The organism is Microbacterium sp. 05T445 (assembly GCF_056395865.1).
Genome location: NZ_JBFTKJ010000001.1, coordinates 730,953 through 788,623, shown reverse-complemented (window position 1 = coordinate 788,623; position 57,671 = coordinate 730,953). Strand labels below are relative to the sequence as shown.

The following is a 57,671-nucleotide window of genomic DNA, read 5'->3' as shown; positions in this document are numbered from 1 at the left end:
CGGCATCCACCACGCCTTGTCTCCCAGCAGTGTCATGACGGCGGGCACCAGGGTCATGCGCACGAGGAACGCGTCCACGGCGATGCCCACGGCCAGTCCCAGTGCGATGGGCTTGATCGCCGAGTCGCCTTCGGGGACGAACGCCGCGAACACCGCGAACATGATGACCGCGGCGGCGGTGACCACGCGAGCGGATGCCGTGAAGCCCGACCGCACCGCGCCCACCGCGATGTCGCGGCCGCTGCGGGTGGCGTGACCGGCGGCTCCGCGTCGTGCGTGGACGTAGTCCTCGCGCATGCGGCTGACCAGGAACACCTCGTAGTCCATCGCGAGGCCGAACAGCACGCCCATGAGGATGATCGGCATGAAGCTGATGACGGGACCGGTGCGCGTCACGTGGAGGAGGTCGGCGCCCCAGCCCCACTCGAACACCGCGGCGACGACGCCGAACGCGGCGAGGACGGACAGCAGGTAGCCGAGGGCGGCCTTGATCGGCACCCAGATCGAGCGGAACACGATCATGAGCAGCACGAGCGACAGGCCGACGACGAAGATGCCGAAGGGCAGCAGCGCCGCGCCCAGCCGGTCGGAGATGTCGATGCCCACGGCGGTGAAGCCGGTGACCTTCAGGTCGACGCCGTACTCGTCCTTCAGCTCGGGGGCGAGGTCGCGCAGCGCCCGCACGAGTTCGGCGGTGGCAGGGGCGTCGGGGGCGGTCTCGGGGACGATCTGGATCAGACCGGTGTCGGCCGTCTCGTTCGGCGTCGCGAGCGCGACCTCCTTGACGCCGGGCACCTTCTCGATCTCGGCCTTGAGGTCGGCCATGAGCCCGAGCGGGTCGGTCGAGGTCACGATCGTGCCCGCCATGATGAGCGGTCCGTTGGAGCCGGGTCCGAAGTGCTCGGCCGTGAGGTCGTACGCCTGACGCGCCTGGCTCGTCTCGGGCTGCTGGCCCGCGTTGGGCAGGGCCAGGCCGAGGCTGGCCGCCGGGATCGCCATCACGCCGAGCGTGAGGACGACGGCGATGGTGGTGACGACGGGGTGCTTGGTCACCAGCATCACCCAGCGGTTCGGCCGGCGCGTGTTCGCAGGGGACGGGTCGGCCACGGCCTGCGCCGCGGCGGTCTCCGCTTCGGCGTCCGCCGGGAGCTCTCCACCCGGCTCGGCCCCCGCCACGGACGCGGTGGAGCGGCGGCGGGGGAGCGGCATCCCGCGGCGCTTGCGCCCGTGGCCCCAGCCGACCACGCGACCCTTGGCGAACCCGAGGAGCGCGGGCGTCAGCGTGATGGCGACCGCCACGGCGATCGCGACGGCGACGGCGGCGGCGATGCCCATCGTGGTGAGGAACGGGATGCCGGCGAAGCCCAGGCCGATGAGGGCGATGAGCACCGTGACGCCGGCGAACACGACAGCGGAGCCGGCGGTGCCGGTCGCGCGTGCGGCGGATTCTTCGGGATCCACGCCGGCGCGCACCTGGTCCTGATGTCGCGCGACGATGAACAGCGCATAGTCGATGCCGACCGCCAGGCCCAGCATGATCGCGAGCATCGGGGTGGTCGACGAGATCGACGCGAACGCGGTCGAGAGGTAGATGAGGGCGATCGCGAGCCCCACGCCGATGAGCGCGGACACGAGCGGGAACCACGCGACGGTGAACGAGCGGAACGTCACGATCAGCACGAACAGCGCGATGAGCACACCCACCGCCTCGATGAGCGAGAGCGCCGGCACGGATGTCGAGAACAGGTCGCCGCCCATGGCGACCTGCGATCCTGCAGGCAGCGTGTCGCGCAGGTCGTCGGCGACGTCGCCGAGCGCGGCCTCGGTCTCCGCGGTGACGTCGGTGGCCTGGCCGTCGAACTGCAGGCGGACGATCGCGGCGCTGTCGTCGTCGGACACCATGCCCGTGACCATGTCGTCGAAGGGGTCCGTCACCGCGATGACGCCGTCGAGATCGGACAGCTGCGCGACCGCGTCATCGATCGCGGGCGCGTACGGGGCCTGGTCGATGCGCTCGCCGTCGGCGGTCACGATCACCAGCTGCGCACTGGTGCCGCTGGCCTGGGGGAAGCTGCGGTCGAGCAGCTCGATGCCCTCCTGGGCCTCGGTTCCGGGGATCGAGAAGGAGTTGTCGGTGCCCTTCATGAACAGCGCCGCGCCACCGCCGGCGAGGGCGAGCAGCAGCAGCCACGACACCAGCACGCGCCAGGGGTGCCGGTACGACCAACGGCCGAGCGCATACAGAAGAGTCGACACAACGCCTCCGGATCAGGGGTGAGGGGTTCGGGAGATGTCGATACAGCGTTGTATCGGATACATGAGTGTATCGTAAGGCGGGTTGGCCGCCCGAACCTGTGTAGTGCGTGTGAGACTGGCCTGAAGGAGGATCGATGAGCGACACCCGTACGGCCGACGGCGCCGTGACGTCCCGCCGCCGTGAGGCGACCCGGCAGAAGCTGCTGGATGCCGCCGCCGAGGTCTTCGCCGAGGTCGGTCTGGATGCGGCATCCGTCGAGGCCATCTGCGAGCGCGCGGGATTCACGCGCGGGGCGTTCTATTCGAACTTCGAGACCAAGGACGAGCTCATGCTCGCCCTGACCGAGCGTGTCGCCGGCGAGAAGATCGACGAGGTGGCCGAGCGGGTCGCCGTGCTGCAGGCGCGCGGCGAGGACCTGGAGCCCGATGCGCTCGTGCGCCAGCTGCTCGACGTCGCGTTCGAGAAGAAGCTGGGCATCATGCTGACCAGTGAGATCCGCACGCGCGCCATGCGCGATCCGCGGCTCGCGCAGACCTACATCGCCTGGCAGACCGCGCTCGTCGAGCGTGTCGGGTCGTTCATCGAGGACCTCGCGCGCACCTACCGCTTCCGGCTGCGCATCCCCGCGACGGAGTTCGCCGGCGTGATCATGCAGACCTGGGAGGACACATCGGCGTACGCCGTCATGTCGGGCCTCGGCGCCGACCAGACCCTCCGGCTCGTCAACGAGCGCACGGCACGCCTCGCGACGGCGCTCGTCGACCCCGCCTGACGCGCTTCGTCTCGCTCCGCTCGCTCAGCGACCGGGGCGAGGTCGATGCGCTCAGCGATCGGGGCGAGGCCGGTGCGCGCTGCGACCGGGATGAGGCCGGTGCGCGCTGCGACCGGGATGAGGCCGGTGCGCGCTGCGACCGGGATGAGGCCGGTGCGCGCTGCGACGGGGATGAGGCCGGTGCGCTCAGTGACCGGGGCGAGGCCGGTGCGCTCAGTGACCGGGATGAGGCCGGTGCGCGCTGCGACCGGGATGAGGCCGGTGCGCGCTGCGACCGGGATGAGGCCGGTGCGCGCTGCGACCGGGATGAGGCCGGTGCGCTCGGCATTGCCGCGGTCGCTGAGCGAGGGAGCGCAGCGACCGAGACGAAGCGCCTCAGCGCGTCGCCAGCACCTCGTGGCAGCGCGCGACGCGCTCGAACCACCAGGCGCGGCGGTCGGCGGATGCCGCGTGCGCGGCCAGCAGCGCCGGGTCGGGCGTGAGCCGGCCCACCGGCAGCATCCCGTCCCGCGGGACGAGCGGCGGGTCCACGACGTCGGCGGTGAACAGCGACGCCGTGCCGAGTCCGCAGTCGTAGTCGAGCTCGGGGAGCGCGGCCGCCAGGGCCACGCCCATCGACAGGCCGATCGACGTGTCGAGGGCGCTCGAGACGACGGCGGGCAGCCCTGCCTCCTCGACGATCTCGAGCGCGCGCCGCACGCCGCCGAGCGGCTGCGCCTTGACCACCAGGAGGTCTGCGGCCCCGGCCCGGGCGACCGCGAGCGGGTCGGCGGCCTTGCGCACGCTCTCGTCGGCGGCGATCGGGATGCCCATGTACTTCACGCGCCGACGCAGCTCCGCGAGCTCGTCGACGCTCGCGCACGGCTGCTCGGCGTACTCGAGGTCGAACTCGGCGAGGGCATGCAGCGCCCGTTCGGCCTCGTCGACGTTCCAGCCGCCGTTGGCGTCGATCCGCACACGCCCCTCGGCGCCGAGCGCCTCGCGCACGGCGCGCACGCGCGCGACGTCGTCGGCGAGGCGCTGACCGGCCTCGGCGACCTTGACCTTGGCGGTGCGGCAGCCGTCGAAGCGGGCGAGCACGGCGGGAACGGATGCCGCGGCCACCGCCGGCACGGTGGCGTTCACGCCGACGCGGTCCCGACGGGCCGCGGGTCGCGGCATCCGGGAGTCCTCGATCGCGGCCGCGAGCCAGGTCGACGCCTCGTCGTCGTCGTACTCGACGAAGGGCGAGAACTCCGCCCAGCCCTCCGGGCCCTCGAACAGCAGGGCCTCCCGCACGTCGACCCCCCGGAACCGGGTGGCCAGCGGCAGGGCGACCACGTGTGCGGCGGCGAGGATCTCGTCGAGCGGGGGGAGGGGGGCGGCGGTGCTCACGGCATCCATCCTCGCGGACGACGCGTGTCGGCACGCGTTCGTGAGATAACGATGTGCTGTTGACTATAGTGTGTGAGACACAGTATGGTGTGAGGCATGAGCGAATCCGAGATCCTCGAGACGCACCTGCAGGAGCTGCGGCGCGGCACGATCGTGCTCGCCTGCCTGCGGCTGCTCGTGCAGCCGGGGTACGGCTACGGGCTGCTCGAAGAGCTGGGGGAGCGCGGCTTCCCCACCGACGCGAACACCCTGTATCCGCTGCTGCGGCGCCTCGAGAAGCAGGGGTTCCTGACGAGCGAGTGGAACACGGACGAGTCCCGGCCGCGCAAGTTCTACCGCACCAGTGCCGCAGGCACGCGCCTGGCGGCCGCCCTCACCGACGACTTCCGTGCGATCGCCACGGCGATCGACGACCTCCCCGAGGAGAACTGAGATGACCACCGCCACCCTGACCGACCGCTACGTCGACGCCGCGATGCGCACCGTGCCCGAGGCGCAGCGCACGGATCTCGCCGCCGAGCTGCGCGGCTCGATCGACGACCAGATCGAGGCACGCGTCGCCGAAGGCGAGAGCCCCGCCGCGGCCGAGCGCGCCGTGCTCACCGACCTGGGCGATCCCGACAAGCTCGCCGCCGGGTACACCGACCGGCCGCTGTGGCTCGTCGGCCCGCGCTACTTCCTGGACTGGTGGCGGCTGCTGAAGCTCCTGCTGTGGATCGTGCCCGCGTGCGCCGCGTTCGGGGTGTCGCTGGCGATGGTGCTCGAAGGCAAGTCCTTCGGCGAGATCATCGGCGCGCTCGTGCCGCTGCTGCTGACGGTGGTCGTGCACATCGCGTTCTGGACGACGCTCATCTTCGTCATCCTCGAGCGCACCGGCCACGAGACCATGACCTCCGGCCCGTGGACGCCCGACCAGCTCCCGGAGCCTCGCCAGAAGGGCGTCGGGCTGGGCGACATGATCACATCGCTCGCGTTCCTGGTGATCATGGCCGGCGTCGTGCTGTGGGACCTCTTCGTCGGCTTCGTGCCCACCGCGCCCGGGCTGTCCTTCCTCGACCCCGGACTGTGGCCGTGGTGGATCATCGGACTGTTCCTCGTGATGGCGCTGGAGGCCGCTCTCGCGATCGTCGTCTACGAGGTGGGGCGCTGGACGATCGGGCTGGCCGTGGCCAACGGCATCCTGAATCTGGTGATCGCGGTGCCCGCGCTGTGGCTGCTGTTCGAAGGACGCCTCATCAACCCCGCGTACTTCCCGACGATCATCCCCGACTCCGGCGACGAGGTCGGCACCATCATCACCGTCATCATCGGGTTCGTGATCGCGGGCGTCGCGATCTGGGACACCGTGGACGCCTCCCTCAAGGCGGTGCGCGCGCGCCGCGGCTGAGTCGAGCGCCCTCCCCGTACGAGATTCTCCTCGTATGGGGAGGGCGCCGTCGTGCCGGCCGTAGTGTGGGCCCATGCCCCTCCTCGACACCCCGGTGCGCCTCGGCGTGCAGATCCATCCCCAGCACGCCCCGTACTCCGCCATCCGGGACGCGGTCTCGCGGCTGGAGGAGATGGGCGTGGACATCGTCTTCAACTGGGACCACTTCTTCCCGCTGTCAGGGGATCCCGACGGCCTGCACTTCGAGTCGTGGACGATGCTGGCGGCGTGGGCGGAGCAGACCGAGCGCGTGGAATTCGGCGCCCTGGTCAACTGCAACAGCTATCGCAACCCGGATCTGCAGGCCGACATGGCCCGCACGATCGACCACATCTCCGCCAAGGGCGGCGACACCGGCCGGTTCATCTTCGGCACGGGCTCGGGCTGGTTCGCCCGCGACTACGAGGAGTACGGCTACGACTTCGGCACCGCGGGGACGCGCCTGGACGACCTCGCCGCGGGCCTGGAGCGCGTCGAGGCGCGGTGGGCGCAGCTCAATCCGGCGCCCACACGGGACATCCCGGTCATGATCGGCGGCAAGGGCGAGCAGAAGACGCTGCGCCTGGTCGCCCGCCACGCCGACATCTGGCACAGCTTCGTGCGTCCCGACGAGATCGCCCACAAGCTCGACGTGATCGAGCGGTGGGCCGAGCGCGAGGGGCGCGACACCTCGGATCTCGTCATCTCGAACGAGGTGTACGGCCACCGCGAGGAGCACGCCGACGCGCTCTACGACGCCGGCGCCCGGCTGATCACCCTCGGCTTCCAGGGGCCCGACTGGGACTACGACCTCGTGCGGTCATGGCTGGACTGGCGGGACGCCAAGAACGCGTGACGTCTCGTACTCGCTTCCCGGCTTCGGCTCCTCGTCCCGTCGGGGACGAGCGTCCTCGCCGAGCAGCGTCGGTGTCACGAACCGGGCCGCCGGGCCGCCCGGCGACTAAAATCGCGGGGTGACCGCCGTTTCGCCCGCCCCCCGGTTCGCCCTCGACATCGACGGCGTGCCGCGTCCGGAGCGCTCGCAGCGGCTGCTCGACGGCGTGCGCGAGCGGGTCGTGATCGCCGACGGTGCGATGGGCACGATGCTGCAGCGCTACGACCTCTCGATCGACGGCGACTTCCAGGGCCTCGAGGGCTGCAACGAGATCCTCAACGTCTCGCGTCCCGACGTCGTCGGCGCGATCCACGACGCGTACCTCGAGGTCGGCGTCGACGCCGTCGAGACCAACACCTTCGGCGCGAACTGGTCGAACCTCGGCGACTACGGCATCGAGGACCGCATCGCCGAGCTCGCCGAGGTCGGTGCGCGCATCGCGCGCGAGCGGGTCGAAGCCGCCGAAGCGGCAGACGGCCGCATGCGATGGGTGCTCGGCTCGATGGGGCCCGGCACGAAGCTCCCGAGCCTCGGCCACACCACCTACGACAACCTCAAGCAGACGTTCGCGCTGCAGGCCGAGGGGCTCATCGACGGCGGCGCCGACGCGTTCCTCGTCGAGACCTCGCAGGACCTGCTGCAGACCAAGGCCGCCATCAACGGCTGCCGCCAGGCGATCGTGAGCCGCGGCATCCGCCTGCCGATCTTCGTCGAGGTGACGGTGGAGACCACCGGCACCATGCTGATGGGCTCCGAGATCGGCGCGGCGCTCACGGCCATCGAGCCACTGGGCGTCGACGCGATCGGCCTGAACTGCGCGACCGGCCCCACCGAGATGAGCGAGCACCTGCGACACCTGTCGAAGCACGCGACGGTGCCGATCGCGTGCATGCCGAACGCCGGCCTCCCCGTGCTCGGCGCGAACGGCGCGCACTACCCCCTGACACCCGTCGAGCTCGCGACGGCGCACGAGCAGTTCGTGCGCGAGTTCGGACTGGGCCTGGTCGGCGGATGCTGCGGCACCACGCCCGAGCACCTCGCCGCGGTCGTCGAGCGGCTGCGCCCCGTCGGCGGCGCCGAGGCGCGGCGCACCGAGCTCGACCCCGGCGTCGCGTCGCTCTACCAGCACGTGTCGTTCCAGCAGGATGCCTCCTACCTCGCGATCGGCGAGCGCACGAACGCGAACGGGTCGAAGGCGTTCCGCGAGGCGATGCTCGAGGAGCGGTGGGACGACTGCGTCGAGATCGCCCGCGACCAGATCCGCGTCGGTGCGCACCTGCTCGACGTCTGCATCGACTACGTCGGCCGCGACGGCGTGGCCGACATCCGAGAGGTCGTCTCGCGCTTCGCCTCGGCTTCGACGCTGCCGCTGGTGGTCGACTCGACCGAGCCCGCCGTCATCTCGGCCGGACTCGAGCTCATCGGCGGCCGGCCCGTCGTCAACTCGGTCAACTACGAGGACGGCGACGGCCCCACCTCGCGCTTCGGCCGCATCATGCCGCTCGTGAAGGAGCACGGCACCGCGGTCATCGCCCTCACGATCGACGAGGAGGGGCAGGCCCGCACCGCCGAGGGCAAGGTGCGGATCGCGTCGCGTCTGATCGACGAGCTCGTGGGCGATTGGGGCATGCGGGTCAGCGACATCATCGTCGACTGCCTGACGTTCCCGATCGCGACCGGCCAGGAGGAGACGCGCCGCGACGCCATCGAGACGATCGACGCGATCCGGCAGATCACCGCGAAGTATCCGGGCATCAACACCACCCTCGGCGTCTCGAACGTCTCGTTCGGTTTGAACCCGGCCGCGCGCAGCGTGCTGAACTCGGCGTTCCTGCACGAGGCCGTCGAGGCGGGCCTGACCTCCGGCATCATCGACGCCGCGAAGATCGTGCCGCTCGCCTCGATCTCGGAGGAGCAGCGCAAGGTGGCGCTCGACCTGGTGTGGGACCGCCGCGAGTACGACGCCGACGGCAACGTCACCTACGACCCGCTGGCACGGATGCTGGATCTCTTCGCGGGGGTCGACACCGCGGCGCTGCGCAACCAGCGTGCGGCGGAGCTCGCAGCACTGCCGGTGGGTGAGCGGCTGGAGCGCCGGATCATCGACGGCGAGGGCAAGGGCCTCGAGGCCGACCTCGACCTGGCGCGCGAGGGCGGGCTGACGCCCCTGCAGATCATCAACGACCACCTGCTCGAGGGCATGAAGATCGTCGGCGAGCGGTTCGGCGCGGGCGAGATGCAGCTGCCGTTCGTGCTGCAGTCGGCCGAGGTCATGAAGACGGCGGTGGCGCTGCTGGAACCCCACATGGAGAAGGCGGATGCCTCCGGCAAGGGTCGAATCGTGCTCGCGACCGTCCGCGGCGACGTGCACGACATCGGCAAGAACCTCGTCGACATCATCCTCACCAACAACGGATACGACGTCATCAACCTCGGCATCAAGCAGCCGATCGCCGACATCATCGCCGCCGCCGAGGAGCACGACGCCGACGTCATCGGCATGTCGGGGCTCCTGGTGAAGTCCACGGTCGTGATGAAGGAGAACCTCGAGGAGCTCACCGCGCGCGGTCTCGGCACGAAGTGGCCGGTGATCCTGGGCGGTGCCGCGCTCACCCGCGCCTACGTCGAGGACGACCTCGCCTCGCTGTTCGACGGCGAGGTGCGCTACGCGCGCGACGCGTTCGAGGGGCTCGCGCTCATGGAGCCGCTCGTCAAGATCGCGCGCGGCGCCGATCCCGCCTCCGTCGGGCTGCCGGCGCTGAAGAAGCGGCGGCACGCCACCGGGTCCAAGCTCACGCTCACCGAGCCCGAGGCGATGCCGGCGCGTTCGGACGTGGCATCCGACAATCCCGTGCCCGCGCCCCCGTTCTGGGGCACGCGCATCGTGCGCGGCATCGCGCTGCACGACTATGCGGCGTTCCTCGACGAGCGCGCGACCTTCATGGGCCAGTGGGGCCTCAAGCCAGGCCGTGGCGAGGACGGCGCCTCGTACGAGCAGCTCGTCGACACCGAGGGCCGGCCGCGGCTGCGCTACTGGCTCGACCGCATCCTCGCCGAGGGGATGCTCGACGCGTCGGTCGCCTACGGCTTCTTCCCGGTCGTCTCCGAGGGCGACGACGTGGTCGTGCTGCACCACGCCGACGACCCGACCGGCGTCCTCGGCGTGCCGGGGCTGCTGGCTCCCGACGGCGGCTCGGGGGGCACGCTCGGGACGGACCGCCTGCGCTTCCACTTCCCGCGTCAGCGCCGCGACCGCCACCTGTGCCTCGCCGACTTCGTGCGTTCGCGGGAGTCCGGGCAGGTCGACGTGCTGCCTGTGCAGCTGGTCACCGCGGGCGCGGCGATCGACAAGGTCACGGCGAAGCTCTTCGCCGAAGACAGGTACCGGGACTACTACGAGCTCAACGGGCTCGTGATGCAGCTCACCGAGGCGCTCGCCGAGTTCTGGCACGCCCGCATCCGCTCCGAGCTGGGCTTCTCGGCGGAGGACCCGACCGACACCGCGGGCCTGTTCAAGCTCGAGTACCGCGGCGCCCGGTTCTCGCTCGGCTACCCCGCATGCCCCGACATGGAGGACCGCCGCAAGGTCGTCGAGCTGCTGCGCCCCGAGCGCATGGGGGTCGAGCTCAGCGAGGAGCTGCAGCTGCACCCCGAGCAGTCCACCGACGCGTTCGTGTTCCACCACCCCGAGGCGAAGTACTTCTCCGTCTGACCCGGGGCGAGGGGGAGTGGATGCCGCGGGCCCGGCATCCGTCGCTCCGATCGCAGGCTCCGCGCTACGACACGCTCGCGCGCTCGGGTTGCCGCGCGATTCGTGGAGGTTGCGCGGCGGTGCTGAGGGGCTTGGTGCGGCGCAGCGCCGCGAGCACCGGGCGGCCGATGACCACGAGCCCGACGACGGTGGTGATCGCGCGGAGCGTGTCCCAGCTGAGGGTCGAGGTGACGAGCGAGTACAGCAGGAAGCTCGACAGGTTGACGCCCAGCGGAGCGCTGCCGTCGTACGAGATGCCCGTGCCGTAGCCGACCGCGAACGGCCAGAACCACAGGTTCATCAGCAGGCCGAACGCGTATGAGGCCACCACGCCGTAGAGGCACAGCATCGCGATCTCGCCGGCGCGCGAGCGGATCCGGGGGAGCAGCCCCGCCACCGCGCCCACCCAGGCGCACGCGAACATCTGGAACGGGGTCCACGGGCCGAACGTGCCGGTGACGAGCGTGGACAGGGCGATCGTCGCCATGCCCAGCAGCATGCCGAACCGGGCTCCGAACGCGCGCCCCGCAAGGATCAGCAGGATGAACACCGCCTCGACGCCGCCGACGCCGGTGCTCGCGATGCGGGCGGCCGCGCCGATCGCGGCGAGCGTTCCGAGCAGGGCGAGCATGTGCGCCGAGCGCACCGTCTCGTCCAGGGTCGCGACCACCACGAGCGCCGCCAGTGGCGCGAGCGCGAGCGCGGCGACCGGCACGGCGGCGGTCGCCTGCGACGGCACCGCGGTCGCGAGCAGCGGCCAGCAGAACGCACCCAGCGCGACGAGGTTCGCCACTGTGAGAGCGAACAGAGAGGCAGGTCGGCGGGCCGCGCGCGTGTCGCCGGGCTGACGCCCTCGCCGGCTGTGCGCCGCGGGTGCTGAGACCGGCGCGGAGGCGGGAGGGGGCACCGGGCGCGGCGCGGCAGCGGGAGCGGATGCCGTGTCCTCGTCCGCGGGGGTGTGCCACGCCACGGTGCGCGACGCAGAGGCACGGAACGCCTGCCGGACTGCAGGTTGTGGCGCGACGGGTGCATCCTCGGTCACCAGGCCGGCACGCATCCGCAGTGCCCGGTCGGCCCGCGCGGTGAAGTGCGGCTCGTGCGAGGCCACGAGGACGGCGGTGCCCTCGGCGGTGAGGGAGCCCAGCGCGTCCCACACCATCTCGCGCGCGGCGGGATCGAGGCCGCGCGTCGGCTCGTCGATGAGCAGCACGCGCGGCGCGCCGGCGAGCTGGATCGCCAGCGCCAGGCACCGTCGCTCGCCCGCGGAGAGGTCGCGCGGATGCCGCGCCAGCCGCATCGCGAGTTCCGAGCCGCCCGGGTCGATGCCGATCAGGGTCGCGAACCGTGCGGCGGTCGCCCCCGGCATCCGAGGCGCCCGCTCTTCGCCTCGGTGCTTCTCGTCGGCTCGAAAGGCGCGCGCCGCGCGGCGATCGGCGCGCCGGCATTCCGCGGCGACGGTGTCGTAGACGAAGAGGTCGTCCGAGGCATCCGGAACCAGCGCCGCCCGGCCCGAGGCCTGGATGTCGGCGCCACGCTCGGGGAGGGCGAGGGCGGCGAGCAGGCTCGACTTGCCGGCGCCGTTGGGACCGGTGAGCGCGACGATCTCGCCGGCACGCAGCTCGACGTCGGCGTCCGCGACCGCGATCGTGCCGCCGTGCCGCACCGTGACTCCCCGCGCCCGCAACACCGGGGTCGCGGGGCCGCGCGGTACGGGGCCCGTCGCAGGCGCACGGGGCGCAGGTCGAACGCCCGTCGTACGCCCCGGACCCCCCTCGGCGTCGGGCGCGGGATCGGCAAGGACGACCCCGTCGACGATGAACAACTCCGTGTCGGCCACCTCGGCCAGCGCGTCCACGCGGTGCTCGGCCACGACCACGCACATGCCCGCCTCGTGGGCGAGGGCGTCGAGCAGCGTCGCGATGCGCACCCGGGCATCCGCGTCGAGGTCGGCCAGCGGCTCGTCGACCAGAAGCAGGATCGGGTGCTCGACGATCGCGGCCGCGATCGCGACGAGCGTCGCCTCGCCCGCCGACAGGCCCCGCGTGGGGCGGTCGAGCAGCGCCGTCACACCCACGCGCTCGGCGATCTCGGCGACCCGCGCGTCGATGATCGTCTGCGCGACGCCGCGCAGCTCGAGGGCGAGCCCGATCTCGTCGCGCACCCGCTCGGTGGCGAACGCCTCGCGCGGATGCTGCAGCACGACGCCCACGCGCCGCGCCAGGTCGCGCGGCGGCACCGCGTCACGGTCGTGGCCCACCACGCGCAGCGAGCCGGTGATCCCGCCGCCGTCGGTGTGGGTGTGCAGGCCTGCGATCGCGCGCAGCAGCGTGGACTTCCCCGCGCCCGTCGACCCTGCGACGAGGGTGAGGGTGCCGGCCTGCAGCGAGAGGACGGAGGGGAGACGGATGCCGGGGCCACCGGCATCCCGTGGCTGCCCGTATCCGATCTCGACGTCCCGTGCCTCCACCGGCGCGGCGCAGTCGCCGTCCAGACCCCGCCCGGCGAAGCCGCGCAACTCGAGGGCCGCGGCGACCGCCCCGGCGCGCTCGAGGGTGCGCTGCAGCAGAGGAAGCAGCATCCGGGCTCCGCCGCGCTCGCCGCGCAGCCGGAGCGCGAACCGCACCGCCCGCGCACCGTCGGCGAGCGAGGGGAGCGTCGCGGCGGCGATCGCGAGCGCCCGGGCGATGCCGCGCAGCGGGCCCCGGCGCGACGCCCGCGCGAACACCCGGTGCAGGTCGAACAGCGCGTTCAGCAGGCCGAAGGCGAGGATCGTGAGCGCGATCGGGAGAGCGCTGGCGGCGGCATCCCACAGTCCGTCGGCCGTCACCGGGCCGAGCAGTACGACGTGCGCGAAGGGTGCGGGCAGCCGCACCTCGGGCAGCGGCAGCAGCACGAGGCCGGCGCCGCCGGCGCCGTGGAACAGGACGCGGTAGACGACCCGGGCCGCCACGAAGCCTGCGGCGAGGATCGCCGCGGCGCGCAGGGGACCGGGTCGGAACGTCATGTCACGTGGTGGGCGCTGCCGGCTCGCCGTTCAGCTGGAACAGCAGCTCGAGCGACTCGCCGGGCTCGAGCTGCAGGGTCGACAGGCCCTCCTCCGCGTAGGTCCACTCGCCGTCGGCGGGCTTGACCCACAGCGACCAGTACGCGAACGCGGCCGGCATCGAGGCGCACTTCTCGAGGTACTCGGTGCCGTCCGGGGCGGGGATCGCGGTGTCCGCGGCCGGCACGCCGTTGACGCGGCAGACGACCTGGTCCCCGTACTCGTCGGTGCCCTCGGTGGTGACGTTCACGAGCGTGAGCGCATCGGCGGCGGCCAGCGGCTCGTCGGTGCCGATGCACCAGGCCTTGCTGTCGCCGTCCTCGAGGGCGGACGCGTCCACCGCCAGGGTGACGCCGCTGTCGTCGGCGCAGGCCGCGTCGGAGATCTCGACCGTCTTGGTCTGGGCGGGCGTGGGGGTCGCCTCGGGCGCGCCGGACGAACAGGCGGCGAGGGCGAACAGGAGGGCGGCGGATGCTGCGGCAGCGGCCGCGGCGCGAAGTGTCGAGGTCACCGATCCAGGCTAGACGCCTGCCGGCGGTGTCCGGTTCCGGATGACGCTCGACGGCGGGCGTATCGCATGACGCGCGCCGCCGCGCCGCCGTAGGCTGGCCGGGTGAGCGTTTCGGAACTGTTCGACGACAACGAGTGGATGCCGGCCCCCGGCGCACCCGAGGGTGGCTACACCGACATCACCTCCCACGTCTCGATCGACGGCCGCATCGCCCGCATCGCGTTCGACCGGCCCGAGGTGCGCAATGCGTTCCGGCCGCACACCGTCGACGAGCTGTACCGTGCGCTCGATATCGCCCGCCAGGATCCGCGGATCGGCGTGGTGCTGCTCACCGGCAACGGCCCGAGCCCGAAGGACGGCGGCTGGGCGTTCTGCTCCGGCGGCGACCAGCGCATCCGAGGGCGCGACGGGTACAAGTACTCCGACTCGGCGGACTCGGTTGCTGAGCCCGCCGAAGCACCGGCGCGGGCAGGACGCCTGCACATCCTCGAGGTGCAGCGGCTCATCCGGTTCATGCCCAAGGTCGTGATCGCGGTCATCCCGGGGTGGGCGGCCGGCGGCGGGCATTCGCTGCACGTGGTCGCCGACCTGTCGATCGCGTCCGCCGAGCACGGCCGGTTCAAGCAGACCGACGCCGATGTCGGCTCGTTCGACGCGGGCTACGGCTCGGCGTACATGGCGCGGCAGGTGGGGCAGAAGTTCGCGCGCGAGGTGTTCTTCCTCGCCGAGGAGTACTCCGCGCAGCGCGCCTACGAGATGGGCGCGGTCAACCGCGTCGTGCCCCACGCCGAGCTCGAGCGCGAGGCCGTCGCGATGGCACGAACCATCCTCACGAAGTCGCCCACCGCGATCCGCATGCTGAAGTACGCCTTCAACGCGGTCGACGACGGGATGGTCGGCCAGCAGGTGTTCGCCGGCGAGGCGACGCGCCTCGCCTACGGTACCGACGAAGCCGTCGAGGGGCGCGACGCGTTCCTCGAGAAGCGCGACCCCGACTGGTCGCCGTACCCCTGGCACTACTGACGGGAGGGTGGCGGTGAAGCTCGAACCCGTCATCGGCGACGACCCACGGGAGATCCTCCGCGCCCTCCGAGGCGCCCTGCACGGCGCGGGTCCCGCACTCGGGCTGGGGCTCGTGAGCGGACTCCCCGGCGAGGTGCGGGCGGGGACCGCGGTGGTCGTCACCACGTCGGGCTCGACCGGCGTCCCCAAGAGCGTCGCGCTCAGCCGTGACGCCCTCACCGCCAGTGCGCTGTCGACCGCGGAGCGGATCGGCGAGGGCGCCTGGCTGCTGGCGCTGCCTGCGAGCTATGTCGCGGGCCTGCAGGTGCTGGTGCGCTCCCTCGTCGCCGACCGGGAGCCGGCGATCCTCTCCGGCGCGTTCGCGCCGCAGGCGTTCGCATCGGCCGCTTTGATGATGGTCTCCACGGAGCGCGGCGAACGCGTGCCGACCTACACCTCGCTGGTGCCCGCCCAGCTTTCGAGACTGCTCGACGCGGCCGAGCACGACAGTTCGGTCCTGGCCGCGCTGCGGTCGTTCCAGACGATCCTCGTCGGCGGTCAGGCGCTGCCGGCCGCGATCCTCGAGCGCGCGCAGGCGGCGGGGGCCCGCATCGCGCGCACGTACGGATCGACCGAGACCAGCGGCGGGTGCGTCTACGACGGCGTGCCGCTGCGCGGAGTGCGCGTGCGCATCGAGCAGGGCGAGGTGCAGGTGTCGGGGCCGACACTGGCCGACGGCTATCTGGGAGACACCGCGCTGACGGATGCCGCCTTCCTCCGCGAGCCCGACGGCACCCGGTGGTACCGCACCGGCGACGCGGGCCTGTTCGAGGACGGCGTCCTGCGCGTGCGCGGCCGGATCGACAACGTCATCGTGTCGGGCGGCATCAACGTCTCGCTCGACCGCGTGGAGCGCATCGTGCGCGGCATCCCCGGCCTGGCGACCGCGGTCGTCGTCGGCGTGCCCGACGAACGCTGGGGGGAGGCATCCGTCGTCGTCGCCTCCCGCGGCGAGGCCCTGCGCCGCAGCGAGGCGGTCCAGCTCGAGGAGGCGCGCGCCGCCGTGCAGGCCGAGATCGGCGCGCACGCCCGCCCGGCCCGGCTCGTGCTCGTCGACGAGCTGGAGACCCTGCCGTCCGGCAAGCCAGACCGCGAGGCCATCCGCCGCGCCGTGCTCGCGCTGCACTGACGCGGGAGCGAGCGCTCAGCCCTGCGGGTAGGGCCCGGTCTGCACGACGCAGAACCGGTTGCCCTCGGTGTCTTCGAGCACCACCCAGTCCGCGCCCTCGGGGTACTTGCGCCAGTCGACCTCGCGCGCGCCGAGCGCCAGCAGGCGCTCGACCTCGGCGGCCTGGTCCTCGGCGTACAGGTCCAGATGGATGCGCGGCGGGTAGTGCTGCGGATACCCCGTGACCGACAGCGCCAGGCTCGCCCCGGGTGCCGCCCAATGCGCCTTGCCGGGCGGATCGAGGATCACCCAGTCCTCGCTGGGCTCGCGGCGGTTCACGTACCCGAGCGCAGCGCGCCAGAAGTCCCCGGCGCGTTCGATGCTCTCCACGGTCAGCACGACGGATCCGATGCTCAGCATGGCCCCCATCCTCCGCCTCCGCGCACCACGGCGTCAGGGGGTTGACGAGGCGCGTGGCGTCATGGGCGCGCCCCCTAAGATGTGCATTCGTGGCAGGAACCCCGAGCAAGAAGCGCAAGACCGCGAGCCCGAAGAAGCAGCAGCCGCGCGGAAACCCGCAGAAGGCGCGCATCTCGCGAGACCCCGCGCGCGTCCAGAAGGCGACCGCGAGCGACTGGATCGGCGCGGCGCGGCTGCGCACGCTGCCGCTGGCGATCACGCCGATCCTGATCGGCACGGGTGCCGCGATCCTCGTCACCGACGTGTTCCACTGGGTGATCGCGCTGTTCTGCCTCATCGTCTCGGTGTCGCTGCAGATCGGCGTGAACTACGCCAACGACTACAGCGACGGCATCCGCGGCACCGACGACTTCCGCGTCGGTCCCGCACGCCTGACGGCCAGCCGCAAGGCGAAGCCGCGCACCGTCCTGATCGTGTCGCTGGCGTTCTTCGCGATCGCGGGGCTGGCGGGCCTGGCGATCACCGTCCGGACGCAGCAGTGGTGGCTCATCGCCGTGGGTGCGGTGTGCATCATCGCTGCGTGGTTCTACACCGGCGGCAAGCGGCCGTACGGCTACTACGGCCTCGGCGAGCTCTTCGTCTTCGTGTTCTTCGGCCTCGTCGCGACACTCGGCACCACGTGGGTGCAGGCGCTCGCCCTCCCGCAGGAGGCGTGGTTCGGGGCGGTCGGCGCCGGCCTCATCGCGTGCGCCGTGCTGCTGGCCAACAACCTGCGCGACATCGACCAGGACCGCACCGCCGGCAAGAAGACGCTGACGGTGCTCATCGGCCGCACCGCGACCCGATGGCTGTTCACCGTGTTCCTGCTCGTGGCCTTCCTCATCGCCGCGTTCCTCGCCTGGATCGGCTACCCGATCGCGTGGCTGACGCTGCTGGCGCTGCTGGCCGGCCTGCCCGCGATCCTCATCGTGTGGACCTACCGCGACCCGCGCGAGCTCGTCGTTGCCCTCGGCCTCACGTCGCTCACGTCGGTCGCCTACGGCGCATTCCTGATGTGGGCGTTCATCGGCTGAGCAGCGGATGCCGCGGGTTCCGGCATCCCCCGCGCGCGCGTGGACGCCGGGTCCGGATCTCGGAGTTCGAGGCGGGGTGCGGGTCGGCGGCGGCGTGTCGGTCCGAAGTCGGCGTGATTCTCCGAATATCGGATCGTCGTCGTCGGCGGCGAACGATGCGAGGCCTGCGGTCGTCCCGCGCCAGCCGGGGGCAGAGGCGTCAGGCCTTCGGGGACTCGGCCTCGGGGGTATCGGGAGCGGTGGCGGTCGTCGCGGCGTCGGCCGCGGCATCCTCCGCGTCCTCGTCGCTGACCGCCTGACGGGCGTTGCTGCGCCGCTCCGCGAGACCCGCGGTGGCGTCCTCCAGCGGCTTGCGCAGGAACAGCACCGACAGGCTCAGCCCGATGAGCGCGGCGAAGATCGCGGCCAGCCAGTAGTACTCCTGCATGATCGGGAACAGCATCAGGATGCCGAACGGCACGAGGAACGCCAGCAGCCGCAGGACCGAGTAGACGATGGCCGAGCGTGCTTTCACGCCTCCATCCTACGTTTCGCCCGGTGTGCGCTTCCTGGCGACGGTTGGGTCACGGTCGTCGCCGACCGCCCACTGCGGGCGCCGCCCGCCTAGGATAGGAAGATGCCGGTTCGGGTGTGGTTCATACTCGTCGTGGTGGCTGTCGCCTTCTGGGTCTTCACCATCGTCGACTGCGCAGCCCAGCCCCCGACCCGCCACCGCGGGGTGAGCAAGCCGGTGTGGATCCTGATCGTCGTGCTGCTGCCCGTTCTGGGCGGTGTGCTGTGGCTCATCGTCGGTCGCGCACGGGCGTCGGCGATCGCCGCGCGTCGCGCCCCCGACGACGATCCCGAGTTCCTCGGCCGCATCGGCACCATCAGCGACCAGGACGAGCGCATCCGCCGCCTCGAAGAGGAGCTCGCCCAGCTGGACGCCGAGGACGACGACCCTCGCTGGCATCCGCAGGCCGGGCCCGCGGCATCCGACGAACCGCCCGCTCCGGGCGCGACCACCGCCGGCGGGACGTCGGCGCAGGGCAACCCGCCGCCGCCGACCCGCCCCGCCGAGGGCGACGACGACGCGCGCGGACAACGCGGGGCCATCGGCTGACGTGAGCACGACCGACAGCGCCGCCGGCGCCCCTGCTTCCTCGGCGCCCGCGAGCGACGCCGCCGCGGCCTTGCTGTGCCGGCTCGTGGAGCTGGGCGTGCGGCACGTGGTGCTCAGCCCGGGATCGCGCTCCCAGGCGCTGGCGCTGGTCGCCGCCGAGTTCGAGCGGCGTGGCGTCATCCGCCTGCACGTGCGCATCGACGAGCGCGTGGCGGGTTTCACCGCGCTCGGCATCGGACGCGAGACCGGGATGCCGGCGGCGGTGGTGTGCACATCGGGCACCGCGGTCGCGAACCTGCTCCCCGCCGCGCTCGAGGCCCATCACGCCGGCGTGCCGCTGCTGCTGCTGACCGCGGACCGACCCCCCGAGCTGCGCGGCGTCGGAGCGAACCAGACCACGCGACAGCCCGGCATGTTCGCCCCCACGGTGCGGTTCGAGGCCGACCTGCCCGTACCCGAGGCCGTCGACCCCGACGGCACACACGAGCAGAGCGTCATGCTGCGCGCCGTCGCCGACGAAGCGATGGCAGCCGCCCTCGGCGCCGGCACCCGCTCGCCGGGCCCGGTGCACCTGAACCTGCCGTACCGCGAGCCGCTGGCCGCAGCCTTGCCGTCCTGGATCGGCGTGCCCGCCGTCGAACTCGAGGCGACCGCCGACGAGGACCCCGACGGCCTGCCCGCAGACGCCGATCCCGCGGTCGAGCCGTGGGGAGCGCTCTACCAGGGCGGGGGCGGGATCGGCGAGTCCGACATCCCGACCGAACCGGAAGACGCGCCGTTCGTCCTCACCCGCGGTCCCCGCACCGTCGTGCTCGCCGGAGCTGATGCCGGCCCCGATGCCGAGGAGATCGCGCACCGCGGCGGCTGGCCGCTCATCGCCGAGATCGTCAGCGGCGCCCGCTTCGGGCGCCAGCTCGTCCACGGCTACCGCGGCCTGCTGCGCGATCCCGAGCTCAGGGGCCGCGTCGAGCGCGTCGTCGTGCTCGGCCACCCCACGCTCAGCCGCGAGACGGCGGCGCTGCTGTCCGACCCCGACGTCGAGGTCGTGGCCGTGCGCGGGCCGGGCGAACCCCTCAACCTCAACGGCGCCACCGTGGCCGCCGACGCGGTCGCCGTGGCCGTCGGCGACCCCGACCGCGCATGGCTCGGGGCCTGGCTGCAGGCGTCGCGCGCGGCATCCGTCGACCTCGCCCCACCGGCCCCCGACGCCGACGGACTGTCGTCGGCGGTGCCGGGGGAGCGGCTGGGCGCGATCGCGGCCGAGCTCGACGTGATCCGCACGCCCCTGGACCGCGTCGGCCTGGTCGACGCGGCCTGGCGGGCGACCTGGCCGCACGACCGCCTCGTCTTCGGATCGTCGCGGCTGGTGCGCGTGGCCGACGAGGTGCTTCCCGGCAAGAAGGTGCCGGTGCACTCCAACCGCGGGCTCGCCGGCATCGACGGCACCATCGCCACCGCGCTGGGCATCGCGCTCTCGAGCCAGTCCGACGGGCGCCCGGGGGTCACGCGCGTGCTGCTGGGCGACCTGGCGCTGCTGCACGACGTCGGCGCCCTGCTGCTGCCGCCGCACGAGGAGGAGCCGCGCATCCAGCTGATCGTCGGCAACGACGGCGGGGGCACGATCTTCGACGGGCTCGAGGTCGCCGCGGTCGCCGGCGCCGACGCGATGGACCGGGTGCTCTATACGCCCCACACCGTGCGCCTCGAACAGCTCGCGCTCGCGTACGGCTGGGAGTACCGGCGCGTCACCACCCGCTCCGCCCTCGACCAGGCGCTGACTTCGCCGGTCGGCGGCCGGCAGCTGATCGAGGTTCCGCTCGCGCGCTGAGCGGCGGGTGGCGGCATCGGCCATGATGGCTCCATGATCGCCACGAGTCAGAAGCACTGGAGCGGCGACGTCGCCGACCTCCTCCGGGTGGACGAGGGCTTCGTGCTCTCCGACGTCGACACCCGCGGCACCCCCGGGTACGCGAAGGACAAGGTCCAGGCGGCCGAGGACCTGAAGTCAGGCGCCGCGCAGCTCGACGAGTACCAGGAGCGTCTGTACGCCCGCAGCCGGGTGGACGCGACCGATGCGGCGGTGCTGCTGGTGCTGCAGGCGATGGACTCCGCGGGCAAGGGCGGCATCATCCGGCACGTGGTCGGATCGGTCGACCCCCAGGGCGTCGTGCTCGCGGCGTTCAAGAAGCCCACGCCCGAGGAGCTGGAGCACGACTTCCTCTGGCGGGTGGAGCGGCGCCTGCCCCAGTCCGGACTCATCGGCGTCTTCGACCGTTCGCACTACGAGGACGTCCTCATCGGCCGGGTGCGCGAGCTCGCTCCGGCCGAAGAGATCGAGCGGCGGTACGGCGCGATCAACGAGTTCGAGAAGCGCGTGACCGACAGCGGGACCCGCGTGGTCAAGGTGATGCTGCACATCTCGCCCGACGAGCAGAAGGAGCGGCTCATGGAGCGGCTCGACCGCCCCGACAAGCACTGGAAGTACAACCCCGGCGACGTCGACGAGCGCGAGAAGTGGCCCGCGTACATGTCCGCCTATCAGACGGTGTTCGAGCGCACCTCGACCGATCACGCGCCCTGGTTCGTGGTTCCCGCCGACCGCAAGTGGTACGCCCGCCTGGCGGTGCAGCATCTGCTGCTGGAGGCGCTGGAAGACATCGACCCGCACTGGCCGGCGGCCACCTTCGACGTCGAAGCCGAGAAGAAACGCCTCGCCGCGAGCTGAGCCCGCCTGTTCCGCGAACGCCTCCCCGCATCCGACCGGCGGGGAGGCGTTCGTCGTCGCGTCCGGACGAGTCCTCGTGCTCGCAAAGTACTTGATGCTCACGAGTACTTGATGTGATACAGTACTGGACATGACACAAGACGACGCGTTCGCAGCCGACCTGCTGCGCGGTCACACCGACACGATCGTGCTCGGCGTGCTCCGGCGCGGCGACGCGTACGGCTTCGAGATCTACAAGGCGATCCGCGACGCGACCGGCGGCGATTACGAGATCAAGGAGGCGACGCTGTACGCCACCTACCGCCGCCTCGAGAAGGACGGCCTCGTCGAGTCGTACTGGGGCGACGAGTCCCAAGGCGGCCGCCGCAAGTACTACCGCATCACCGACGCCGGCCGCGCCGTCTTCCGCGGCAACGTCGCGGCCTGGACCGCGACCCGGCGCATCATCGACTCACTGCTCGACGTGAAGGAGAGCCAGCAATGAACACCGACATCCACCGCCTGCTCGACGAAGCCTTCCAGGGCGTCGAGATGACCCCCGACGCGCAGGACCTGAAGGAAGAGGTCCGCGCGAACCTGATGGCCCGCGCCGACGAGCTCGAAGCCGCCGGCGCGACACCGTCCGACGCCGCGCACCAGGCGGTCGCCGAGCTCGGCGACGTGCGCGAGCTGCTCGAAGAGACCTCGGATGCCGCCCCCCGCCGTGCGACGGACGACTACACCGCGCTGGTCCAGCGTCACCACGTGCGTCCGAAGCCCGGCTTCGTCGTGCGGACCGTGGCGTACTCGATCGCGGCCGTCGTCGGGATCACGCTGGCGATCCTGGGTGCGAGCGGCGTCCTGCCGCTGCCGATCGGCCCGCAGATCGGCCTGTTCGGCATGGCATCGACCGCGCTCGCCCTGCTCGTGGGCGACTCGCTCTCGCAGGAGACCACGACCAACCACCCGATGCCGCAGAACCGCGCCGCGGGCTACTTCCTCGCGACACTGCTCGGCGCGTTCGGGCTCGGCTTCGTCGCCCTCGTCGCGTTCGGGTCGATGCCGGTGTGGGGCATCGTGTTCGCCGCACTCGGCGTGATCGCCTCGATCATCCTGTTCTCGTTCCTCGGAGCGACGCAGACCAATCGCCACAAGGCGTGGACCCGGCAGCTCGCCGCGGCGACGCCGCCCAACCGGTTCGAGCGCGAGCCCGAGACCGCCGCGCGATTCGGCGTCTACACCGCCGCCATCTGGCTCGTCACCTTCGCCGTCATCGCGGTGCTGGTGTTCACGGTCGGCTGGTGGTGGGCGCCGATCGCCTTCGTGGGCGGGTTCGCGCTCATGATGCTGCTCCTCGCCCGCATGCTGTTCGCGCCCGAGAAGACCGACAAGTCCTGACCCGAGGGGGCCGCGCGGCGGCCCCCTCGGCCCGTCATCGATCCCATTCGAAGGAAGGGATGCTTCGCCATGCCCGAAAACAACGCCATCATCGCCCGCGACCTCGTGAAGGTCTACCCGGGCCGCGGTCGCCGGCCCGCCGTACGGGCGCTGGACGGCCTCGGATTCTCGGTCCCCGCGGGCCGCGTGTTCGGCCTGCTCGGCCCGAACGGCGCCGGAAAGTCCACCACCACCAAGATCCTCACGACGCTGTCCCGACCGACCAGCGGTTCTGCCGTCGTCGCCGGCCACGACGTCGCGAGCGACCCGGCCGCCGTGCGTGCCGCGATCGGCTACGTCTCGCAGGGGGCGAGCACCGACCCGCTGCTCACGGCGCGCGAGAACCTCGAGATCGCCGCCCGCCTGCGCGGTGTCGCGCCGGGAGAGGCCCGGGCCCGCGCGGGGCGCCTGCTCGACGAGTTCGGGCTGGCGGAGGCATCCCGTCGTCCCGTGGGCACGTTCTCGGGCGGCATGCGCCGGCGTCTCGACGTCGCCGCGGCGCTCGTGCACCGGCCGCGCGTGCTGTTCCTCGACGAGCCCACGACGGGCCTCGATCCCGAGGCGCGCGCCACGATGTGGGCCGAGATCCGCCGCCTGTCGGGTGAGGAGGCGCTCACCGTCGTGCTCACCACGCACTACATGGAGGAGGCCGACCGCCTGGCCGACGAGCTGCTGCTGGTGAACCAGGGCCGCGCGGTCGTGCAGGGCACGCCCGACGAGCTCAAGGCGGCGCTGCACGGCGACTCGCTGCGGGTCTCGCTCGTCGAGCCCGATCCCGCCGCGGTCCGCGCCGCGATCGCGCGCGTGCCCGGACTGCGCGACGTCGTGATCGAGGCCTCCGGCGTCGACGGCGTCCTCGCCGCCCGCACCGACGACGCCTCGGCGGCCGTCGGCGCCGTGATCGGAGCTCTGGATGCCGCCGGCATCCGCTTCGGGCAGGTCGCGGCATCCCACCCCACCCTCGACGACGTGTACCTGCACTTCGTCGGCCACACCTTCGGCGACGCGGACGCGGACGCCCTCGCGACAGGAGCCGCAGCATGATCCCTGCGTCTACTCCACACGCCGCTGGCGCGGCGCGCGGAGCCTCTCGGCGCGGGGGCCCAGCGGTCGCGCTCTCCACCACCACGCACGCCCCGTCCCGGGCGGGCTGGTTCACCCAGGCCGGCCAGGTGCTGCGCCGCTGGCTCATCGCCACCCTCCGTCAGGTGTGGGGGCCGGTGATGTCGCTCATCCAGCCGGTGATCTGGATCGTGCTGTTCGGGCAGGTGTTCCATTCGCTGGGCGCCCTGCCGCAGTTCGGCGACGCCGGGTACATCGACTACCTGGTGCCCGGCATCCTGATGATGACGGTGCTGTACTCCGGCGCGTGGGCCGGCACCGGCTACATCGACGACATCCACTCGGGGGTCATGGACCAGTACCTGACCTCGCCGGTGTCGCGCTCGGCGATCATCACGGGCCAGCTGACCCAGCAGCTCATCATCAACCTCGCGCAGTCGTTCGTCGTCCTCGGCATCGGCTGGCTGGCCGGAGCGCGGTATCCGGGCGGGTTCGGCGGCATGCTGGTCGCGCTCGGCGTCGCCACGCTGCTCGCGACGATCTTCTGCTGCGCGTCCACGGCCGTCGCGCTGATCGCACGCAGCCAGATCGCGCTGATCAGCCTGTCGCAGCTCATCGTGCTGCCGGCGACGTTCCTGTCGACCACGATGATGCCCGCCGACCTCATGCCGCAGTGGGTTCAGGACGTCGCCCGCTGGAACCCCATGACGTGGGCGGTCGAGGTCGGCCGTGGTGGCCTCACCGGCGACTACCCGGCCGACGGGTGGTGGCAGGTCGGCGGCCTCGTGGTGCTCGCGGCACTGGCCTTCCTCTGGGCGGTGCGGTCGATCCGCGCCTACCAGCGGTCGGTGTGATCGCCGGCGAATCGCGATCATTCGTGCCGGCCGCGGCGGATCGTCGCGGCCGGCACGTATTTGTTGGCTAAAGCCACGAAGCCCTTGCGTGCGGGGCCGATGTGTGTCTAACATCTCCTCGAAGCGCTTCGCGAAGCGCTTCGACCCCTCCACGACGAGGGGTCGCGCCGAAGGCGGCACGACGGGCCGCCGCGAACGATGGAGTCGACATGGTGAAGATCAACGAGGTGGCGGCAGTCGCCGGAGTGTCGATCAGCACCGTCTCGTACGCCCTCAGCGGCAAGCGCCCGGTGTCGCCGGCGACGCGCACCCGCATCGAACGCGCCGTCCGCGAACTCGGGTACAGCCCCAATGCGGGCGCCCGCATGCTCGCCGGCAGCCGCACGCAGATCTTCGCGCTCACCGAGCCGCTGCGCAGCGACAGCCACGCGCCCACGCACATGGCGTTCGTGCTCGCCACGGCGGTGGCGGCGCGCCGCAACGAGTACGACCTCCTGCTGCTCACCGAGGAGGAGGCGTCCGCGGGGATGGCGCGCGTCGCCTCCAGCGGCCTGGTCGACGCCATCCTCGTCCTGGATGTCGCCCCCGACGACGAGCGCGTCGCGCTGGCGCGGTCGATCGAGACCCCCTCGGTCTTCATCGGCGTGCCCGACGACCACGAGGGTCTCATCTGCGTCGACCTCGACTTCGAGGCGGCGGCCGCGCTCGCCGTCGACCGCGTGGCCGACGCCGGGCACCGTTCGATCGGCCTCATCGGCAATCCGCAGGTCGCGTACGAGAAGTCGAACTTCCCGCCGCGCGTCCGCCGCGCCTTCGAGAACCGGGCGGAGGAGCGTGGCGTGCAGCACGCGTTCCGCGTCTCGGGTGATCGCCAGGCGAGCGCCGAGGCGACGCGGGCGGCGGTCGCGGATCTGCTGGACGCCGGTGCGACCGCTCTGCTCGTCCACGCCGCCGACGACGCCCACGTCGCGGTGCTCGCCGAGCTCGCCGTCCGGGGGCTGTCGGTCCCCGGTGACGTGTCGCTGGTGTCGGTCGCGGCATCCTTCGACTCCTCGTCGCTCCCGATCGGGATCGACACGATCCCGCTCGAGCCGCAGCGGTCGTGCGACCTGGCCGTCGACCTCGCGATGCAGTCTCTCTCGCCGCAACCCCCGACGCCGGGGCTGCATCTCCTCTCGCCCGAATACCGCGACCGCGGGTCGGTCGCCCCGCCCCGCCGCTAGCGACCTCCCCCCAGCCCACCCCGACCCATACGTCTGCGCGCTGTCGAAGCGCTTCGACGATCCTTCGCACCACCGCAGTTCCGCATCACACCTCCCCGACGCAGGGGATCGAGAAAGGAGTGCCGACGATGGCACGCATCACTCACAGAAGGACCCTCGTGGTCGTCGGCGCCCTCGCGGCGTCCGCGCTCGCACTCGCCGGCTGCGCCGGCTCCGGCGGAGGGTCGGGCTCGGATGCCCAGACCCTCAAGCTCTGGCACTACGAGGGTGCAGACAGCGCGATGGGCAAGGCCTGGGCCGAGGCCATCAAGGTCTTCGAGGAGGAGACCGGCGCGAAGGTCGAGTTCGAGGAGAAGTCCTTCGAGCAGATCCAGAAGACGGCGAGCCAGGTGCTCGACACGGATGCCGCCCCCGACCTCATGGAGTTCAACAAGGGCAATGCGACCGCGGGCTTCCTGGCCTCGACCGGCCTCATCTCCGACATCTCCGACGCGGTCGACGAGCACGGCTGGGCCGACAAGCTCGCCCCGTCGCTGCAGACGACCGCGAAGTACGACGAGAACGGCGTCATGGGCGGCGACACCTGGTACGGCGTGCCGAACTACGGCGAATTCGTCGGCGTGTACTACAACAAGGACGCGTTCGCGGCCGCGGGCCTGGAGATCCCCACGACCTACGACGAGTTCGTGAGCGCGCTGGACGCGTTCGTCGCCCAGGGCATCACGCCGCTGGCCGAAGCCGGCGCGGAATACCCGCTCGGACAGCTCTGGTACCAGCTTGCGCTGGCGCAGGGCGACCGGGGCTTCGTCGACGACTACCAGCTCTACAAGAACCCGGTCGACTGGAGCGGACCCGAGATCACCTCCGCGACCGACACCCTCAAGGAATACGTCGACAAGGGGTACATCGCGAGCGACGTCTCGTCGGTCAAGGCCGAGGACGCCGGCGTCTCGTTCATCAACGGCACCGCGCCGATCTTCGTGTCGGGCTCGTGGTGGTACGGCCGGTTCGTCGAGGAGGCCACCGGCTTCGACTGGACGATGACCGCCTTCCCCGGCTCCGACCTCTCGCTCGGTTCGTCGGGCAACCTCTGGGTCGTGCCCGAGAACGCCGCGAACAAGGACCTCGCGTACACGTTCATCGACATCACGATGCGCCCCGAGATCCAGGCGATCATCGGCAACAACGGCGGCCTGCCGGTCGCCGCGGACCCCGACGACATCACCGACGCGAAGAGCCAGGAGCTCATCGCCACGTTCAACGGGATCCTCGAGGACGACGGCCTCTCGTTCTACCCGGACTGGCCCGCGCCCGGCTTCTACGACGTGATCGTCCGCGAGCTGCAGGGCCTGGTCACGGGCACGCAGGATGCCGCGACGACCAACGCCAACCTCGGCGCCGAGTACGAAGAAGGAACAGCGGACTTCCGCTGACCGACCGCGGGGGCGACGGGATGCCGTCGCCCCCGCACCACGGGAGTCGAAACCATGTCTGTCCTCACTCGCGCCGAGCGCGGCGCGCCCACGAAGCTTCCCCCCGAGGAGCCGGGGATCCCGCAGCGCAAGGGCGGGACCGCCGGGTACTGGCTGTACCTGCTGCCCGGCTTCGTCCTGCTGCTCGTCATCATCGTCGTCCCGCTCGTCTTCAACGTGTACCTCACGTTCACGAAGTGGCGCGGTGTGCACACGCCCGAATTCATCGGGCTCGACAACTGGGTCGAGATCTTCACGGATGCCGACTTCTGGACGTCGTTCGCGAACTCGGTGTGGATGGTCATCGCGATGGTCGTCATCCCGACCACCGTCGGCCTGATCGTCGCGGCGCTCCTCTTCGACGTCGTCGGACGCAAGTTCGGCGGCAAGGTCGGCAGCTTCCTGCGTGCCACCTACTACCTGCCGCAGATCCTTCCGATCGCGGTCGCCGGCATCGTCATCGGGTGGCTCTTCCGCCCCGGCGCCGGCGGTGCGATGAACCAGCTGCTCGGCGTCTTCGGCATCCCGCCGGTCGACTGGCTGGGCCAGATGCCCTCGGCGCTGCTGGTCCTCATGGCCGTGCTCGTCTGGGTGCAGCTCGGCTACCCGGTCGTGGTCTTCATGGCCGCGCTGCAGCGCGTCGACCCCGAGCTCTACGAAGCCGCCGAGCTCGACGGCGCGAACTGGTTCCAGCGCTTCTCGGCGATCACGCTCCACATCATCCGCCCCGAGGTCTTCGTCGTGACGCTCACCTGCACGATCGCGGCGCTCAAGGTCTTCGGTCCCGTGTACGTCATCACGCAGGGCGGTCCCGCCGGCGCGACCCTCGTGCCGGCGTACTACGCCTACACCGAGTTCTTCACGAAGCGGAACATCGGCTACGGGGCGACGATCGCGACGGTCCTCACGATCCTCGTCGTCATCGTGTCCATCATCTTCATCCGCGTGCAGAGCTCGCTGGAGCGCAAGGAAAGGGCGGGTCTGTGATGGCCGCGACCACCGCAATCGTCACCCCGCGCACGCCCCGCCGCGCGCGCGGCGGCATGACCAAGAAGCGACCGCGGGACTGGCTGCTGCTCGCGCTGATCGTCGTCGGCGCGATCGTCGTGCTCGTGCCGTTCTACTTGATCGTCGTCAACGCGTTCAAGTCGCCGATCGACTACGCGACGTCGGGCCCGTTCGCCCTTCCGCAGGCGATCGACCTCAGCGGCCTCGAGAAGTTCTGGGTGCGCGTCAACTTCCCCGAGAAGGTCTGGAACTCGATCTTCATCTCGGGTGTCGTCGCGGTGCTCGCCGTGCTCATCTCGGTGCTCAACGCCTTCGCCATCGGCATCGGGCGGGTGCGCGGACGCACGTGGATCGTGCTGCTGTTCCTCCTGGCGAACCTGCTGCCGCAGGAGGCGCTGCTGTACCCGCTGTACTACATGTTCAAGTCCGTGCACCTCTACGACAACGTGTGGTCGGTCATCATCGTCTTCACCGTCGTGCAGGCAGCCTTCGGCACCTACCTGCTCTCGTCGGTCTACGGCACGTTCCCGAAGGAGGTGCTCGAAGCGGCATCCCTCGACGGAGCCAGCCGCTGGCAGATCCTCTGGCGGGTCGTCTTCCCGATCAGCCGCCCGACGCTGTCGGTGCTGCTCATCTTCTTCTTCATCTGGACGTGGAACGAGTTCCTCATCCCGCTGACGTTCCTCGCGTCCAACGCGAACCAGACCGTTCCCGTGGCGATCAGCGTCCTGCAGGGCGACCGGCTCATGGACGTCACCACGACCGCGGGGTCGGCGCTGCTCGGCATCATCCCGACGGTCATCTTCTTCCTCATCTTCCAGCGCACTCTCACTCGCGGCATCACGGCAGGAGCGGTCAAGTAATGAAGTTCACCGACGGGTTCTGGCAGCTGCGCCCCGGCGTCACGGCGCTGTACGCGCAGGAGGCCTATGACATCCAGGAGACGGATGCCGCCCCCGACGGCGCGGGCCTGGTGATCACCGCTCCGACCGCGGTGATCGCCCGGCGTGGCGACACCCTCAACCGCCCGGTGCTCACCGTGACGCTGTCGTCTCCGCTGGAGGGCGTGGTGCGCGTGCGTGTCTCCCACCATGTCGGTCGCGCCTGGCACGGCGGGTTCGAGCTTCCGGGAGCGGTCGCGGGGGCCGGCGCGGCTGCGGTCTCGGCCGACGGCGGGACGCTCACGACGGGTGCGCTGACGGCGCGGATCGGCGCCGGCGCGCCGTGGGCGCTGTCGTTCGAGCTCGACGGCACGCGGGTGACCGGGTCGGGCCACAAGGCGCAGGGCTACGTCCAGCTGGCCGACGGGGCCGACGTGTCCCACGGCGTGGCAGGGAACGCGCGGACGGGCCTGGGCGCTCCGTCAGCGCGGACCCACGTGCACGAGCAGCTCGACCTCGGCGTCGGCGAGCTGATCTACGGGCTCGGCGAGCGCTTCGGCCCGCTTGTGAAGAACGGCCAGACGATCGACATCTGGAACGCCGACGGCGGCACCTCGAGCGAGCAGGCGTACAAGAACGTGCCGTTCTACCTCTCGAACCGGGGCTACGGCGTGCTCGTCAACGACCCCGGCCACGTCTCGTTCGAGGTGGGGTCGGAGGCGGTGGAGCGCGTGCAGTTCTCGGTCGCGGGGGAGGAGCTGGAGTACTTCGTCATCGCCGGGCCGACGCCCAAGGACGTGCTCACCCGGTACACCGCGCTCACCGGACGCCCGCCCGTCGTGCCGGCGTGGTCGTACGGACTGTGGCTGTCGACGTCGTTCACGACCGACTACGACGAGGCGACGGTGACGTCGTTCATCGACGAGATGGCCGCCCGGGAGCTTCCCGTCTCGGTCTTCCACTTCGACTGCTTCTGGATGCGCGAGTTCAACTGGTGCGACTTCGAGTGGGACCCGAGGACGTTCCCCGACCCCGAGGGGATGCTCGCCCGGCTGCACGAGAAGGACCTCCGCGTCTGCGTGTGGATCAACCCCTATATCGGACAGCGCTCGCCGCTGTTCGCCGAGGCCGCGGCATCCGGATTCCTGGTCACCCGCGCCGACGGCTCGGTGTGGCAGTGGGACCTATGGCAGGCGGGCATGGGCCTCGTCGACTTCACGAACCCGGACGCGACCGCGTGGTACCAGGCGAAGCTGCGCGCGCTCGTCGATCAGGGCGTCGACTGCTTCAAGACCGACTTCGGGGAGCGGATCCCGCTGGAGGTCGACTACTTCGACGGATCCGACCCGTCGCGCATGCACAACCTGTACACGCAGCTGTACAACCGCGCCGTGCACGACGTGCTGGTGCAGGCCCGCGGCGAGGGCGACGCCGTGCTGTTCGCCCGGTCGGCGACGGCCGGCGGACAGTCGATGCCGGTGCACTGGGGCGGCGACTCCACCTCGACGTTCGAGTCGATGGCCGAGACGCTCCGCGGCGGGCTGTCGCTCGCGCTCAGCGGCTTCGCCCACTGGAGTCACGACATCGGCGGCTTCGAGGGGACGCCGGATGCCGCCGTCTTCAAGCGGTGGACGGCCTTCGGTCTGCTCGGCTCGCACTCGCGCTTCCACGGCTCGGGTTCGTACCGCGTGCCGTGGGCGTTCGACGAGGAGGCGGTGGAGGTGACGCGCGTCTTCACACACCTGAAGATGCGGCTCATGCCGTATCTGTTCCAGGTGGGAGTGGATGCCGCCGCCACCGGCCTGCCCGTGCTGCGCCCGATGCAGCTCGAGTTCCCGGGCGATCCCGCGGTCGCGTACCTCGACCGGCAGTACATGCTGGGCACGGACATCCTCGTCGCCCCGGTCTTCTCCGCGACCGGCGAGGTGGAGTTCTACCTCCCCGCGGGCACGTGGACGAATCTGCTGACCGGAGAGGAGGTCGCCGGCGGGTGCTGGCGGCGCGAGCGGCACGGGTTCACGTCGCTGCCGCTGTACGTACGGCCCGGCGCCGTCATCCCGTGGGGTGCGCGCTCCGACCGGCCCGACTACGACTACCTCGACGGGGTCGCGCTGCGGGTGTTCCCAGGTGGCGAGGGCGAGGCATCCGTCACCGTCACGACGCCGGAAGGACGGAGCCGGACCTTCACGGTCGACCTGTCCCGCGTCACGAAATGACCGGTGCGGTCGTCGGCGTCCCGCTCAGGCGAGGGCGTCGACGATCGGCCGGAACTTCACACGCGTCTCGAGCAGCTCCGACTCGGGGTTGCTCTGCGCCACGATCCCCGCGCCGGCGTGCGCGACGACCGGGATCGTCGCGCTGTCCGTCGCGTGCCGGCGGAGCACCCGGCCCTCGCCGATCTGCGCGCACCGCAGCGCGATGGCCCATTCGCCGTTGCCCTCGCCGTCGACCCAGCCGACGGGGCCCGCGTACCGACCGCGGTCGAACGGCTCGAGCCGGCGGATCACGTCGAGCGCGGCATCCGTCGGGGTCCCCGCCACGGCGGCGGTGGGGTGCAGTGCGGCGACCAGGTCGAGCGCCGACGCGTGGTCGGCGAGGTCGCCCGCGACGTCGGTCGCGAGGTGCCACAGGTTCGGGAGCTTGAGCGTGAAGGGCTCGGGGTCGGCGCGCAGGTGGCTGACGTGGGGGCCGAGCGTCGCCAGCACGCTCTGCACGGCGTAGCGGTGCTCGTCGAGGTCCTTCGTGCTGTGCGAGAGGGAGGCGGAGGCCTCGGCATCGTCGTGGGCGTCGGTGCCGCGGGGGATCGTCCCGGCGAGCACGCGGGCGGTCACGACGCCCCGGGACGCGGTGACGAGGGTCTCGGGGCTCGCGCCGATGAGGCCGTCGACGGCGAACGTCCAGGTGTCGGGGTAGTCGCCGGACAGCGCCCGCACGAGTCGGCGCACATCGGCGCCGGCGGGGATCGTGCCGACGAGGTCTCGCGCGAGCACGACCTTCTCGAGCACGCCGCCGCGGATCGCGTCGACGGCCTGCCGCACGGCGGCCTGGTAGCCGGCGGGGTCGAGCGATCCCGGGCCCAGCGTGCCCGACCAGTGCGGACCGTACGGCGTCGGCTCGACGGCGGGATCCTCCAGGTCGGACCCGGAGCGGATGCGCGTCACCCACGATCGTCCGCGATGCCGGCCGACCACGGCCTGCGGAATGATGAGGCGGCTCGTGCCGGACGAGCGCTCGTCGAAGACCAGCGTGCCGAACGCGACCAGGCCCGTGCCGGGAAGGCCCACCGGGTCGTCCACCTCGGCGGTCTCGGCGATCCGCCGCCACGCGTCGGCAGGCGTGGGTGTGCCGGCCGGGTCGTGCGACGCTGCGCTCTGCGGACCCCGTTCGTACCCGCCGAGCGATCCGATGCCGACGATGCCGTCGCCGCGACGCAGCCATGCCAGCGGCTCGCGGGGCGAGGCGTAGGCCAGCAGGTCGTCGACGTGCTCGATCTCGCGGGTCTCGACCACCAGCTGAGGCGGGCGGTGCGAAGATGTCACCCCTCCAGCCTAGACTCGCGCCGCCGGACGCCGGATCCGGCGCCCTTGCGCACAGGGCACGGCGGGGTGAGGATGGCCGCGTGAGCGTGCGCTACCTCATCACCGTCGATCCGGATGCCGACACCGCCGCCGTCGAGGCGGGATTGAAGGATGCCGGCGCCCGGTCCGTGTCCCCGCCCGCCCGCGAGCTGCCCGACGTGTTCATCGCGGACGTCGACGAGACCGACGACGCCTTCGCCGAACGAGCCCGCGGTGTCGCGGGCGTGACGGTCGCCGAGCGCGACGTGTGGGTCGGGTTCGGCGACGAGGACCCCGGACCAGGCCCCGGGGTCGGATTCGTCGAGGGCTGAGTCAGTCCCGCAGCGGTGGGTGCGCGGCGCTCGCGAGCGGTTCGACGCAGCGCAGCAGCGTGAGCACGACCCCCGCGGTGCCGTCGAGGACGGCGGGCGAGAGGCCGCCCCGGACGCCGTGCGTCCAGGTGGTCGTGCCGTCGTCGCCGATGCCGCCGGCGATCCAGGATGCCGCGGCCTGCGCCGCGCGGAGGTGCTCGCCGGCCGATGCCCCGGCACTGTCCCAGCGCGCGTCGGCGCCGGCGAGATGCAGCTCGACGATCCCCGCGCGGCCGTGGCACATCGTGGCGTCGTCCGCCGGGTCGTCGGGAAGCCTGCGCTGCGCCCGCGCGACCGATCGGGTCGCGCGCAGGTAGGTCGCCTGGCCGTCGTCGTCGCCCAGCCGCGAGCGCAGCGCGGCGGCGATCCCGATCCCCGGGGCGCCGTGGCACCACGCCAGGCCGATGACCGGTTCCTCCAGGCGGAGGTCGTACCAGCCGCCGTCGTCGGCGCCGTACCAGGCGTCCTCCCACGCCCAGGCGGCCGCGACGAGCTCTTCGTCGACACCGCGGACGCCGGCCGCATCCGCGGCGAGCAACGCCAGTGCCACGCCTGACGAGCCGTGCGCGAAGCCGGTCACGGCGCGGTCGGTGCCGGCCATCGGCCACCGTGCACCGAGGTCGTCGCGCACGGCCCGCGCGTGCAGGTCCGCCACGAGCCGCGCGGCGGCGGCGGTGCGCACCGGTTCCGCCGACGCCGGGAGTGCCGCCCCGAGCACAGCGAGCAGGTGCCCGGCGGAGCCGTCGAGCAGATCCGGGTATCCGGGAAGCCACACGTCATCCGCGCCCGCGAGGAGCGTCACCACGCGGTGGGCGAGCCGGCGCCCGCGCGCCGCCAGATCGGGACGGCCGAGCAGTCCGGCCACGCGTTCGGCCGCCTCCGCGATGCCGAGATCGCCGCTCTGCCATCCGAGGCCGTGCCGTCGGGGCTCGCGGCGCGCATCGAGCGCATCGGCGATCGTGACGGCGGCGAGGCGCGCGAGCGAGTCGTCGCCGGCGTGGCGTGCGGCGGCGGCCAGCGCGAGCGCGATGCCCGCCCGCCCGGTGAGCAGGCCGTCGTCGACCCGGCCGGTGCGCAGCACCGAGCCGTCCGGGCTCGCGACGACGTCGACCTCGTCCCCGATCCACTGCGGTGCCCCGCGGTCGTCGACGACCGCCTCGGCCGCGAGCCGGCGCGCCAGGGCGACGGCGGCCCGGGCGAGCTCCGACGAGGACCGCCGTTCGGTCATCGCGGGCGAGGCCGTCGTGTCGGTCATGCGCGCACCTCCCAGGGACGGGTCACATCGATCCCCACGGCAGCCGCGGCTTCGCGCATCGCGTCGGGCGCGGCATCCGGTCCCACGATCGCCGCCAGCGCGGCGACCTGCGCCGTCCGCCGCTGACCGAAGCTGGTGCCGTCGTCGGGATCCTCCGACATGCCGATGCCCGGCATGATGCGGCGGGTCGTCGGAGGAGCGGATGCCGTCACATGCGGCGCGATCTCGGACCCGCGGCAGCGCAGCGCGGCCCCGATGCGCGCCCGCAGCGGACGCGGCGTGTAGGCGACGAGAGCGTCGGGGCGGCCGTAGCCGGCATCGGCGGGCAGGCACTTCAACGAGAACGCGCTGCCCGCCTCGGCGAACGCCGACAGCAGAGGTCCCAGGAGCGCTGCCGCGTCCTCGGGCGTGCGGGCATGGACGTACCAGCGGTCGAGGACGCCGTCGGGGACGCCGTCGGCCGAATGCGCCCACCACCATCCCGACTCGCGGTCCCAGCCCGACGAGCCGTGGGCGATCGTCACGAGGTCGCCGGGAGCGGGCGCCGTCCCCGGACGCGACGAGGCGACGACGCGGTCCGCGTCGATCCGCACGCGACCCTGCGGCGCGGGCACCGGATGGCGGGTCGCCACGACCGTGATCAGCGCCTCGCTCACGGCGAGCACGATCCAGCCCGGCGAGGTTCCGGCGGCCCGTCGGCGTGCGGCCTCGAACAGCCCGACGCGCGGGAACGCGCCCGGCGCAGGGAGGGCGCGCTCGGGTGTGCGGGCGGAGGAGGCGGCGGTGTCGACGACCCACCAGTTCGCGTAGAGCCACTCGGCCAGGGGGCTCTCGATCTCGACCGCGGCCGCCGCGGCGGCGCGGAGTCCCCGGGCTTCGGCGCTCGACTCGATCGCGGCCAGCGCGCCGCCGAGCTCGCGCAGCGTTCCCTGCGCGGTGCGCTCGCCGCGGGCCGTCGAGGCCGCGGCGGCACCTGCCGTCCTCATCGTGCGAGGCATGAGCGCAGTCCTCCCGTGAGCTCGGATGCGCGCTCCCACCGTGCGGCGGCGAGTGCGGCGAGGGCTGCGGCACGGTCGGCATCGCCGTCCGTGCCGCGTTCGGCGACCTCGAGGGCGAACTGGGCCAGCCGCAGAATCGCGGCGAGGGCCGCGCGCTCGGCGAACAGGTCGGCGGCCCGCGGGGAGATCCGCGCGGCGGCGCCGTACCCGCGCACGAGCGCCCGGCACGGCGACGGCAGGTCGGCGTGGACGGACTCCTCACGCAGCAGATGCTCGGCGACGAGGCATCCGAGGTCCCATGCCGGGTCGCCGGCGCCCGCGAGCTCCCAGTCGACGATGACCGGGGCGGGGCCGGGGGCGACCGCGATGTTGTCCCATTTGAGGTCGTGGTGCACGAGCGAGCGGCCGGCGGGCGCGCGCAGCCGTCGGGCCGCCGCCACGAGGCCGGGGCGGGCGCGGAGTCCCGCGACGATGCCGCGCGTGGCCTCGGCGAGGCCGGACACGTCGGGCTCCGCCCCGTCGCGCGGGGCGCGGGCGCACAGCACCTGGAGCACGAGCGGTGGCGACGCATCGGGGAGCGGGAGCCCCGCGGTCGCACGGTGGACGGCGCCGACCCGCGCGCCGAGCAGCCGGAAGAAGGCGGGCACGTCGCCGACGGCATCGGCGACGAGGGCCAGCGAGGCGGGCCGGCCCTCGCCGATGTCCTCGACGACGAGGATGCCGTGCTCCTCGTCGACGACCGCAGGGGCCGGGAGGGCCTCGCGCAGCGCCGGCACCCAGTGCGCCATGCGGTGCACGAACAGCTCGGCGCCGAGCGACGCGCGCACCTCGCGGTCATCCGCGTCGCCCGCGAACGCACCGGACTTCACGACCACCTGACGCCCGTCGGGCAGGTGCACCGCCCAGACGCCGTGGGCACGCGAGAGGTCCTGCGGGTCGCCCGCCGGGAGCTCGGAGCGTCCGAGCAGGCCGACGGTGCGCAGCGCGGCGACGGACGGATGCGGGAGGCTTACCGCATCCGTCCGTGCCGATGCCGGATTGGCGATCACTCGTCGAACAGCTCCCCGCCGTAGGCGTCGCCGCCCCCGGACTGGAGCTCCTCGATCGCGGCGGCGTACCCGGCCGCGAAGCCGGACTCGTAGTCGCCCTGCTCGACCCCGAACGGATCGGCGCCACCGGGGCGGACGATGGTCGTCTGGATCGGCGTCGTCGTCGGCGTCCTCGTGGTGAGCGTCGGCGTCACCGGGCAGGCGACGACGGGGGTGCGCACGTTGAGGCACTGCGGCTGGATGGTCGTCTTCACGATCCCGCACTCGACGAGGTTGATCGTCTTGGGCGGGCACGCGATGACCGGCGTCTTCAGCCGCACGGTGAGCGTGGGTGTGATCACGATCGGCCCGCGCGCCTTGAGCACCGCGGCGCTCGCGTCGACCAGACCCCAGCCGTACTTGTCGTTGGGCACGGGATCTGCGGCCGAGTCCTTCAGCGGCTTGGCCGTGGAGCGGAGGATGTCCCCGATCTCGGCCGCCGTGAGGCTCGGTTTGACCGCCTTCACCAGCGCCGCGACACCCGCGACGTGCGGGGTCGCCATCGATGTGCCGTCCATCGTCGCGAGTCCTCCCGCGAGATAGGTCGACAGGATGCCGACGCCCGGCGCCGAGATGTCGATGTGCGGTCCGGTCTGCGAGAACGCGGCGCGCGCCTCGTTCGACTGGACGGCGGCGACGGCGATCACGCCCGGGTAGGCGGCCGGGTAGCTGGGCGACGACGATCCGTCGTTGCCCATCGCCGCGACCACGACGACCCCCTTGCTCACCGCGTACGCCACCGCGCTGGCCTCCACCGCCGTGGGCGACGAGCTTCCGAGACTCATGTTGATGACGTGGGCGCCGTTGTCGGCGGCGTACCGGATCGCGGCGGCGACATCGGCCGAGGAGCCGGTGCCGCTGACGCGGCCGTCACTGATCCGCACGACCCTGGTGAGGGCCTTGACGGGCATGATCCGCGTCTGCCAGCCGACGCCGGCGACGCCGACGGCGTTGTTCGACACGGCGGCGATGGTGCCGGCGACGTGCGTGCCGTGCCCCACCTCGTCCTCCGGGACGTTGTCGCGTCCGGCGAAGTCGCCCTCGAACCGCCAGCCGGGGTTCGGCGTCGGGTTCGGGCCGAGATCGACCATGTCGTAGCCGGGCACCAGCAGCGGCGCGAGCTCCGGGTGGTCGAGGTCGACGCCGGAGTCGATCACCGCGACGATGACGCCGGCCGATCCCTTGGTGACGTCCCACGCGGCCGGCGCGTTGATCTTCGTCAGTCCCCACTGCGCCCCGAACTGCGGGTCGTTGGGGATGACGCTCGCCTCGCGCCACCGGTTGGGCTCGGCGACCTCGACTTCGGCGAGTGCGTCGAGCTGGGCCGCGGCGGCATCGGGTGCGATGCCGGGATCGATGCGGATGCGGAACGAGCGGCCGAGGGTCGACTCCTCCGGCTGCGGGACGCCGTCCAGCGCCGTCACCGACCGGGCCATGCCGGTCGAGGGCGGCGCGAGCCGGGTGATGTCGTGGGCGCCGAGGCGCGCCAGCACCGCATCGACGGGCGAGACGCCCAGCGTGTCCGCCATGGACACGCCGCGCGCGCCGGGGTGCACGGGCACCGAGGCGGTCATGGCGTCGGCGGACTCCGGTTTCAGTGTGACGAGGACTTCGCCGGGAATGGCGTCGTCGCCGTCGATGTAGAGCGGAGCGGACGCCCCCAGTTCCGCCCGAGGAGCGGCCTTGCGCTTTCGCGACGAGCCGCCGGATGTTGCAGCCATGTTCGAACTTCTCTCCTCCAGGGTCGCGTGGTTGCGGCCACCCTTCAGGAGGGGGTCCGGAAAGGGAGTGATACACCGCCTACACTGGGCCCGTGCCGACCGCTCCACCCCCGCCGGGCCCCCGTTCCGACCGCCCTGAGCCCGGCGCGCCGCTGCAGTTCCGGTGGCGCAAGTGGGACGGCTCGGCGCACTGGGTGAACGACGGGGTGTATCTCGGCAGCGATCGCTGGGGCGACTGGGTCGGGCAGCCCGACGGCTGGCGCAACGTGCGTCCGGGGCTGGAGTTCCTCGCGGACGGCCCGAACGTCACGCTGATCCCGCCCACCGGTGACTACGCGATGACCGTGCACGGCTCGCCGCGCCGCGTGCGCATCTACATCGACATCGCATGGGACATCCGCTGGGAACAGAGGCAGCCCACCGGCATCGACATGGACCTCGACGTCGTCAAGGCCATCGACGGCCGCGGCCTGTTCATCGACGACCGCGACGAGTGGGACGAGCATCGTGTCGCCTACGGGTACCCTCTCGAGCTGGTCGACCGGCTCGATGCCCTCGCCGTCGACCTCGAGCGGCGCGTGGCCGCCGCCGAGGCGCCGTTCGACGACGCGACGCCGGACGCCTGGCTTGCGCGTCTGGCCGAGTGGGATGCCGTCGCCCCGCCGCCGCCCGTCGACTTCTCCGGCATCGCGCGCTCGGGCGGATCGGGAAGCGCCGCCTAGACTCGAAGCCGTGGCATCCCACCCCTCCGATCACGAGCCCAACCGCGCCGACCTGCACAAGGACCCGTCGCGTGTGAGCGGCATGTTCGACCAGGTCGCGGCCGGGTACGACCGCACGAACACGGTGCTGAGCATGGGCAACGACCGGTTCTGGCGGGCGGCGGCCACGCGCGCGATCGATCCGCGGGCCGGCCAGCGCATCCTCGATCTGGCCGCCGGCACCGGGGCGTCCAGCGTCGCCCTCACCGCGCGCGGCGCGCGGGTCGTGGCCGCCGACTTCTCTCCCGGCATGATCGCCGAGGGGCGTCGCCGGCACGGCGGCATCCCGAACCTGTCGTTCGTGCAGGCCGATGCCACCGACCTGCCCTTCGGCGACGACGAGTTCGACACGGTCACGATCTCGTTCGGACTGCGAAACGTCAACGACCCGAAGAAGGCCCTGCGGGAGCTCCTGCGGGTCACCAAGCCCGGCGGCCGGCTGGTCATCTGCGAGTTCTCGCACCCACCGTCGAAGGCGTTCAACGGGCTGTACCGCTTCTACAACAACCGGGTGCTGCCGGTCGTCGCAAAGACCGTGAGCTCCAACGCGGAGGCGTACGACTACCTCAACGAGTCGATCCGCGACTGGCCCGACCAGCGGGCCCTCGCGGCGTGGATCCGTGAGGCGGGCTGGACCGACGTCGCCCACCGCGACCTGTCGATGGGCATCGTCGCGCTGCATCGGGCCACCAAGCCCGACGCCCGCGACGCGCGCTGACCCCGCCCTGTTGACACGGCGCCCCGCCGGCGTCTAAGCCAGGGGCAGGGCGTCGGGTCGCCGCAGGCGACGGCCGGGCGCGGGCGCCGTTCGTCAGGAGGCCTCGCCATGGGCATGTCGATCGCACTCGTGACGGAGGCGGGCCTGGTCGAGCACACGCCGGACGAGCTGCCGTCCGTGCTGCACACGGGTGGCGTGGTGTGGGTCGACGTCCCGGAGTGGAGCGCCGAGGTCGAGGCGCTGCTGGCGGACGCGTTCCCGCTGCATCCGCTGGCACTGCAGGACTGCGCGCGGCGCAACCAGGTGCCCAAGGTGCACGTCTACGACGACAACGTCTTCATCGTGCTGCACGCGCCGCGATCGGGCACCGGCGGCCACGTGCACTACATCGAGCTCGACCAGTTCGTCGGGGCCGACTACCTCATCACCGTCCACGGGCCGCTGAACGAGGCCGTGCCGCCCGCCGACGCCCTGGTCGAGGTCGAACTGGTTCGCAAGCGGATCGCCTCGGGGAGGTTCCGGCCCTCCAGCGCCCACCAGCTCTCGCACGCGGTGGTCTCGGCGCTCACCGCCCGGCTGAAGGAGCACACCGCCGAGCTGACGCGCGACGTGTGGCGCCTCGAGCAGGCCGTGACGAGCAACCGATACAGCGACCCCGAGAAGTTCCTCGACGAGATGTTCCGCGCGCGGCACGGACTGCTCACTGTCAAGACGATGTGCACGCTGTCGGGCGAGGTGTACGGGCGGATGGCGCAGGTGCGGGTCTTCGGCGATGCCGCGGAGCCCCTCCTCGAGGACCTGGTGGACCAGTTCCACCGGCTGGGCGTGATGGCCGAGGGGCAGAAAGAGTACCTCCAGGGCACGATCGAGTTCTACCAGGCGCGGACGAACACGAAGATGACGATCGCCGCCGAGAGGCTGGCCGTCATCGCCGCGGTGACGCTGCCGGTCACCGCGCTGTCGTCCGTCTTCGGCATGAACGTCATCGTGAACGCCCAGACGCACTGGGACTGGCTCCTTCTGCTGCTGGGAATCATGGCGGTCATGTCGTCGGCGCTGCTGGTGTGGACCAAGCGCAAGGGCTGGTGGTGATCGGCGGCGGCCGGGATGCCTCCGGCCGTCGTGTCAGGAAAGGCCCCGGTAGGCTGGAGGGGTGACACCGACAGCGCCGGGCTCGCACATCGCGGGCAAGCTGGGCCTGACCGACCGCATCTTCGCGGGGACGCGCTCGCGCACCCTGCTCAAGACCGTCGAGGCGGGCCTGAAGCGCGTCGACCGCGCCCTCGAGCGGGAGCTGCGCGTCGCCGACGCGCTCGCCGATGCGACCAGCCGCTACCTGTACGACGCCGGCGGCAAGCGCGTGCGCCCCATGCTGGCGCTGCTGACCGCCCAGCTCGGCGACGGCGCGACCGAGGAGGTCATCGAGGCGGCCACGGCGCTCGAGATGACCCACCTGGGCTCGCTGTACCACGACGACGTGATGGATGCCGCCGACAAGCGCCGTGGTGTTCCCAGCGCCCACGCGGTGTGGGGCAACAACGTCGCGATCCTCACCGGCGACCTCCTGTTCTCCCGCGCCAGCCAGATCATGGCCCGCCACGGCGACCGCGCGATCCGCCTGCAGGCCGACACGTTCGAGCGGCTGGTGCTCGGCCAGATGCACGAGACGGTCGGCCCGTCCGAGAGCGACGACCGCGTCGCGTTCTACCTCCAGGTGCTCTCCGACAAGACCGGCTCGCTCATCGCCGCCGCGGCGCAGTCGGGCATCATCTTCTCGAACGGCCCGGCGGAGTTCGAGCAGGCGATGGTGACGTTCGGCGAGAAGGCGGGCGTCGCGTTCCAGCTGCTCGACGACGTCATCGACCTCTCGGCCGACCCCGACGAGACCGGCAAGGTGCCCGGCACCGACCTGCGTGCGGGCGTGCCTACGATGCCCTACCTCGTGCTCGGACAGCGGACGGATGCCGCGGCCGTCGAGCTGCGCGAACGCATCGACGAGGGCGTCGCCCTCATCGCCGACGGCGCAGACCCGGCCATCCTCGACGAGCCGCTCGCGCAGCTGCGCGAGCACGACGCGACCCAGGCCACCCTCGACCTCGCCAACGCGTGGTCGACCGAGGCGATCGACGCGCTCGCGCCTCTTCCCGACGGTGCCGTGCGCGAGGCGCTCACCCGCTTCGCGCAGGCCGTCGCAGACCGCTCCAGTTAGCCCGCACCCGTCTCGTCCGCTTCGCCCGCTCGACGACGGGGCCGAGGCGAGTGCGGAATCCGAAAGGACCACCCATGACCAAGCTCCGGCTGGCGATCGTCGGTGCAGGACCGGCGGGCATCTACGCCGCCGACATCCTGCTGAAGGCAGAGCGCAAGTTCGACGTGTCGATCGACCTGTTCGAACAGCTGCCGGCGCCCTATGGGCTTGTCCGCTACGGCGTCGCCCCCGATCACCCGCGCATCAAGGGCATCATCACGGCCCTGCGCGAGGTGCTCGACCGCGGCGACATCCGCATCTTCGGCAATGTCCGGTTCGGCGAGGACATCACGCTGGACGACCTCAAGCACCACTACCACGCGGTCATCTTCGCCACCGGCGCGATCCGCGACACCGACCTCGACATCCCGGGGATCGACGCGGCCGGTTCCTACGGCGCGGCCGACTTCGTCAGCTGGTTCGACGGGCACCCCGACGTGCCGCGTGAGTGGCCGCTGGATGCGGCATCCGTCGCGGTCGTCGGCAACGGCAACGTGGCACTGGACGTGTCTCGCATGCTCGCTAAGCACGCCGAGGACCTGCTGCCGACCGAGATCCCCGACAACGTCCACGAGGGACTCGCCGCCTCGAAGGTGACCGACGTGCACGTGTTCGGCCGCCGCGGTCCTGCCAACGTCAAGTTCACCCCGCTGGAGCTGCGCGAGCTCGGCGAGCTGCGCGACGTCGACATGGTCGTCTACGACGAGGACTTCGACTACGACGACGCGGCCCGCGCCGCGATCGCGAGCAACAAGCAGGTCATGGTGATCGACCGCGTGCTGCAGTCGTGGCGGAAGCGGGACTCGGTCAACAACGCCGGCGGCACGGCATCGCGCCGCCTCCACCTGCACTTCTACGCCAAGCCCGTCGAGGTGAAGACGGATGCCGAGGGCCGCGTGTCGGCGCTCGTCTACGAGCGCACGCGCCCCGACGGCGAGGGCGGGGTCGTCGGCACCGGCGAGCTGCGCGAGGTGCCGATCCAGGCGTTGTACCGCGCCGTCGGCTACTTCGGGTCGCCCCTGCCGGGCGTGCCGTTCGACAAGAAGCACGGCGTGATCCCCAACCGCGAGGGTCAGGTGCTGAGCAAGGACTCGAACCAGCGCGTGAACGGCGTCTACGCCACCGGCTGGATCAAGCGGGGACCGGTGGGTCTCATCGGCCACACCAAGTCCGATGCGATGGAGACCATCCGCCACCTCATCAACGACCAGGGCACCTGGTGGCAGCCGGCCGACCCGTCGGAGGCGGCCATCCCCGAGCTGCTCGCCTCCCGCGGCGTCGCCTGGACCGACCTGGACGGCTGGCACCGCCTGGACGAGCACGAGATCGCGCTCGGCGCGCCGCACGAGCGTGCGCGCATCAAGGTCGTGCCCCGCGACGAGATGGTGACGATCTCGCGCGGCGAGTGAGCCGCCACGCGCCGACCCGCGCGGTGAGCGCGTCCGCGCGCCCCCAGCCCTAGGCTGGGGCCATGGCCTCGCAAGCCTCCGTGTGGGTCCCCGACATCCTGGGGAAGCCGTTCGAGCAGTCGACGCTGCCGCTCGGCGTCGACGGTCTTCACGGGCCGCTCGTGGCGACGCTGGTGCGCAGCCTGCCGCATCCGCTCGCGCGGCTGTTCGGTGAGCTGCGCGACGTCGACGTGCTGTACGTCCACGGGTGGTCGGATTACTTCTTCCAGCGCGACGTGGCGGAGTTCTGGACCCGCAGGGGGGCGCGGTTCTACGCCCTCGACCTTCGCCGCTACGGACGGAGCCTGCGCGAGGGGCAGACGCCGGGCTACATCGACTCGCTCGACGACTACGACCTCGACATCGCCGCCGCCCTGAGCGCCATGGGTCACCGCGATCCCGACGTGCCTCAGGGCGAGACCGGTCGTGGTCGGCGGCTCGTGCTGCTCGGGCACTCCACGGGTGGGCTCACCCTCACGCTGTGGGCGGCGCGGCATCCCGGCGTGGCATCCGCCCTCGTCCTCAACAGTCCCTGGCTGGAACTGCAGCTCGGCACGCTGGGCAGGCAGGCGCTCGCGCCGCTGGTCGACATGCGGGCGCGACTGGATCCGCGCGGCACCCAGCCGGCCGTCGACGTCGGCTACTACACCCGCGCGCAGCAGGAGATCGGAAGCCTGCCGACGAGTCCCGAGCGCGCCGTGTGGCGGCCGGACCGGGGCTTTCCCACCGCGCCGGGGTGGCTCTCGGCGGTGATGGAAGGACACCGGCGCGTGGCCGGGGGCGTGGAAGTCGGATGCCCCGCCCTCGTCCTGCTGTCGGCGCGTTCGACGCCGCCGCTGTCGTGGAAGGAGTCGATGACCTCGACCGACTCCGTCCTCGTCGTCGACGACATCGCCCGCGCGGCGACGCGGATCGGACAGGTCGTCACGGTCGCGCGCATCGACGGGGCGATCCACGACGTGTTCCTCTCGCGTCCCGCTCCGCGTGCGCGGGCGTTCGCGCAGCTCGATCGCTGGCTCGCGGCGTACATATCCAGGGATTTGCCAATGTCCCCCGAAGAGGGGACAGAGAAAGTCTTGCTGTCCGGTTAAGATCGTATGCGAGACGTCCCCAGCGTCTCTCAGGGAAGGCCCTCCCCAAGTCTCCTTCCCTACCCCGTCGTCACGTGCCGCTCACCGGGGGGTGACGGGCGAGAGCTGACGACGATAGGCCCCGGGTGTCCCCAGCACCCGGGGCCTCTTACGTGTCTGCGACGGAGTCGTCGCGGCGCGTCGCCGGGCGCCGGGTCGGCCTGAGGCGCCTGCCGCGGTAATCTCGGTGGGACGACGGGAGCGCTCATGCAGGCCGGAGCCAACCTTCCGGCGGTCGGTGGTTACAACCAGACCGTGATCCTCGACGCGGTCCGTCGCTCCGCGGACGGCGTGAGCCGCGTCGAGCTCGCCGAGCAGACGGGACTGAGCCCGCAGACGGTGTCCAACGTGACCCGCCGCCTGCTGGACGAGGGGCTCATCGTCGACGCCGGCACCGTGGTCGTGGGCGTCGGCAAGCCGAGGACCATCCTGCGCCTCGAACCGACCGGACGCTACGCCCTCGGCATCCATCTCGACCCCACCGTCGTCACCGTCGTGCTGCTCGATCTCGCCTCGCGCGTGGTGGCCGACCGCACCATCCCGATGCCGGCCTCCGGGGACGCGCCTGCGGCGATCGCCGAGGTGATCGAGACCGCGCAGCAGCTGCTGCGGGAGTCCCGTGTCGATCGCACCCGCGTGATGGGTGCGGGAGTCGCGGCGCCGGGACCCATCGACCTCACCGCCGGCGCGCTGCTCGAGCCCCCACTGCTGCGCGGCTGGAAGGACGTCGCGATCCGAGACGCGCTCGCCGCGGGGCTCGGGATGCCGGTCCTCGTGGAGAAGGACGTCACGGCGGCGATCGTCGCCGAGCGGTGGGCGGGCACGATCGAGGGCCGCGGCAACGTGGCGTTCTTCTACTTCGGCACCGGCGTGGGCGCGGGGCTCGTGCTCCACGGCAACGTGATCCGCGGAGCCAGCGGCAACGCCGGCGACATCGGCAACCTCATGGTGGGCGATGAGGGCACGGGGACCGTGCGCACCCTGGGTGCCGCCGTCCTGCCGCGGTACATCGTCGACCGCGCGGTGGCCGCGGGCGTGCTGCCCGCGTACGACGGTGAGCCGGGCACGGAGGAGGTCCGTGGACGCTTCGCCGCGCTGGCGGAGGCCGCCACCCGCGGGGAGGAGCCGGCGGCGGGACTGCTCGATGCCGCGGCATCCGACATCGCCACCGGGCTCGTCCAGCTGATCAACATGCTCGACATCGACCGGGTGATCTTCGGCGGGCCGTTCCTCGCCGCCGCCGGCGGGTTCTTGATGGAGCGCGTGCCCGATCGCGTGCGGGAATCGCGCTACCGCATCGCGCCGCATCCGATCGAGTTCGAGGTGTCGGAGTTCGGCGACGATGTCGCCGCGATCGGGGCGGCCTGCCTCGTGCTCGACCATGCGTTCTCCCCGCGACCGGAAGGCCTTCTGATCGCACGGTGAGAGGGGTTTCCGAATAAATCCATTCGCTGTAGTATTAGCCGACGCCGCCCTCCGGAAGTCTGCCGGAGCCGGGACGGCGCGAACGCGAGGCTACGAAGGGGTACCGATGCGACGTACGGGAGCGATCGCGCTGTCCACGATGGCGATCGGGGCGGTGGCGCTGGCAGGATGCTCGGCGGGGGAGTCCGAGCAGGGTCCGACGATCACGGTCATGTACGAGAGCACCGACGCGTTCACCGCGCTCGACGACCTCTTCCAGAAGGTGAAGCCCGAGTTCGAGAAGGCCAATCCGGGAGTCACCGTCGAACTCCAGCCGGTCAAGGCGGGCGACGACGACTACAAGACCAAGCTGCAGCTCGCGCACCGCTCGGCCGAGACCGCGCCCGACGTCTTCTACGAGGACAGCTACACGGTCCAGGCCGACGCCAGCGCCGGGTACCTGCTCAAGCTCGACGACCACCTCGCCGACTGGCCCGACTGGGAGCAGTACAGCGACGCCGCGAAGGCGGCCGGCGACGGCGGCGACGGCACCTACGCCGTCCCGCTGGGGCTGGACACCCGGGTCATCTGGTACAGCAAGCCGATCCTCGAGGCCGCCGGCGTCACGGTGCCGTGGCAGCCGACCAGCTGGCAGGACATCCTCGACACGGCCGCGAAGGTGAAGGCGTCCGCTCCGGATGCCGTGCCCTTCAACATGTACATCGGCACCGGCATGGGCGAGGGGGCGGCCACCTCGTCGATCCTCCCGCTGCTGCTGGGCACCGGGGACGAGTTCTACGACGCTTCGAGCGGGAAGTGGGTCATCGGCTCGCAGGGGCAGGTGGACACGCTGGCGTTCCTGGAAGAGCTCTACGACAAGGGCTACGCGACCACGCCGCAGGCGGCGCTCGACCCCAACGTGTGGCAGGTCATCCTCGGCGAGGACTTCCCGCAGTCGCGGATCGGCGGCGCGGTGGAGGGGTCGTACCTGCCCTCGTTCTGGCAGGCCGGCGGATCATACGAATGGCCCTCCTACGAGGCCGACCTCGGTGTCGCGCTGTTCCCGACCCAGCACGGCGACGGCGACCGGTACGTGAGCGTGTCGGGCGGCTGGACGCTCGCGGTGGGGGCGAACAGCGACGAGCCGCAGCTCGCGTTCGACTTCCTCGCGATGGCGCTGAGCAAGGAGAACGCCCTCGCCTACGCGAAGCAGAACTCCCAGCTCGCGGCGCGCGCGGACGTCGCCGCGGATCCGTCGTACCTCGCATCGAACCCGTTCATGGACGAGGTGTCGGCAGCCGTGCCGTACACGCACTTCCGCCCCTCCACCGTCGACTACCCGCAGATCTCGATCGCGCTCCAGAAGGCCACCGAGGACGTCGTGGTCGGCGGGGTCTCCCCGCAGGAGGCGTCGGCCACCTACGACGAGGCCGTGATCGCCATCGTCGGCGAGGAAAACACGACGCGGCGGTGACAGTCTCGGCATCGAGCGGTTCCGGGCCCGAGGGCGCACCCCGAACAGGGAGGGCGGCTGCGTCAGGGGGTCGGACCTGGATCCGCTCGGTGCCGATCCTTCCGGCGGTCGCGCTCCTGCTCGTCTTCTTCGCCGGACCGATCCTGTGGGCGCTGTACGGGTCGTTCACGAACATGGCGCTGAGCGGACCGCAGGCCCGCGATCCCGAGTTCGTCGGCTTCGCGAACTACGCCCGCCTCGTGCAGGACCCCGACTTCTTCCGGGCGCTGTGGCTGACGGTGGTCTTCGTGGTCGCCTCGGCGATCATCGGACAGAACGTCCTCGGGATGTCGCTCGCGCTGCTGCTGCGGCGGGGCTCGCGCGCCGTCGGCGGAGTCGTACGCGCCATCGTGGTGCTGACGTGGGTGCTGCCGGAGCTGGTCGCGGCGTTCGTGCTGTACGCCTACTTCGCCCCGGGCGGCACCCTGAACCAGCTTCTCGGCCTCGCGGGCGTCCCGCCGACGGACTGGCTGTTCGTCGCGCCGATGGCCGCCATCGTGCTCGGCAACATCTGGCGCGGCACCGCCTTCTCGATGATGGTCTACGAGGCGGCCCTCGCCGGCGTCCCCGCCGAACTCACCGAGGCCGCCATGATCGACGGCGCCGGGGCCGGCCAGCGGTTCTTCCGCGTCGTGCTGCCGGTGATCCGCGGCTCGGTCGCGACCAACCTCATGCTGATCACCCTGCAGACGCTCGCCGTGTTCACCCTCATCTGGACGATGACCGCCGGCGGGCCGCTCGGCGCATCCACGACGCTGCCCGTGTTCGCGTTTCAGGCGGCCTTCAAGATGGGGGAGATCGGCTACGGCACCGCGGTCGCGGCGGTCATGCTCATCGTCGGGGCGGCCTTCGCGGCGCTGTACACCCGCACGCTGCAGCTCGGACGGAGCGTGTCGTGAGGCCCCGCCGGACCGCGGCGACCATCGCGCTCGTCGTCGTGGGGCTGTGCTTCCTCATCCCGCTGGCGTGGCTGTTCCTGGCGTCCGTCGACCCCGACGCGACGAACCGGCTGGCGCTGCCGACGACGCTGACGCTGGAGAACTTCTCCGACGTGTTCACGGTCGAGACGTTCCTGCTGCCGCTGGGCAACAGCATCCTCATCTCCACGGGGGTCGCCGTCACCTGCGTGGTGTGCGCGGTCCTCGCGGCATACCCGCTGTCCCGCTACCGGCTGCGCTACGGACGCAGCCTGATGATGACGATCCTGTTCGGCACGTGCCTGCCGATCACGGCGATCATGGTGCCCGTCTACGGACTGTTCGTGCAGCTGGGGATCCTCGACTCCCTGCCGGCGACGACGCTCTTCCTCGCGGCGACGGCCCTGCCGATGGCGGTCTGGATGACCAAGAACTTCATGGACGGCATCCCGCTCGAACTCGAGGAGGCCGCGTGGGTCGACGGCGCGTCGCGGCTGCGTGCTCTCGCGATGGTCGTCGTGCCGCTCCTGCGCCCGGGGCTGTCCGTCGTGTTCATCTTCACGTTCATCGAGGCATGGGGGAACTTCTTCGTGCCGTTCATCCTGCTGCTCTCGCCGAGCCTGCAGCCGCTGTCGGTGAGCATCTACTCGTTCTTCGGCCTCAACGGCGTGATCCAGTACGGGCAACTGGCCGCCTTCTCGATCCTGTACGCGGCCCCCGTGCTCGGCCTGTACCTGCTCGTCTCGCGCGGCATCGGCGGCTCGTTCGCCCTCGCCGGCGCCGTCAAGGGCTGACCCCCAGGAGGAACCCATGTTCGACGACTCCACCCTCGTCCTCGCCCGCATCGACCGGTTCCTCCGGGAGCGGGTGATGCCGGCGATCGAGCGGGAGGTCGTGCCGCTCGAGATCACCGCGTGGGAGGCGCCCGACGAGCCCGTGCCGTTCGCCGAGGCGTCCGTGCAGCCCTTCACCCCCTTCGCGGCCGGCATGCCGTGGGGCAGGCCGTGGGGCACGACCTGGTTCCGGTTGCGCGGCACGCTCCCGGCCGGGTGGCGTGCGGAGGAATGCGAGGTCGTCGTGGACCTCGGGTTCCAGGCGGGGCAGCCGGGGTTCCAGGCGGAGGGCCTGGTGTTCACCGCCGACGGGCGCATCGTCAAGGCGCTGGAGCCGCGCAACGGGCACGTCCCCGTTTCCGGGCACGAGATCGACCTGCTCGTGGAGGCGGCCTCGAACCCCGACATCGGCGCCGGCTGGACCTTCGCGCCCACCCCGCTCGGCGACAAGGCCACCGCGGGCGACGCCCCGATCTACACGCTGCGGCGGGCGGACCTCGTGCGACGGGATGCCGAGACCTGGGAGCTCGCCCAGGACATCGCGGTGCTGCGGGGCCTGTACGCCACGCTGCCGGCCTCCTCGGTGCGCGCGGCGCAGATCCTGCGTGCGCTCGAGCGCGCGGTGGACACGGCCGATCCCGTGGACGTCGGCGGGACGGCATCCCACGCGCGTGCCGCGCTCTCGGCGGTGCTGGCCGCCCCCGCGACCGCCAGCGCCCACCGCGTCACCGCCGTCGGTCACGCCCACATCGACTCCGCCTGGCTGTGGCCCGCGCGCGAGACCATCCGCAAATGCGCGCGGACGTTCTCCAACGTGCTCGACCTCATGGACCGCGACCCGCGGCTCGTCTTCGCCTGCTCGTCGGCGCAGCAGTACGCGTGGGTGAAGGAGTTCTACCCCGACCTGTTCGCACGCATCGCGCAGCGCGTCGCGGAGGGCCGGTTCGTGCCGGTCGGGGGCATGTGGGTCGAGTCCGACACCAATCTCCCCGGCGGCGAGGCGCTGGTGCGCCAGTTCGTGCGGGGGCAGCGGTTCTTCCGCGAGGAGTTCGGCGTCACCGCCCGCGAGGGCTGGCTCCCGGACTCGTTCGGGTACACGGCGTCGCTGCCGCAGATCATGGCAGGCAGCGGCATCCGGGCCTTCCTGACCCAGAAGATCTCGTGGAACGAGACCAACGCGTTCCCGCACCACACGTTCGAGTGGGAGGGTCTGGACGGCACCCGGATGTTCACGCACTTCCCGCCGGTCGACACGTACGCGGCCGAGCTCACCGCGCGCGAGCTCGCCCGCGCGGAGCGGCAGTATGCCGAGAAGGGCGCCGCCAACAGTTCGCTGGTGCCGTTCGGCTTCGGGGACGGCGGGGGCGGTCCGACCCGCGAGATGCTCGCGGCGGCACATCGCACCGCGTCGCTGGAAGGCTCGCCGCGCGTGAGCCTCGACTCACCGGCCCGGTTCTTCGCGGACGCCCGGGCGGAGTATCCGCACCCGCCGGTGTGGGCGGGGGAGCTGTACCTCGAGTTCCACCGGGGCACCTATACGTCGCAGGCGCGCACCAAGCGCGGCAACCGCAGCAGCGAGCACCTGCTGCGCGAGGCCGAGCTGTGGGCGGCGACGGCCGCCGCGCGCGCCGGTGCGGCCTACCCGTACGACGCGCTCGACGAGGCCTGGCGCATCGTGCTGCTGCAGCAGTTCCACGACATCCTCCCGGGCTCGTCCATCGCCTGGGTGCACCGCGAGGCCGAGGCGGGATACGCGCGGGTGGCCGAGGCGGCCGAGCGGGTCGTGGCCGATGCGGTGGCGGCGCTCGGCGACACCGCCGGCGGCGACATGTGGTTCAACGCGGCGCCGCATCCCGTCGACGGCGTGCCGGCGCTGGGCTCGGGGCGTCGCGCGCTCGGCGACGACGCCCGGCTGGAGCGGCACGACGGCGGCTTCGTGCTGGCCACGGCCCGCGCGAGGTTCGTACTCGACGAGGCGGGTCGCGTGACCTCGGCCACGGATGCCGCCACCGGCCGTGAGGCGATCGCGCCGGGCGGGCGCGCGGCCGAGCTGCAGGTGTTCCGCGACACCCCCGCGCGGTGGGATGCCTGGGACGTCGACGAGAACTACCGCCGCCACGGCGAGGCCGTCGCCGACGTGCGGTCCGTGGAGGTCGTCGAGGAGACGCCGCAGCGGGTCGCGGTGCGGTTCTCCCGCGCGTTCGGGGCGTCGACGGTCGTGCAGGAGTTCAGCGTGGCGGCGGGCGCCGCCCGGCTCGACGTCGTCACGGAGGTCGACTGGCACGAGCGGCAGCGGCTCCTCAAGCTCGCGTTCCCGCTCGACGTGCACACCACCGATGCGGCGTCCGAGGTGCAGTTCGGGCACGTCGTGCGCCCGATCCACCGCAACACGTCGTGGGATGCCGCCCGCTTCGAGACGAGCGCCCAGCGCTGGGTGCACGTCGGCGAGCCGGGGTTCGGCATCGCCGTCTCCAACGACGCCTCCTACGGCCACGACATCACCCGTCATGCCCGCGAGGGCGGCGGCACCACGACGCTGGTGCGCCAGTCGCTGCTGCGGGCACCGCTGTACCCCGACCCGGACGCCGACCAGGGCCTGCACGTGTTCCGCACGTCGCTGTGCGTCGGCGCGTCCATCCCGGACGCCGTGGCCGAGGGCTACCGCCGCAACCTCCCCCTGCGGCCCGGCGGCGCGGAGGTCGCGCCCCTCGTGCGGGTCGAGGGCGACGGCGTGGTCGTGGAGTCCGTGAAGCTCGCCGAGGACCGCTCGGGAGACGTGATCGTGCGGCTCTACGAGGCGTACGGGCGCCGGGCGGCGGCATCCGTCGTCATCGACGCGGATGTCGCCGACGTCGTCGTCACCGACCTCCTCGAGGACCCGCAGGCCGAGCCCGCGGCGGGCGGGCAGGTGTCACTGCAGCTGCGCCCGTTCGAGATCGTCACGCTCCGTGCGCGGCGCGCGTGACGCCGGAGGAGCGGATGCCGGTGGCCCCGGCATCCGTCGCCGTGTGACGCCGTCAGCCGGCCGACCGCGCGAGCACGCGCATGAGCAGCACATAGGTCGTGAGCGACAGCACGTAGCCGAGGAGGTACACGACCAGCTCCTGCGCGAGGAAGCGGGTGTAGTCGAGTGCGCCGTCCACCACGGCGGGCGAGTTCTGCGAGAGCAGGTACGCCGCGGTCTGCCCCGCCGCGAAGATGGCCAGGAGCGCGAGCACCGCCAGCAGCGCCAGCCAGATTCGGTTGCGCCACACGCGTCCCGTCGCCGCCATCGCCGTCGCCGACGACCAGTCCGGCACCTCGGGATCGAGCCAGCCGTTCACCTTCGGGATGAGGATGATCGCCGCGATGAACGCCGCGTTCAGCACGGTGCTGCCGATCCCGCTCAGCTGAAGGGAGCCGGCATCCCCGCGCACGAGCGTCGGGATCAGCAGGATGACCAGCACCGGCAGTGTCGCGACGACGGCCGACAGCACGGCCCGGAGAAAGCGCATGCCCCGAAGGCTAGCGGTCGACGGCGCCCGGTGGCGCGCCGACAGCGGATCGTCGGCTCCACGGCCGGCGTTCAGCTTCTGTGGGGGTCGGGCATGCTACGCTCTGGGGGCCGAGATCCGGCCTTCATCGCGTCCTCTTCCCTCTGCCTCATCGTAGAGAAGCAGATCCCACGACGCCGCGCCCCATCGGGCAGCGCTCATTCACATCGACTTCCCCGCCTCCGTCACCGTCACCGGTCCGAAGCGGCATCCCAGAACAGCATGTTCCCCCTCACATCAGCACAAGTAACCTCGCCGGCCTGGCGTCAGGCCGCACACGACGTGTTCGTCGCCACCGTCGGCGACGAGTACGCCGGCTTCGTCGCGGGCGCCGCCCACGGCTACGAGGCGCACAGCGCCATCGGCACCCACCTCGGCGTGCACGCCAGCCGCGAGCTCGCGTTCGCCGCCGTCGAGGCCGGTCTCCAGTCGTCGCCCCACCGTGCCACCGGCACCCCCGTCATCCGCCCGGCGATCGCACCCGCGCACGCCCGGCGCACCCATCGTTCGTTCCGTACATACCGGAACGGCACCCCCGGCCGCTCACGCGGCCCCAGCAGAAGAAGGAAAGACACGATGGCCACTGGCACCGTGAAATGGTTCAACTCCGAGAAGGGCTACGGCTTCATCGCTCCCGATGACGGCTCGGCCGACCTGTTCGCGCACTTCAGCGCGATCACCGGCGAGGGCTTCAAGGAGCTCCGCGAGGACCAGAAGGTGGAGTTCGACGCGGAGCGCGGACCCAAGGGCATGCAGGCCGCCAACATCCGGCCGCTCTGATCCCCGATCACGCTTTGCACCGGTCGGCCCCCTCGGGGGCCGGCCGGTTCTTCTTTGCCTGGACGCGCCGCGGCGTCAGCGGTAGTTGACGAACTGGAGGTCGACGTCGAGGTCGGCCGCCTTGAGGAGGCGCTGGACCTCCTGCAGGTCGTCGCGCGACTTCGACTGCACGCGCAGCTCGTCGCCCTGGATCTGCGACTTCACCGACTTGGGGCCTTCGTCGCGGATGATCTTCGAGATCTTCTTGGCGTTCTCGGACGAGATGCCGTCCTTGATGGTGGAGGTGATGCGCACCTCCTTGCCGCCGGCGACGGGCTCGCCGGACTCGAGGCTCTTCAGCGAGATGCCGCGCTTGATGAGCTTCGTCTGGAACACGTCCAGCACCGCCTTCGCGCGCTCTTCGCTGCTCGCCTTGATCAGGATCGCCTCGCCGCTCCACTCGATGGAGGCGCCGGTGCCCTTGAAGTCGTAGCGCTGCTCGACCTCCTTGCGGGCCTGGTTGAGCGCGTTGTCGGCCTCCTGGTGGTCGACCTTGCTGACGATGTCGAACGAGGAATCTGCCATGGCGGCATTCTATCGGCGGGGTGCCGCAGGCACGGGGAACCGATGCCGCTGCAAGCGGTTGCGGTGATGCTCCGGTCCGGTCATGATCCTTGCAAGCGATTCCATGAGTGTCGAAAGTCACGGCGAGATATCGATTCTCAGAGGCCGTGTTGCCAGCATCCGTGGCGTCATGCAGAATGTAAGCGCTTGCAGTATTGCGGGCCTCGAAGACCTTCGGCGAGAGCGTGAAGGTCGGCACCACACCAGCACTCAAGAGAGGCACCCACCAATGAAGGTGAACAAGAGGAGCATCGCGGCGTTCGGCGCGATCGCCGCTGTTTCCGCGCTGGCCCTGGCCGGCTGCGCGAGCGGAGGCGACTCGAACTCGGGCGACGACAGCAAGTCGGCAGGGGAGATCACGGTCTGGGTCGACGCCGACCGTGCCACCGTCCTCGAAGACGCGGCCAAGGACTTCACCGCCGACACCGGCGTGAAGGTCAAGCTCGTCCAGAAGGAGTTCGGCGACATCCGCGACCAGTTCGTGCAGCAGGTGCCGACCGGCAAGGGCCCCGACATCGCGGTGGGCGCGCACGACTGGCTGGGCACGCTCGTGACCAACGGCGTCGTGGCTCCGGTCGAGCTCGGCGACGCGGCATCCGACTACGAGAAGGTCGCCGTCGACGCGTGGAGCTACGAGGGCAAGATCTACGGCGTCCCCTACGCGATCGAGAACATCGGCCTGCTGCGCAACACCGACCTCGCTCCTGAGGCGCCCACCTCGTACGACGACATGATCGCCAAGGGCAAGGCCGCCGGTACCGAGTACGCGTTCCTCGTCGGCCTCGACCCCGAGGCGGCCGACCCGTACCACCTGTACCCCTTCCAGACCTCGTTCGGCGCCCCCGTGTTCGGCACCAACGCCGACGGCAGCTACAACCCCGACGACCTGCAGATCGGCAACGCCGGCGGCCAGGCGTTCGCCACGTGGCTCGCCTCGCAGGGCGCCACCGGTGCCGGCGTGTTCAACTCGAACATCTCGGGCGACCTCGCTCGCGAGAACTTCGTCGCCGGCAAGTCGCCGTTCTACCTCACCGGCCCGTGGAACGTGCCGGCCGCGCAGGAGGCGGGCCTCAACCTCGCCGTCGACCCGATCCCGTCGGCCGGCGGCCAGGCCGCCCAGCCGTTCGCCGGCGTGCAGGGCTTCTTCCTGAGCTCCGAGAGCAAGAACAAGCTCGCCGCCACCGAGTTCCTCGTGAACTACATCGGCAGCGAAGAGGTCCAGACCGCCCTCTACAAGGTCGGCGGCCGCACCCCGGCGCTGACCGCCGCCTATGAGGCCGCCGTCGCGAACGACCCGATCACCGCCGGTTTCGGCGCCGTCGGCGCCAACGCGGTCCCGATGCCGAGCATCCCCGCGATGGGTGCCGTGTGGGACTACTGGGGCGTCACGGAGACGGCCATCATCAACGGCACCGGCGGCGACCCCGTCGAGCTGTGGAACAAGATGGCCTCCGACATCCAGGGCGCCATCGGCTGACCCGTCGGTTCGGGGCGGCGTCCGTGAGGACGCCGCCCCGACACCACGTTCCCGCAGTTTCGGAAAGAGGAGCCGATGACGACGCCGACCATGGACCGCGAAGCCGCGGTCGAGACACCCCCCAGCAAGAAGTCCAGGCGCGCCGCGCGCATCGCTGAGGCGGCCGGCGCCGGATGGAAGCTGCTGCTCTTCAAGGTCGTCGCGCTCGGCCTCATCGACGCCCTGGCACTGTACTCCGCGCTCGTGCTCTTCCAGAGCGAGCAGTGGGTCGCCGCGGCCGCCGTGGTGCTCGTCGCCGGCATCGCCACCTGGGTGTACTTCAGCCGCGGCAACCTGCCCGCGAAGTACCTGATCCCCGGGCTCATCTTCCTGTTGATCTTCCAGATCTTCGTCGCCGGCTACACCGCGTACATCGCGTTCACCAACTACGGCACCGGCCACAACGGCTCCAAGGAGAGCGCGGTCAACGCGCTCATGCTCTCCGCGCAGGAGCGCGTGCCCGACTCGCCGGCGTACGACCTCGCCATCGTCGAGCGCCTGGGCGAGTTCTCGTTCCTGGTCACCGACCCCGACGGCGATGTCGAGCTCGGCGGCACCGACCGCCCGCTCGAGCCCGTCGACGATGCCGAGATGGACGGCGGCAAGGCCGTCGCGGTTCCCGGCTACAACACCCTGGACTTCTCGCAGATCGTCGCGAACCAGGAGGCGATCGCCGACATGGCGGTCCCGATCAGCGACGACCCGAACGACGGCTCGCTGCGCACGCCCGACGGGTCGGTCGCCTACGTGTACCTCTCCAGCCTCGCGTACGACGAGGCCGCGGGCACCATGACCGACACCCGCACCGGGACGGTGTACTCCGACATCGGCACGGGAGCGTTCACCGCCCCCGACGGCACCGAGCTCATGCCCGGCTGGCAGATCACGGTCGGCTTCGACAACTTCGTCCGCGCGTTCACCGAGGAGTCGATCAGGGCGCCGTTCTTCTCGGTGCTCGTCTGGACGTTCGTCTTCGCGTTCCTGTCGGTGTTCACCTGCTTCGCGCTGGGCCTGTTCCTCGCGATCGTGTTCAACGACCCGCGCATGAAGTCGAAGAAGTACTACCGGGTCATCATGATCCTCCCGTACGCGTTCCCGGGCTTCCTCTCGGCGCTGGTGTGGGCGGGCATGATGAACCAGGAGTTCGGCTTCATCAACGTCGTCCTCTTCGGCGGTGCCGACATCCCCTGGCTCACCAACGAATGGCTGGCGAAGTTCAGCATCCTGCTGGTGAACCTGTGGCTCGGCTTCCCCTACATGTTCCTCATCTGCACGGGGGCGCTGCAGTCGATCCCCGAGGACGTGCAGGAGGCGGCCAAGGTCGACGGCGCGAGCGCCTGGCAGGTGTTCCGCAACATCAAGCTGCCGCTGCTGTTCGTCGCGGTCGCACCGCTGCTGATCGCGTCGTTCGCCTACAACTTCAACAACTTCAGCCTGATCTACATGCTGACCGGCGGCGGGCCCCGCGACGTCACCGCCGACATGAACGTCGGCGCCACCGACATCCTGATCACGATGGTCTACAAGGTCGCGTTCGTCGGGTCCAAGGCGGACTACGGGCTGGCGAGCGCCTTCTCGATCATCATCTTCCTGATCGTGGGCACGATCTCGGTGATCGCCTTCCGACGGACCAAGGCACTCGAGGAGCTGAACTGACATGAGCACCACCGACTCCGACAAGAAGTCGACGCTCGAGGAATTCGGCGAGAGCGTCGGCCGCGCCGAGGCGCTGATGGCCGCGCCGGGAGCACTCGAGGGATTCGACGCCCACGAGGGCGCCGGGGTTCGCGGCGAGGGACCGATGCCGCGACGCAAGTTCAAGAAGTACTTCCGCGAGACCGGGTGGCGCCACCTGGTCGGCAT

At 71.5% G+C, this 57,671-nt stretch carries 49 protein-coding genes (2 of these 49 cut by a window edge); 36 read left to right on the top strand and 13 right to left on the bottom strand.

Features of this window, described 5'->3' with window-relative positions:
• Positions 1-2,256: the 5' portion of an MMPL family transporter gene (locus AC1DDU_RS03795; RefSeq protein ID WP_477431290.1), read on the bottom strand. Its footprint begins 666 nt before the window's first position; only the first 2,256 of its 2,922 coding nucleotides appear in the window; it begins with the start codon at positions 2,254-2,256; the stop codon falls past the left edge of the window.
• 134 nt (positions 2,257-2,390) lie between these two features.
• Here AC1DDU_RS03795 and AC1DDU_RS03790 point away from each other — a divergent pair, with 134 nt between their 5' ends.
• Entirely contained in the window at positions 2,391-3,029 is a 639-nt protein-coding gene (locus AC1DDU_RS03790) for a TetR/AcrR family transcriptional regulator (RefSeq protein WP_477431289.1), read from the top strand.
• A 375-nt stretch (positions 3,030-3,404) separates the two neighbouring features.
• On the opposite strand, the gene AC1DDU_RS03785 is transcribed toward AC1DDU_RS03790, so the two are convergent.
• Entirely contained in the window at positions 3,405-4,403 is a 999-nt protein-coding gene (locus tag AC1DDU_RS03785; protein ID WP_477431288.1) for an o-succinylbenzoate synthase, read from the bottom strand.
• A 96-nt stretch (positions 4,404-4,499) separates the two neighbouring features.
• Between AC1DDU_RS03785 and AC1DDU_RS03780 the strand changes: the two genes are divergently transcribed.
• The 4 genes from AC1DDU_RS03780 to metH all read left to right on the top strand — a co-directional run bounded on the left by AC1DDU_RS03780 (position 4,500) and on the right by metH (position 10,415).
• Entirely contained in the window at positions 4,500-4,835 is a 336-nt protein-coding gene (locus tag AC1DDU_RS03780; RefSeq protein ID WP_477431287.1) for a PadR family transcriptional regulator, read from the top strand.
• Between the two features lies 1 nt (position 4,836).
• A complete protein-coding gene (locus tag AC1DDU_RS03775) occupies positions 4,837-5,790 on the top strand; it encodes a permease prefix domain 1-containing protein (protein WP_477431286.1) in 954 nt (317 codons plus the stop codon).
• A gap of 73 nt (positions 5,791-5,863) precedes the next feature.
• A complete protein-coding gene (locus tag AC1DDU_RS03770; protein ID WP_477431285.1) occupies positions 5,864-6,664 on the top strand; it encodes an LLM class F420-dependent oxidoreductase in 801 nt (266 codons plus the stop codon).
• Positions 6,665-6,782: 118 nt separating this feature from the next.
• Positions 6,783-10,415: a methionine synthase gene (gene metH / locus AC1DDU_RS03765; RefSeq protein WP_477431284.1), complete on the top strand. Its 3,633-nt coding sequence runs from the start codon at positions 6,783-6,785 to the stop codon at positions 10,413-10,415.
• Between the two features lie 64 nt (positions 10,416-10,479).
• Here the strand turns inward: metH and AC1DDU_RS03760 are convergent, their stop codons facing one another.
• Positions 10,480-13,458: an ATP-binding cassette domain-containing protein gene (locus AC1DDU_RS03760; protein WP_477431283.1), complete on the bottom strand. Its 2,979-nt coding sequence runs from the start codon at positions 13,456-13,458 to the stop codon at positions 10,480-10,482.
• Position 13,459: 1 nt separating this feature from the next.
• Positions 13,460-14,008 (bottom strand): hypothetical protein, encoded by a 549-nt coding sequence (locus tag AC1DDU_RS03755; protein ID WP_477431282.1) that lies wholly within the window; start codon positions 14,006-14,008, stop codon positions 13,460-13,462.
• Between the two features lie 102 nt (positions 14,009-14,110).
• Here AC1DDU_RS03755 and AC1DDU_RS03750 point away from each other — a divergent pair, with 102 nt between their 5' ends.
• Together AC1DDU_RS03750 and AC1DDU_RS03745 are read left to right on the top strand one after the other, a co-directional pair.
• On the top strand, positions 14,111-15,031 hold the full coding sequence (locus AC1DDU_RS03750; RefSeq protein WP_477431281.1) for a 1,4-dihydroxy-2-naphthoyl-CoA synthase: 921 nt from the start codon (positions 14,111-14,113) through the stop codon (positions 15,029-15,031).
• A 13-nt stretch (positions 15,032-15,044) separates the two neighbouring features.
• Positions 15,045-16,199 carry an AMP-binding protein gene (locus tag AC1DDU_RS03745; RefSeq protein ID WP_477431280.1) on the top strand — a complete coding sequence of 385 codons (1,155 nt, stop codon included), beginning with the start codon at positions 15,045-15,047 and terminating at the stop codon, positions 16,197-16,199.
• Positions 16,200-16,214: 15 nt separating this feature from the next.
• Here AC1DDU_RS03745 and AC1DDU_RS03740 read toward each other — a convergent pair whose 3' ends face one another.
• Positions 16,215-16,598 carry a VOC family protein gene (locus AC1DDU_RS03740; RefSeq protein ID WP_477431279.1) on the bottom strand — a complete coding sequence of 128 codons (384 nt, stop codon included), beginning with the start codon at positions 16,596-16,598 and terminating at the stop codon, positions 16,215-16,217.
• An 89-nt stretch (positions 16,599-16,687) separates the two neighbouring features.
• On the opposite strand from AC1DDU_RS03740, the gene AC1DDU_RS03735 reads away from it, so the two are divergent.
• Complete coding sequence (locus AC1DDU_RS03735) at positions 16,688-17,671, top strand: 1,4-dihydroxy-2-naphthoate polyprenyltransferase (RefSeq protein WP_477431278.1); 984 nt, start codon at positions 16,688-16,690, stop codon at positions 17,669-17,671.
• A gap of 199 nt (positions 17,672-17,870) precedes the next feature.
• Here AC1DDU_RS03735 and AC1DDU_RS03730 read toward each other — a convergent pair whose 3' ends face one another.
• Complete coding sequence (locus tag AC1DDU_RS03730) at positions 17,871-18,185, bottom strand: DUF4229 domain-containing protein (protein ID WP_477431277.1); 315 nt, start codon at positions 18,183-18,185, stop codon at positions 17,871-17,873.
• Positions 18,186-18,287: 102 nt separating this feature from the next.
• Here AC1DDU_RS03730 and AC1DDU_RS03725 point away from each other — a divergent pair, with 102 nt between their 5' ends.
• The 12 genes from AC1DDU_RS03725 (at position 18,288) to yicI (ending at position 31,630) form a co-directional block, all read left to right on the top strand.
• Positions 18,288-18,773 carry a PLD nuclease N-terminal domain-containing protein gene (locus AC1DDU_RS03725; RefSeq protein WP_477431276.1) on the top strand — a complete coding sequence of 162 codons (486 nt, stop codon included), beginning with the start codon at positions 18,288-18,290 and terminating at the stop codon, positions 18,771-18,773.
• 1 nt (position 18,774) lies between these two features.
• Positions 18,775-20,601 (top strand): 2-succinyl-5-enolpyruvyl-6-hydroxy-3-cyclohexene-1-carboxylic-acid synthase, encoded by a 1,827-nt coding sequence (gene menD / locus AC1DDU_RS03720; protein WP_477431275.1) that lies wholly within the window; start codon positions 18,775-18,777, stop codon positions 20,599-20,601.
• 33 nt (positions 20,602-20,634) lie between these two features.
• Positions 20,635-21,498, top strand: a complete 864-nt coding sequence (locus AC1DDU_RS03715) for a polyphosphate kinase 2 family protein (RefSeq protein WP_477431274.1) — start codon at positions 20,635-20,637, stop codon at positions 21,496-21,498.
• A 130-nt stretch (positions 21,499-21,628) separates the two neighbouring features.
• Positions 21,629-21,982, top strand: a complete 354-nt coding sequence (locus tag AC1DDU_RS03710; protein WP_378814080.1) for a PadR family transcriptional regulator — start codon at positions 21,629-21,631, stop codon at positions 21,980-21,982.
• Positions 21,979-22,875: a permease prefix domain 1-containing protein gene (locus AC1DDU_RS03705; RefSeq protein ID WP_477431273.1), complete on the top strand. Its 897-nt coding sequence runs from the start codon at positions 21,979-21,981 to the stop codon at positions 22,873-22,875. Before AC1DDU_RS03710 ends, AC1DDU_RS03705 begins: the two co-directional genes overlap by 4 nt.
• Before the next feature lie 69 nt (positions 22,876-22,944).
• The gene (locus tag AC1DDU_RS03700) at positions 22,945-23,958 is read left to right on the top strand and encodes an ABC transporter ATP-binding protein (RefSeq protein WP_477431272.1); all 1,014 of its coding nucleotides are present in this window, start codon (positions 22,945-22,947) and stop codon (positions 23,956-23,958) included.
• Positions 23,955-24,830 carry an ABC transporter permease gene (locus tag AC1DDU_RS03695; protein ID WP_477431271.1) on the top strand — a complete coding sequence of 292 codons (876 nt, stop codon included), beginning with the start codon at positions 23,955-23,957 and terminating at the stop codon, positions 24,828-24,830. Before AC1DDU_RS03700 ends, AC1DDU_RS03695 begins: the two co-directional genes overlap by 4 nt.
• 209 nt (positions 24,831-25,039) lie before the next feature.
• Complete coding sequence (locus AC1DDU_RS03690) at positions 25,040-26,053, top strand: LacI family DNA-binding transcriptional regulator (protein ID WP_477431270.1); 1,014 nt, start codon at positions 25,040-25,042, stop codon at positions 26,051-26,053.
• A 128-nt stretch (positions 26,054-26,181) separates the two neighbouring features.
• Complete coding sequence (locus AC1DDU_RS03685; RefSeq protein ID WP_477431269.1) at positions 26,182-27,486, top strand: ABC transporter substrate-binding protein; 1,305 nt, start codon at positions 26,182-26,184, stop codon at positions 27,484-27,486.
• 54 nt (positions 27,487-27,540) lie between these two features.
• On the top strand, positions 27,541-28,512 hold the full coding sequence (locus AC1DDU_RS03680) for a carbohydrate ABC transporter permease (protein ID WP_477431268.1): 972 nt from the start codon (positions 27,541-27,543) through the stop codon (positions 28,510-28,512).
• Entirely contained in the window at positions 28,512-29,396 is an 885-nt protein-coding gene (locus AC1DDU_RS03675; RefSeq protein ID WP_477431267.1) for a carbohydrate ABC transporter permease, read from the top strand. Before AC1DDU_RS03680 ends, AC1DDU_RS03675 begins: the two co-directional genes overlap by 1 nt.
• Positions 29,396-31,630 carry an alpha-xylosidase gene (gene yicI, locus AC1DDU_RS03670; RefSeq protein ID WP_477431266.1) on the top strand — a complete coding sequence of 745 codons (2,235 nt, stop codon included), beginning with the start codon at positions 29,396-29,398 and terminating at the stop codon, positions 31,628-31,630. The genes AC1DDU_RS03675 and yicI overlap by 1 nt, the downstream gene beginning before the upstream one ends.
• 24 nt (positions 31,631-31,654) lie before the next feature.
• Here yicI and AC1DDU_RS03665 read toward each other — a convergent pair whose 3' ends face one another.
• The gene (locus AC1DDU_RS03665; protein ID WP_477431265.1) at positions 31,655-32,953 is read right to left on the bottom strand and encodes an isochorismate synthase; all 1,299 of its coding nucleotides are present in this window, start codon (positions 32,951-32,953) and stop codon (positions 31,655-31,657) included.
• An 80-nt stretch (positions 32,954-33,033) separates the two neighbouring features.
• On the opposite strand from AC1DDU_RS03665, the gene AC1DDU_RS03660 reads away from it, so the two are divergent.
• Positions 33,034-33,303: a hypothetical protein gene (locus AC1DDU_RS03660; RefSeq protein ID WP_477431264.1), complete on the top strand. Its 270-nt coding sequence runs from the start codon at positions 33,034-33,036 to the stop codon at positions 33,301-33,303.
• Position 33,304: 1 nt separating this feature from the next.
• Here the strand turns inward: AC1DDU_RS03660 and AC1DDU_RS03655 are convergent, their stop codons facing one another.
• The 4 genes from AC1DDU_RS03655 to AC1DDU_RS03640 are packed head-to-tail and all read right to left on the bottom strand — an operon-like array spanning position 33,305 to position 38,404.
• The gene (locus AC1DDU_RS03655) at positions 33,305-34,597 is read right to left on the bottom strand and encodes a lanthionine synthetase LanC family protein (RefSeq protein WP_477431263.1); all 1,293 of its coding nucleotides are present in this window, start codon (positions 34,595-34,597) and stop codon (positions 33,305-33,307) included.
• Positions 34,594-35,595, bottom strand: coding sequence for a T3SS effector HopA1 family protein (locus tag AC1DDU_RS03650; RefSeq protein ID WP_477431262.1), 1,002 nt, complete (start codon positions 35,593-35,595; stop codon positions 34,594-34,596). Before AC1DDU_RS03650 ends, AC1DDU_RS03655 begins: the two co-directional genes overlap by 4 nt.
• Complete coding sequence (locus tag AC1DDU_RS03645; RefSeq protein ID WP_477431261.1) at positions 35,580-36,644, bottom strand: phosphotransferase; 1,065 nt, start codon at positions 36,642-36,644, stop codon at positions 35,580-35,582. Before AC1DDU_RS03645 ends, AC1DDU_RS03650 begins: the two co-directional genes overlap by 16 nt.
• Positions 36,641-38,404 (bottom strand): S8 family serine peptidase, encoded by a 1,764-nt coding sequence (locus AC1DDU_RS03640; protein ID WP_477431260.1) that lies wholly within the window; start codon positions 38,402-38,404, stop codon positions 36,641-36,643. The genes AC1DDU_RS03645 and AC1DDU_RS03640 overlap by 4 nt, the downstream gene beginning before the upstream one ends.
• Before the next feature lie 92 nt (positions 38,405-38,496).
• On the opposite strand from AC1DDU_RS03640, the gene AC1DDU_RS03635 reads away from it, so the two are divergent.
• The 11 genes from AC1DDU_RS03635 to AC1DDU_RS03585 all read left to right on the top strand — a co-directional run bounded on the left by AC1DDU_RS03635 (position 38,497) and on the right by AC1DDU_RS03585 (position 52,341).
• A complete protein-coding gene (locus tag AC1DDU_RS03635) occupies positions 38,497-39,126 on the top strand; it encodes a DUF402 domain-containing protein (protein ID WP_477431259.1) in 630 nt (209 codons plus the stop codon).
• Positions 39,127-39,136: 10 nt separating this feature from the next.
• Positions 39,137-39,883: a demethylmenaquinone methyltransferase gene (locus AC1DDU_RS03630; RefSeq protein WP_477431258.1), complete on the top strand. Its 747-nt coding sequence runs from the start codon at positions 39,137-39,139 to the stop codon at positions 39,881-39,883.
• Positions 39,884-39,991: 108 nt separating this feature from the next.
• Positions 39,992-40,975, top strand: a complete 984-nt coding sequence (locus AC1DDU_RS03625; protein ID WP_477431257.1) for a magnesium transporter CorA family protein — start codon at positions 39,992-39,994, stop codon at positions 40,973-40,975.
• Between the two features lie 61 nt (positions 40,976-41,036).
• Positions 41,037-42,092 (top strand): polyprenyl synthetase family protein, encoded by a 1,056-nt coding sequence (locus AC1DDU_RS03620; RefSeq protein ID WP_477431256.1) that lies wholly within the window; start codon positions 41,037-41,039, stop codon positions 42,090-42,092.
• Between the two features lie 74 nt (positions 42,093-42,166).
• Positions 42,167-43,540, top strand: coding sequence for an FAD-dependent oxidoreductase (locus AC1DDU_RS03615; protein ID WP_477431255.1), 1,374 nt, complete (start codon positions 42,167-42,169; stop codon positions 43,538-43,540).
• A gap of 62 nt (positions 43,541-43,602) precedes the next feature.
• Positions 43,603-44,670, top strand: a complete 1,068-nt coding sequence (locus AC1DDU_RS03610; RefSeq protein ID WP_477431254.1) for an alpha/beta hydrolase — start codon at positions 43,603-43,605, stop codon at positions 44,668-44,670.
• Positions 44,671-44,916: 246 nt separating this feature from the next.
• Positions 44,917-46,134, top strand: a complete 1,218-nt coding sequence (locus tag AC1DDU_RS03605) for an ROK family transcriptional regulator (protein ID WP_477431253.1) — start codon at positions 44,917-44,919, stop codon at positions 46,132-46,134.
• A gap of 106 nt (positions 46,135-46,240) precedes the next feature.
• The gene (locus AC1DDU_RS03600; protein WP_477431252.1) at positions 46,241-47,587 is read left to right on the top strand and encodes an extracellular solute-binding protein; all 1,347 of its coding nucleotides are present in this window, start codon (positions 46,241-46,243) and stop codon (positions 47,585-47,587) included.
• 89 nt (positions 47,588-47,676) lie between these two features.
• Entirely contained in the window at positions 47,677-48,525 is an 849-nt protein-coding gene (locus tag AC1DDU_RS03595) for a carbohydrate ABC transporter permease (protein WP_477431251.1), read from the top strand.
• On the top strand, positions 48,522-49,337 hold the full coding sequence (locus AC1DDU_RS03590) for a carbohydrate ABC transporter permease (protein WP_477431250.1): 816 nt from the start codon (positions 48,522-48,524) through the stop codon (positions 49,335-49,337). Before AC1DDU_RS03595 ends, AC1DDU_RS03590 begins: the two co-directional genes overlap by 4 nt.
• A 16-nt stretch (positions 49,338-49,353) precedes the next feature.
• Entirely contained in the window at positions 49,354-52,341 is a 2,988-nt protein-coding gene (locus tag AC1DDU_RS03585; RefSeq protein ID WP_477431249.1) for an alpha-mannosidase, read from the top strand.
• Between the two features lie 52 nt (positions 52,342-52,393).
• Here the strand turns inward: AC1DDU_RS03585 and AC1DDU_RS03580 are convergent, their stop codons facing one another.
• Positions 52,394-52,870 (bottom strand): hypothetical protein, encoded by a 477-nt coding sequence (locus AC1DDU_RS03580; protein WP_477431248.1) that lies wholly within the window; start codon positions 52,868-52,870, stop codon positions 52,394-52,396.
• Positions 52,871-53,485: 615 nt separating this feature from the next.
• Here AC1DDU_RS03580 and AC1DDU_RS03575 point away from each other — a divergent pair.
• Positions 53,486-53,689, top strand: a complete 204-nt coding sequence (locus AC1DDU_RS03575) for a cold-shock protein (protein ID WP_026059428.1) — start codon at positions 53,486-53,488, stop codon at positions 53,687-53,689.
• A gap of 75 nt (positions 53,690-53,764) precedes the next feature.
• Here AC1DDU_RS03575 and AC1DDU_RS03570 read toward each other — a convergent pair whose 3' ends face one another.
• A complete protein-coding gene (locus AC1DDU_RS03570) occupies positions 53,765-54,253 on the bottom strand; it encodes a YajQ family cyclic di-GMP-binding protein (RefSeq protein WP_477431247.1) in 489 nt (162 codons plus the stop codon).
• A gap of 268 nt (positions 54,254-54,521) precedes the next feature.
• Between AC1DDU_RS03570 and AC1DDU_RS03565 the strand changes: the two genes are divergently transcribed.
• The 3 genes from AC1DDU_RS03565 to AC1DDU_RS03555 all read left to right on the top strand — a co-directional run.
• Positions 54,522-55,769 (top strand): sugar ABC transporter substrate-binding protein, encoded by a 1,248-nt coding sequence (locus AC1DDU_RS03565; protein ID WP_477431246.1) that lies wholly within the window; start codon positions 54,522-54,524, stop codon positions 55,767-55,769.
• Positions 55,770-55,844: 75 nt separating this feature from the next.
• The gene (locus tag AC1DDU_RS03560; protein WP_477431245.1) at positions 55,845-57,464 is read left to right on the top strand and encodes an ABC transporter permease subunit; all 1,620 of its coding nucleotides are present in this window, start codon (positions 55,845-55,847) and stop codon (positions 57,462-57,464) included.
• 145 nt (positions 57,465-57,609) lie between these two features.
• Positions 57,610-57,671 carry the start of a sugar ABC transporter permease gene (locus AC1DDU_RS03555; protein WP_477433412.1) on the top strand. The gene runs 802 nt beyond the window's last position, so 62 of the gene's 864 nt are visible here — the first part of the coding sequence; the start codon lies at positions 57,610-57,612; its stop codon lies off the right edge, out of view.

Bases quoted from the DNA above. Each gene is read 5' to 3' on its own strand.
- AC1DDU_RS03790 (WP_477431289.1), top strand. From the start codon at position 2,391: ATGAGCGACACCCGTACGGCCGACGGCGCCGTGACGTCCCGCCGCCGT.
- AC1DDU_RS03780 (WP_477431287.1), top strand. From the start codon at position 4,500: ATGAGCGAATCCGAGATCCTCGAGACGCACCTGCAGGAGCTGCGGCGC.
- AC1DDU_RS03775 (WP_477431286.1), top strand. From the start codon at position 4,837: ATGACCACCGCCACCCTGACCGACCGCTACGTCGACGCCGCGATGCGC.
- AC1DDU_RS03770 (WP_477431285.1), top strand. From the start codon at position 5,864: ATGCCCCTCCTCGACACCCCGGTGCGCCTCGGCGTGCAGATCCATCCC.
- AC1DDU_RS03760 (WP_477431283.1), bottom strand. From the start codon at position 13,458: ATGACGTTCCGACCCGGTCCCCTGCGCGCCGCGGCGATCCTCGCCGCA.
- AC1DDU_RS03740 (WP_477431279.1), bottom strand. From the start codon at position 16,598: ATGCTGAGCATCGGATCCGTCGTGCTGACCGTGGAGAGCATCGAACGC.
- AC1DDU_RS03725 (WP_477431276.1), top strand. From the start codon at position 18,288: ATGCCGGTTCGGGTGTGGTTCATACTCGTCGTGGTGGCTGTCGCCTTC.
- AC1DDU_RS03715 (WP_477431274.1), top strand. From the start codon at position 20,635: ATGATCGCCACGAGTCAGAAGCACTGGAGCGGCGACGTCGCCGACCTC.
- AC1DDU_RS03710 (WP_378814080.1), top strand. From the start codon at position 21,629: ATGACACAAGACGACGCGTTCGCAGCCGACCTGCTGCGCGGTCACACC.
- AC1DDU_RS03705 (WP_477431273.1), top strand. From the start codon at position 21,979: ATGAACACCGACATCCACCGCCTGCTCGACGAAGCCTTCCAGGGCGTC.
- AC1DDU_RS03700 (WP_477431272.1), top strand. From the start codon at position 22,945: ATGCCCGAAAACAACGCCATCATCGCCCGCGACCTCGTGAAGGTCTAC.
- AC1DDU_RS03695 (WP_477431271.1), top strand. From the start codon at position 23,955: ATGATCCCTGCGTCTACTCCACACGCCGCTGGCGCGGCGCGCGGAGCC.
- AC1DDU_RS03690 (WP_477431270.1), top strand. From the start codon at position 25,040: ATGGTGAAGATCAACGAGGTGGCGGCAGTCGCCGGAGTGTCGATCAGC.
- AC1DDU_RS03685 (WP_477431269.1), top strand. From the start codon at position 26,182: ATGGCACGCATCACTCACAGAAGGACCCTCGTGGTCGTCGGCGCCCTC.
- AC1DDU_RS03680 (WP_477431268.1), top strand. From the start codon at position 27,541: ATGTCTGTCCTCACTCGCGCCGAGCGCGGCGCGCCCACGAAGCTTCCC.
- AC1DDU_RS03675 (WP_477431267.1), top strand. From the start codon at position 28,512: ATGGCCGCGACCACCGCAATCGTCACCCCGCGCACGCCCCGCCGCGCG.
- yicI (WP_477431266.1), top strand. From the start codon at position 29,396: ATGAAGTTCACCGACGGGTTCTGGCAGCTGCGCCCCGGCGTCACGGCG.
- AC1DDU_RS03655 (WP_477431263.1), bottom strand. From the start codon at position 34,597: ATGACCGACACGACGGCCTCGCCCGCGATGACCGAACGGCGGTCCTCG.
- AC1DDU_RS03650 (WP_477431262.1), bottom strand. From the start codon at position 35,595: ATGCCTCGCACGATGAGGACGGCAGGTGCCGCCGCGGCCTCGACGGCC.
- AC1DDU_RS03640 (WP_477431260.1), bottom strand. From the start codon at position 38,404: ATGGCTGCAACATCCGGCGGCTCGTCGCGAAAGCGCAAGGCCGCTCCT.
- AC1DDU_RS03625 (WP_477431257.1), top strand. From the start codon at position 39,992: ATGGGCATGTCGATCGCACTCGTGACGGAGGCGGGCCTGGTCGAGCAC.
- AC1DDU_RS03615 (WP_477431255.1), top strand. From the start codon at position 42,167: ATGACCAAGCTCCGGCTGGCGATCGTCGGTGCAGGACCGGCGGGCATC.
- AC1DDU_RS03610 (WP_477431254.1), top strand. From the start codon at position 43,603: ATGGCCTCGCAAGCCTCCGTGTGGGTCCCCGACATCCTGGGGAAGCCG.
- AC1DDU_RS03605 (WP_477431253.1), top strand. From the start codon at position 44,917: ATGCAGGCCGGAGCCAACCTTCCGGCGGTCGGTGGTTACAACCAGACC.
- AC1DDU_RS03600 (WP_477431252.1), top strand. From the start codon at position 46,241: ATGCGACGTACGGGAGCGATCGCGCTGTCCACGATGGCGATCGGGGCG.
- AC1DDU_RS03585 (WP_477431249.1), top strand. From the start codon at position 49,354: ATGTTCGACGACTCCACCCTCGTCCTCGCCCGCATCGACCGGTTCCTC.
- AC1DDU_RS03580 (WP_477431248.1), bottom strand. From the start codon at position 52,870: ATGCGCTTTCTCCGGGCCGTGCTGTCGGCCGTCGTCGCGACACTGCCG.
- AC1DDU_RS03575 (WP_026059428.1), top strand. From the start codon at position 53,486: ATGGCCACTGGCACCGTGAAATGGTTCAACTCCGAGAAGGGCTACGGC.
- AC1DDU_RS03570 (WP_477431247.1), bottom strand. From the start codon at position 54,253: ATGGCAGATTCCTCGTTCGACATCGTCAGCAAGGTCGACCACCAGGAG.
- AC1DDU_RS03565 (WP_477431246.1), top strand. From the start codon at position 54,522: ATGAAGGTGAACAAGAGGAGCATCGCGGCGTTCGGCGCGATCGCCGCT.
- AC1DDU_RS03560 (WP_477431245.1), top strand. From the start codon at position 55,845: ATGACGACGCCGACCATGGACCGCGAAGCCGCGGTCGAGACACCCCCC.